The 57,671-nt window shown below is 69.6% G+C and carries 21 protein-coding genes and 1 pseudogene (2 of these 22 only partly in view); 12 read left to right on the forward strand and 10 right to left on the reverse strand.

Annotation, left to right across the window (positions count from 1 at the left end):
* Positions 1-35,271 carry the 5' portion of a non-ribosomal peptide synthase/polyketide synthase gene (locus AC3ERS_RS08290; RefSeq protein WP_431965147.1) on the reverse strand. Its footprint begins 2,010 nt before the window's first position, so 35,271 of the gene's 37,281 nt are visible here — the first part of the coding sequence; its start codon is at positions 35,269-35,271; its stop codon lies beyond the left edge, outside the window.
* An 866-nt stretch (positions 35,272-36,137) separates the two neighbouring features.
* On the opposite strand from AC3ERS_RS08290, the pseudogene AC3ERS_RS08295 reads away from it, so the two are divergent.
* A pseudogene (locus AC3ERS_RS08295) lies at positions 36,138-36,272 on the forward strand (hypothetical protein); the annotation flags it as partial.
* A gap of 76 nt (positions 36,273-36,348) precedes the next feature.
* Here the strand turns inward: AC3ERS_RS08295 and AC3ERS_RS08300 are convergent.
* From AC3ERS_RS08300 to AC3ERS_RS08310, 3 genes are all read right to left on the reverse strand, one after another.
* Complete coding sequence (locus AC3ERS_RS08300; RefSeq protein WP_431965151.1) at positions 36,349-36,693, reverse strand: hypothetical protein; 345 nt, start codon at positions 36,691-36,693, stop codon at positions 36,349-36,351.
* 332 nt (positions 36,694-37,025) lie between these two features.
* Positions 37,026-37,802 (reverse strand): precorrin-4 C(11)-methyltransferase, encoded by a 777-nt coding sequence (gene cobM, locus AC3ERS_RS08305; RefSeq protein WP_431965153.1) that lies wholly within the window; start codon positions 37,800-37,802, stop codon positions 37,026-37,028.
* A 59-nt stretch (positions 37,803-37,861) separates the two neighbouring features.
* Positions 37,862-38,287: a PPOX class F420-dependent oxidoreductase gene (locus tag AC3ERS_RS08310; RefSeq protein ID WP_431965155.1), complete on the reverse strand. Its 426-nt coding sequence runs from the start codon at positions 38,285-38,287 to the stop codon at positions 37,862-37,864.
* Positions 38,288-38,537: 250 nt separating this feature from the next.
* On the opposite strand from AC3ERS_RS08310, the gene AC3ERS_RS08315 reads away from it, so the two are divergent.
* The gene (locus AC3ERS_RS08315) at positions 38,538-38,780 is read left to right on the forward strand and encodes a hypothetical protein (RefSeq protein ID WP_431965157.1); all 243 of its coding nucleotides are present in this window, start codon (positions 38,538-38,540) and stop codon (positions 38,778-38,780) included.
* A gap of 75 nt (positions 38,781-38,855) precedes the next feature.
* Here the strand turns inward: AC3ERS_RS08315 and AC3ERS_RS08320 are convergent, their stop codons facing one another.
* Complete coding sequence (locus AC3ERS_RS08320; protein WP_431965159.1) at positions 38,856-39,782, reverse strand: LysR family transcriptional regulator; 927 nt, start codon at positions 39,780-39,782, stop codon at positions 38,856-38,858.
* A gap of 140 nt (positions 39,783-39,922) precedes the next feature.
* On the opposite strand from AC3ERS_RS08320, the gene AC3ERS_RS08325 reads away from it, so the two are divergent.
* Together AC3ERS_RS08325 and AC3ERS_RS08330 are read left to right on the forward strand one after the other, a co-directional pair.
* The gene (locus tag AC3ERS_RS08325) at positions 39,923-41,287 is read left to right on the forward strand and encodes an MFS transporter (protein WP_431965161.1); all 1,365 of its coding nucleotides are present in this window, start codon (positions 39,923-39,925) and stop codon (positions 41,285-41,287) included.
* Positions 41,284-42,030, forward strand: a complete 747-nt coding sequence (locus AC3ERS_RS08330; RefSeq protein ID WP_431965163.1) for a 3-hydroxybutyrate dehydrogenase — start codon at positions 41,284-41,286, stop codon at positions 42,028-42,030. The genes AC3ERS_RS08325 and AC3ERS_RS08330 overlap by 4 nt, the downstream gene beginning before the upstream one ends.
* 26 nt (positions 42,031-42,056) lie before the next feature.
* On the opposite strand, the gene AC3ERS_RS08335 is transcribed toward AC3ERS_RS08330, so the two are convergent.
* Complete coding sequence (locus AC3ERS_RS08335) at positions 42,057-42,659, reverse strand: SACE_7040 family transcriptional regulator (RefSeq protein ID WP_431965165.1); 603 nt, start codon at positions 42,657-42,659, stop codon at positions 42,057-42,059.
* An 89-nt stretch (positions 42,660-42,748) separates the two neighbouring features.
* On the opposite strand from AC3ERS_RS08335, the gene AC3ERS_RS08340 reads away from it, so the two are divergent.
* From AC3ERS_RS08340 to AC3ERS_RS08365, 6 genes are read left to right on the forward strand one after another with little or no spacing between them, the layout of a single operon-like run.
* A complete protein-coding gene (locus tag AC3ERS_RS08340; RefSeq protein WP_431965167.1) occupies positions 42,749-44,344 on the forward strand; it encodes a carboxyl transferase domain-containing protein in 1,596 nt (531 codons plus the stop codon).
* Positions 44,345-44,349: 5 nt separating this feature from the next.
* Positions 44,350-46,395 carry an acetyl/propionyl/methylcrotonyl-CoA carboxylase subunit alpha gene (locus AC3ERS_RS08345; protein WP_431965169.1) on the forward strand — a complete coding sequence of 682 codons (2,046 nt, stop codon included), beginning with the start codon at positions 44,350-44,352 and terminating at the stop codon, positions 46,393-46,395.
* Positions 46,392-47,552 (forward strand): acyl-CoA dehydrogenase family protein, encoded by a 1,161-nt coding sequence (locus AC3ERS_RS08350; RefSeq protein ID WP_431965171.1) that lies wholly within the window; start codon positions 46,392-46,394, stop codon positions 47,550-47,552. Before AC3ERS_RS08345 ends, AC3ERS_RS08350 begins: the two co-directional genes overlap by 4 nt.
* Complete coding sequence (locus AC3ERS_RS08355; protein ID WP_431965173.1) at positions 47,549-48,055, forward strand: MaoC family dehydratase; 507 nt, start codon at positions 47,549-47,551, stop codon at positions 48,053-48,055. Before AC3ERS_RS08350 ends, AC3ERS_RS08355 begins: the two co-directional genes overlap by 4 nt.
* Positions 48,052-48,861: an HpcH/HpaI aldolase/citrate lyase family protein gene (locus tag AC3ERS_RS08360; protein ID WP_431965175.1), complete on the forward strand. Its 810-nt coding sequence runs from the start codon at positions 48,052-48,054 to the stop codon at positions 48,859-48,861. Before AC3ERS_RS08355 ends, AC3ERS_RS08360 begins: the two co-directional genes overlap by 4 nt.
* A 30-nt stretch (positions 48,862-48,891) precedes the next feature.
* Positions 48,892-50,835 carry an acetoacetate--CoA ligase gene (locus AC3ERS_RS08365; RefSeq protein ID WP_431965177.1) on the forward strand — a complete coding sequence of 648 codons (1,944 nt, stop codon included), beginning with the start codon at positions 48,892-48,894 and terminating at the stop codon, positions 50,833-50,835.
* 60 nt (positions 50,836-50,895) lie between these two features.
* On the opposite strand, the gene AC3ERS_RS08370 is transcribed toward AC3ERS_RS08365, so the two are convergent.
* The gene (locus AC3ERS_RS08370; protein ID WP_431965179.1) at positions 50,896-51,630 is read right to left on the reverse strand and encodes a DJ-1/PfpI family protein; all 735 of its coding nucleotides are present in this window, start codon (positions 51,628-51,630) and stop codon (positions 50,896-50,898) included.
* A 412-nt stretch (positions 51,631-52,042) separates the two neighbouring features.
* Here AC3ERS_RS08370 and AC3ERS_RS08375 point away from each other — a divergent pair, with 412 nt between their 5' ends.
* Entirely contained in the window at positions 52,043-53,290 is a 1,248-nt protein-coding gene (locus tag AC3ERS_RS08375; RefSeq protein WP_431965181.1) for a TetR/AcrR family transcriptional regulator, read from the forward strand.
* Between the two features lie 188 nt (positions 53,291-53,478).
* On the forward strand, positions 53,479-54,741 hold the full coding sequence (locus tag AC3ERS_RS08380; RefSeq protein WP_431965183.1) for a TetR/AcrR family transcriptional regulator: 1,263 nt from the start codon (positions 53,479-53,481) through the stop codon (positions 54,739-54,741).
* A gap of 21 nt (positions 54,742-54,762) precedes the next feature.
* On the opposite strand, the gene AC3ERS_RS08385 is transcribed toward AC3ERS_RS08380, so the two are convergent.
* The 3 genes in view from AC3ERS_RS08385 to AC3ERS_RS08395 are tightly spaced (at most 12 nt apart) and all read right to left on the reverse strand, a layout consistent with a single transcriptional unit that may run on beyond the window.
* Positions 54,763-55,596, reverse strand: a complete 834-nt coding sequence (locus tag AC3ERS_RS08385; protein WP_431965185.1) for a hypothetical protein — start codon at positions 55,594-55,596, stop codon at positions 54,763-54,765.
* A gap of 12 nt (positions 55,597-55,608) precedes the next feature.
* Positions 55,609-56,787, reverse strand: a complete 1,179-nt coding sequence (locus AC3ERS_RS08390; protein WP_431965187.1) for an MCE family protein — start codon at positions 56,785-56,787, stop codon at positions 55,609-55,611.
* Positions 56,784-57,671, reverse strand: the 3' portion of a protein-coding gene (locus AC3ERS_RS08395) for an MCE family protein (protein ID WP_431965189.1). Its footprint extends 225 nt past the window's final position; the window shows 888 of its 1,113 coding nt (coding positions 226-1,113); its start codon lies beyond the right edge, outside the window — the gene reads right to left on this strand; its stop codon occupies positions 56,784-56,786. Before AC3ERS_RS08395 ends, AC3ERS_RS08390 begins: the two co-directional genes overlap by 4 nt.

Genomic DNA, 57,671 nt, shown 5'->3' on the forward strand with positions numbered 1-57,671 from the left:
CTCGCCGGTCAGCTCCACCACGGCCTGCATGTTGTAGACGTCCACGGTGGCCGTGGTCATCAGCGCGTGGAAGAGCAGACCGGACTGCAGCGGCGTGAGCGGCCAGACCTCGGTGAGGCCCGGGTAGGTCCGCTCCCACAGCTCGATGTCGGTCTGGCCGACTCGTACCAGCGGCATATCGGACGGCGTGTGGCCGCCCGCCTCGGGCCTGCGGACGCGGGTGGCCAGCGCGGTCAGCGCGGACACCCAGATCTCGGCCAGTTCGCCGACGCGCTCGGCCGTGAGCAGGCCGCTCGGGAAGGCGAACGACGCCACCAGCTCCGGTCCGCTCGCACCGTCGAGCACCACCGCGTCGATGTCGAGCGCCGCGGCCGCGGGCCGGGCGGGATCGGCGACGGTGACGATCTCGGCGGGCAACGCGCCCAGGTAGCGGAAGCCGACCTGCGCGGTGTCGGCGAGCCCGAGCAGACCGTGACCACGCCCGTGGTCGGGCACGGCGAGCAGCTGCTCCTTGACCGTCTTCACGATGCGGTCCACCGCGACTCCGCCCGCGAAGGCGTCGCCGAGGTCGGCGCCGTCCAGGTCGATCCGCACCGGGTGGGTGAGGTCGAACCAGCCGAGCGTGCGGTCCAGGTGCGCGGTGCCCGCGGCGTACGCGGCGCGCCCGTCACCCGCGAGACGGACCAGCGCGGCGGTGCCTTGCTGATCGCCACGCCAGCGCACCAGCGCCATGGCCAATGCCGCGAGCAGGCCGTCGGCGGCCGCGCCGTGGAAGCGGGCGGGCGCGGTATTCAGCACCGCGTCGGTCACCTCGGCGGGCACGGCGATCCGCACCCGGTCCACGGTGGCCGCGGTGTCGATGGCGGGATCGAACGCCCGCGCGCCGAGCAGCGGCTCGTCCGTCGCCGAGATCTCCTGCCAGAACGGCAGTTCCGCCTCGTGCGCGGCGGCCTCGCCTGCGGCCATGCTGTGCGCCCAGCGCCGCAGGGTGGTGCCGGTGGCGGGCAGCTCGAGCGGCGCGTCGACGCCGAGCTGCTCGGCCGCCGTGATCAGCTCCGTGAGGAGGACCCGCCAGGACGGCGCGTCCACCGCGAAACGGTGTGTCACGACCAGCAATTCGTCGGGACGGTTGTCCGCGAAGGTGAACAGCACGAATTGCGCCATCACGCCTTCGGCGGGGTCGAGCCGGTCGACCGCCGCGGCACGCTCGGCCGCGAGCAGATCGGCGAACTCGGCACTCTTCTCGACCCGTACCTCGCTCAGCAGCGGCTCCACCTCGACCCGCTGCACGGCCTCGAACACCCAGCCTTCGCCCTCCGCGCGCAGTGTCGTGCGCAGCGCGTCGTGCCGGTCGAACAGGGCCTCGAGCGCGTCGATCAGTGTGTACCAGTCGAGCGCGGAGGGCAGCGGAAGCAGCGCGGACTGCGCGAACCGCCGGAACGGCGCACCGCCTGCGAGGGCGGCGGCCACCGCGGGCGGCAGCGGCATCTCGCCGACACCGCCGCCGGGCAGTTCGGCGGGCTGTTCCCGCTCGGCCTGCGTGGCGGTCGCGATGGCCGCCAGCGCGGCCACGCTGCGCTGGTCGAACACGTCGCGGACGCTGAACTCGACGCCGAGCGCCTTGGCACGCGACACCAGCTGGATCGACAGGATGCTGTTGCCGCCGAGCGCGAAGAAGTCGTCGTCGGCGCCGATGTGCTCGACGTCGAGGACGTCGCTGAACACGCCCGCCACGAGCTGCTCGGCCGGGGTCACCGGCGCGCGGAACGCCGCCTTCTCGAACGTCGGCTGCGGCAGCGCGTTGCGGTCCAGCTTGCCGTTCGCGTTGAGCGGCAAGGCTTCCAGCGCCATGAAGGCGCTGGGCACCATGTAGGACGGCAGCTCCGCGGCCAGCGCGGATTGCAGCTTGCGCTTGTCCAGTTCGCCGGTCTCGGGGTCGATTCCGGCCGCCGACGGCACGACGTAGGCGACGAGCCGATCGCCGAGGCCGGGATCGTTGTGCGCGAGCACCGCCGCCGCCGCGATCGCGTCCTGCCGCAGGAGTGCGGCCTCGATCTCGCCGAGCTCGATGCGGAAGCCGCGGATCTTCACCTGGAAGTCGGTGCGGCCCCGGTACTCGAGCTCACCGCCCGCGCGCCCACCCGTCGCCCGGCCACCGCCCCCCATCGAATCGCTTCGCGATGCAGGAGCCCATGCGACCAGGTCACCGGTGCGGTACATCCGCGCGCCGTGCTCGCCGAAGGGGTTGGCGACGAACCGTTCCGCGGACAGGTCGGGGCGGGCGAAGTAGCCGCGCGCCAACTGCGCACCGGCCAGGTACAACTCGCCGGAGACACCGACCGGCACCGGGCGCAGGCGCGAATCCAGCACGTAGACCTGGCTGTTCCACTCCGGCGCGCCGATCGAGACCGAGAACTCGTCGGCCGCGGTGACGGCGTGGTTGGTGATCGACACCGCCGCCTCGGTCGGGCCGTACAGGTTGAACAGACCGGCCGCGTTGGCGCGCCGGAACTTCTGCGCGGTCGCCGCGGGCAGCGCCTCGCCGATGGCGAGGATGCGTCGCAGCGAATTCGGCATGCGCCCTTCGGATTCGGTGAGCAGCGCGTCCAGCATCGACGGAACCACGTGCAACGTCGTCACACCCGTCGAACGCATGAGCTCGTTCAGGTACGCCGGATCGCGGTGCCCGTCGGCGGTGGCGATCACCAGGCGACCGCCACTGACCGCGGCCGACCAGAACTCCCACACCGACAGGTCGAACGTCGCCGCCGTCTTCAACAGCACCACGTTCTCACTGTCGAGACCGAACTCGTCCGACTTCCACAACAACTGGTTCACGATCGCACCGTGCGGCACCGCCACACCCTTGGGCTGACCCGTCGAACCCGACGTGAAGATCACATACGCCGTATTCGCCGCAGCCAGCACACCATTGCGCTCGTCGTCCGCGACGGGGGCATCCGAGTGAGCGGACAGATCCAGCTCGTCGATCGCGACAGTTTCCGCCGCGGCGGTCTCGAACGCGTCCCTGGCCGTGGTCAGCACGCACACCGGCGCGGCCGTGCCGAGGATGTAGTCGACGCGATCCACCGGCTGATCCGGATCGATCGGCACGTACGCCGCACCGGCCTTGGCCACCGCGTACATCGCGATCACCAGATCCGCCGAACGACGAATCGCCAACGCCACCCGATCCTCCGGACGCACACCACACCCGATCAGGTACCGCGCCAACCGGTTCACCCGAGCATCCAGCTCGGCGTAGGTCAGCTGCGTCCGCTCGCCGGAAGCCGCGTCGGCGACCAGCGCGACGGTGCCGGGCGCGGCCTCGGCCACGGCGGCGTCGAGCAGCGACACCAGCGTGGCGTCGGTGTCCACCGCGTGCGCGGTGTCGTTCCAGGTGCGGAGGATCCGTTCGCTCTCCGCGTCGGCCAGCAGGTCGATCTCGCCCACCGGCACCGTCACGTCGGCGATCACCGCGTCCAGCACCCGAACGAACCGGTCCGCGAAGCCCTGCACCGTGGCCTCGTCGAACAGGTCGGTGGCGTAACCGAATTCGGTGATGATCTCGGCCGGGGTGCCGTCGTCGGCGTACCGGTCGTAGAGCGTCACGTGCAGGTCGGTCTTGGCCAGCTGCGAGTTGAAGTTGACCGCGCTCACCTGGAGCCCGGGCAGCGTCAACGTGGTCTCGGCCAGGTTCTGGAAGGACAGGCCGATCTGGAACAGCGGGTTGCGCGCGGTGGAGCGCTCCGGGTTGAGCACCTCGACGAGGCGCTCGAACGGAACGTCCGCGTTGGCGAACGCCTCCAGGTCGCGTTCGCGCACGTCGGCGAGCAGGTCGGCGAAACGGTCGCCAGGCTGCACCGTGGTGCGGAACACCAGCGTGTTGACGAACATGCCGATCAGATCGTCGAGTTCGCGCTCGCCGCGACCCGCGATCGGCGTGCCGACCGCGATGTCGTCGGTGCCGGACAGCCGCGCGAGCAGCACCGCGAGCGCCGCGTGCACGACCATGAACAGCGAGGCGTTGTTGGCGCGCGCCAGCTCCGCCAGCTCGGTGTGCCGCTGCGGCGAGAGCTCGAAGCGCAGCGCCTTGCCGTGGAACGACTGCGCGGGCGGGCGCGGCCGGTCCGCGGGCAGCTCCAGCTGATCGGGCAGCCCGGCGAGCGCGGACTTCCAGTAGGCGACCTGGCGTGCGGCCACCGACTCCGGATCGTCCTCGGAGCCGAGCACCGCGCGCTGCCACAGCGCGTAGTCGGCGTACTGCACCGGCAGCGGCGTCCACTGCGGTGCGTCGCCGCCGACCCTGGCCACGTAGGCGGCCATCAGGTCGCGGGCCAGCGGACCCATCGACGCGCCGTCCGCCGACACGTGGTGCACGACGAACGCGATCACGTGCTCCTGCTCGGAGATGCGGAACAGCGCGACGGCCAGCGGCACCTCGGTGGTGACGTCGAAGGTGGTCATGGCGAACGCGATGACCCGCTCGATCAGCTCCGACTCGTCGATCTGGACCGGATCCAGCTGCGGCAGGTTCACCGGCAGGATCACCTGGTGCGGACCGTCCGCCGAGCTCGGGTAGACGGTGCGCAGCACCTCGTGGCGGGCGAACACGTCGCCGATCGCCTGTTCCAGCGTGCGCACGTCGAGCGCGCCGGAGAGCCGGACGGCCAGCGGGATGTTGTCCACCGCAGAGGTGGCCGTGTCGAACTGGTTGAGGAACCAGTACCGCGCCTGCGCGGGCGAGAGCGGAATACGCTCCGGCCGCTCCGCCGCGGTGAGTTCCGGACGCGACCGGCCGGACCCGGCGATGCGCTCGACCCTGGCCGCCAGCGCGGCCACGGTGGACGCCTCGAACAGGTCACGCACCGTGAGCTGGGTGTCCAGCGCCGCGCCGAGGCGCGCGGTCACCTGGGTGGCGACCAGCGAGTTGCCGCCCAGCTCGAAGAAGTCGTCGTCCAGGCCGACGCGGGCAACGCCGAGCACGTCGCCGAAGGTGCCCGCCACGATCTCCTCGATCGGCGTCGAGGGCGCGCGGAACGCCTTGACCTCGAACACCGGCGCGGGCAGCGCCTTGCGATCCAGCTTGCCGGAGGCGTTGAGCGGGAACTCGTCGAGCAGCACGAATGCCGAAGGCACCATGTACCCGGGCAGCTCGCCGCCCAGTTCGGTCCGCACGGACTCGACGTCGATGACCTGACCGGCGGTCGCGATCACGTAGCCGACCAGCTGGTCGCCGAGGCGCTCGTCCGAGCGCACGACGACGACGGCCTGGGCGATCGAATCCAGCGCGGTGAGCGCGGCCTCGATCTCGCCGAGCTCGATGCGCAGACCGCGCAGCTTCACCTGGAAGTCGGTGCGGCCCAGGTACTCCAGCTCGCCCTTCTTGGTCCAGGTGACCAGGTCGCCGGTGCGGTACATGCGCTCGCCCGCGGCGAACGGGTTGGCCACGAACCGATCCGAGGTCAGATCCGGCCGAGCGACGTAGCCGCGCGCCAGCTGGATACCCGCCAGGTACAGCTCACCCGCGACGCCGACCGGCACCGGGTGCAGGCGCGAATCCAGCACGTACACGCGGGTGTTGAACACCGGGGCGCCGATCGGCACCGACACCGTGTCGTCCTCGGTGACCTCGTGATAGGTCACGTCGACCGCGGCCTCGGTCGGGCCGTACAGGTTGTGCAGACGGGCGCCGGTCAGCTCCTGCAAGCGCTGGGCCGTCACCGCGGGCAGTGCCTCACCGGAGGCGAAGACGTTGCGCAGGCTGGTGCATTCGTCCGCGCGTTCCTCGGCGACGAACACCGACATCATCGACGGCACGAAGTGCGCCGTGGTGACCCACTCGCGCTTGATCACCTCGACCAGGTAGCCGGGGTCGCGGTGGCCGTCCGGCTTGGCGACCACCAGGCGCGCGCCGATCTGCAAGGGCCAGAAGAACTCCCACACCGACACGTCGAACGTCGCCGGGGTCTTCTGCAACACCACGTCGGTGCCGTCCAACCGGTACTCGGACTGCATCCACACCAGGCGGTTGACGATCGCCTCGTGCGAGACCGCCACACCCTTCGGGCGACCGGTCGAACCCGACGTGAAGATCACGTACGCGGTGTTCGACGGCCGCAGCGGGGCGCGGCGCTCCGCGTCCTGCACCGGGGCGTCGTCGTAGGCCGACAGGTCGAGCGTGTCGATCTCGAGCGCGGTGACCGCGCCCGCGTCGAAGCCGTCCCGCGAGGTGGTGAGCACGCACACCGGGTCGGCAAGGTCCAGCACGTAGCGGGTGCGGTCGGCCGGGTGATCCGGATCCAGCGGCACATACGCGCCGCCCGCGATGCTCACCGCGTACATGCCGATCACCAGCTCCAGCGAGCGGCGCATGCCGAGCGCGACGAGCGAGTCGGGCCCGACGCCCGAGGCGATCAGGAGCCGCGCCAAACGGTGTGCGCGCGAGGCGAACTCGGCGTAGGACAGACTCGTCCCCTCGAAGGTCAGCGCCGTCGCGTCCGGCGTCAGCGCCGCCTGCGCCTCGAACATCGACACCAGGGTCGCATTCAGGTCGACCCGGCGCGCCGTGGCGTTCCAGGTCTGCACCACGGTGGTGCGCTCGCCCGCGTCGAGCAGGTCGACGTCGCCGATCTGCACCGCGGGATCGGTGACCACCGCGTCCAGCATGCGGACCAGGCGCTGGGCGAAGGAGGCCACGGTGGCGCCGTCGAACATGTCGGTGGCGTAAGCGATCTCGGCCTTCATGCCCTCGGCGGCGGTGCCGGTGAAGTTCAGGTGCAGATCGAACTTCGCGGTCACCACGTCCAGCGGCACGCCCGAGACCTCGAGGCCGGGCAGCTCGAAGGTGGTCTCGCCGGTGTTCTGGAACGAGAGCATCACCTGGAACAGCGGGTGCCGCGCCTGCGAACGCGCCGGGTTCAGCAGCTCGACGAGCCGCTCGAAGGGCAGGTCGGCGTGCCCGAACGCGGCGAGGTCGGCTTCCCTCGTCCTGGTGAGCAGTTCGGCGAACGGCTGGGCCGGGTCGACGGCGCTGCGCAGCACCAGGGTGTTGACGAACATGCCGATGGCGTCGTCCAGCACGGCCTCACCGCGGCCTGCGACCACGGTGCCGATGGCGATGTCGTCGCTGCCGGACAGGCGCGAGAGCAGCGCGGCGAACGCCGCGTGCACGACCATGAACAGGCTCGCGCCGTGTTCGCGCGCCAGTGCCTCGCCCGCCTGCGCGAGCTCGGCAGAGATCTCGAACTCGTAGACCCCGCCGTGGTTCGACGCGACGGCGGGACGCTTGCGATCCGACGGCAGGTCGAGCTGGTCGGGCAGGCCCGCGAGGTTCTGCGACCAGTACGCGACCTGCGCCGCGATCAGCGAGTCCGCGTCGTCCTCGGAGCCGAGCGTCTCGCGCTGCCACAGCGCGTAGTCGGCGTACTGCACCGGCAGCGGCGCCCAGCCTGGCGCCTCGCCGCGCGAGCGCGCCGCGTAGGCGATCATCACGTCCCGGGCCAGCGGGCCGATCGACCAGCCGTCACCGGAGACGTGGTGCACCACGAATACCAGCACGTGGGCGTCCGGCTGGGAGCCGTCCATCGAACCGGCGATGCGGAACAGCGCGGCGCGCACCGGCACCGCGGCGGTGACGTCGAATGCGGTGAGCGCCAGCTCGCCGATGCGCTCCTGAATCTCGGTCTCCGACACCACGATCGGGGTCAGGTCCAGGTTCTCCTGGCCCGCGGGCAGCACGACCTGCACGCCCTGGCCGTCGGCGGTCTCCGGGTACACGGTGCGCAGCACCTCGTGCCGGTCGACCACGTCGGCGACTGCCCTGCGCAGCGCGTCGGTGTCGAGCGCGCCGGTGAGCCGTACCGCGAGCGGGATGTTGTTGACCGCGGTCTGGTTGTCGAAGCGGTTGAGGAACCACATCCGCTGCTGCGCCAGCGACAGCGGAATCCGTTCCGGCCGCGGCCCGGCGACCAGTTCGCGGCGCCGTCCGCTGCCCGCCTTGGCCGCGGTGCGCGCGGCGAGCGCGGCCACCGTCGGCGCCTCGAACAGCTCGCGCACCGCGAGGTCGGCGTCGACCGCCTCGTTGATGCGCGCGACCACCCGGGTAGCCAGCAGCGAGTTGCCGCCGAGCGCGAAGAAGTCGTCGTCGAGACCGACCTCGTCGACGCCGAGCAGATCGGCGAAGACCGTGGCGACGGCCTGCTCGATCGGGGTGCTCGGCGCGCGGAAGGCCGCGGTGCTGACGAACTCCGGCTCCGGCAGCGCGCGCCGGTCCAGCTTGCCGTTCGGGGTGAGCGGCAGCGTGTCCAGCACCACGAGGGCGTCCGGAACCATGTACGCGGTCAGGAATTCGGCGACCGCGTCGCGCAGCACGGCCGGATCGATCGCGACGCCGGTCTCCGGCACCACGTAGCCGACCAGGCGATCGCCCGCGTGCCCGTCGGCGCGGACCAGCACCACGGCCTGGCGCACGCCGTCGCAGCGCACCAGCGCCGACTCGATCTCGCCGAGCTCGATGCGGAAGCCGCGCAGCTGCACCTGCTGGTCGCTGCGGCCCGCGTACTCCAGGTTGGCCGCGTCGCCGTCGCCGAACCAGCGGCCGACATCGCCGGAGCGGTACATCCGGGAACCGGGCTCCCCGAAGGGGTTCGCGACGAAGCGGCTCGCGGCGAGGCCTGGCCTGCCGAGGTAGCCGCGCGCCAGCTGCGCACCGGTCACGTAGATCTCGCCCGCGACGCCGACCGGCGCGGGCGCCAGCCGGTTGTCGAGCACGAAGGCGCTCAGCCCCGGCAACGCGCGGCCGATGACGCTGGCCGGGTTGTCGATGTCCTGCGCGTCCAGGGCCAGGAACGACACGTGCACCGTGGTCTCGGTGATGCCGTACATGTTGACCAGGCGCGGCGCGTCCGCGGGATGGCGCTCGTACCAGCGGCGCAGCTGGCGCAGATCGAGCGCTTCACCGCCGAAGATCACGTGGCGCAGCGCGAATTCGCCGTCGTCGTCGGCGGCGCTCGCCGCCCGATCGGCCTCCACCAGCTGGTAGAACGCCGACGGCGTCTGGTTCAGCACGGTGACCCTGTCGCGAACGAGCAACTCGCGGAACAGTTCCGGCGAACGCGAGGTGAGGTAGTCGACCACGACCACCGAACCGCCGTAGGCCAGCGCGCACCACAGTTCCCAGACCGAGAAGTCGAAGGCGAACGAGTGGAACAGCGTCCACACGTCGGACTCGTCGAAGCCGAACAGCGGCTGGGTGTTCGCGAACAGCTCCACCGCGTTGCGGTGCGAGACGCCGACGCCCTTGGGCACACCGGTGGAACCGGAGGTGTAGATGACGTAGGCGAGGTTGTCCTGGCGCAGCGGCCGGACGCGGTCGGCATCGGTCACCGGCGCGTCGGACTGCTCCGCGGTCTGCTCCAGCAGCAGCAGCGGAATCTCGCCCGCCGGAACGGCGTCCGCGTCCGCCGCGGTGGTCAGCACGCACACCGGAGCGGCGTCGGCGAGGGTGAACTCGAGCCGCTGGACCGGATAGGTGGTGTCGATCGGCACGTAGGCCGCGCCGGTCAGCAGCACCGCGTACAGCGCGATCGGCAGTTCCTCGGTACGCGAAACCGCGACCGCCACCTTCGATTCCGCTCCGACGCCGAGCTCGATGAGCGCACGCGCGATCCGGTTGGCCGCGCGCTGGAACTCGCCGAAGGAGACCGTGGTCTCACCGAAACGCACCGCGGGGGCGTCCGGTCGACGCTGCGCCTGCGCGCCGATGAGGTCGACCAGCGTGACCGCGGGCGCGTCGACGCCCTCGGTGTTCCATTCGCGCAGTACCAGTTCGCGCTCGCCGGGGGCGAGCAGGTCGATGTCGCCGACCACCACGCTCGCGTCGGCCGAGACCGCGCCGAGGACGCGCAGCAGGCGATCCGCGAACGCGCGCACCGTGCCTGCCTCGAAAAGGTCCGTGGCGAAGCTGAATTCGGCGGACATGCCCTGCGGGCCGCTGTCCGCGCCGAGCTTCTCCTCCAGCGTCAGCTGCAGGTCGAACTTGGCCAGCGGCACCGTCATGTCCACGCCGGACACCGTCAGACCGGGCAGCTCCAGCACGGTCGGCGCGGTGTTCTGGAAGGTCAGGCCGACCTGGAACAGCGGGTGCCTGCCCGGCGAACGCACCGGGTCGAGCACCTCCACGAGGCGCTCGAACGGCACGTCGGCGTGGCCGAAGGCGTCTACGTCCACCCGCCGCACGGTGCGCAGCAGTTCCTCGAACGCGACACCGGGCTCGATCTCGGTGCGCAGCACGAGCGTGTTGACGAACATGCCGATCAGGTCATCGAGCGCGCGCTCGCCACGGCCCGCGATCGGCGTGCCGATGGCGATGTCCGAGGTGCCGGACAGGCGCGAGAGCAGCACCGCGAGCGCGGCGTGCACGACCATGAACAGCGTCGAATTGTGCTGCTGCGCCAGCGCGCGCAGCGCCGCGTGCACCTCGGGGTCCACGGTGAAGGCCACCGTGTCGCCGCGGTTGGACGCGGTCGCGGGCCGCGGGCGATCGGCGGGCAGGTCCAGTTGCTCGACCAGCCCGGCCAATTCGTTCTGCCAGAACTCGACCTGACCGGCGACCAGCGAGTCCGGATCGTCCTCGGCGCCGAGCACCGCGCGCTGCCACAGCGCGTAGTCGGCGTACTGCACCTCGAGCGGACGCCACGCGGGCTCCTCGCCGTCCACGCGGGCGCTGTAGGCGATCATCACGTCCCTGGTCAGCGGCCCCATGGAGAAGCCGTCGGCCGAGATGTGGTGCACCACCAGCGCGAGCACGTGCTCGGTGGGGCTGATCTCGAACAGGCTCGCCCGGAACGGCACCTCGGCGGTGACGTCGAACGCCGTCAGCACGACCTCGGAAAGCCGCTGCGGCAGTTCGTCTTCGGTGATATCGATGGGCGAGAGATCCGGGATCACCTGCCCGGTCGGGACGATCTGCTGGTAGCCGACGCCGCCGATCTCCGGGTAGTAGGTGCGCAGCGACTCGTGCCGTGCCAGCACGTCGGCCACCGCGACCTGCAGCGCCTGCCGGTCGAGCAGACCCGAGAGCCGCACCGCGGCCGGGATGTTGTCGGCCGCGGCCGCCGCGCTGTGCTCGGCCGCGTTGCCGCCCATGTTGAAGCGGTTGAGGAACCACATGCGCTGCTGCGCCAGCGAGAGCGGCACCCGCTCGGGCCGCCGCTGCGGGACGAGCGCCGACCTGGCGCCCGCGCCCGCCTTCGACTCGGTGCGCGCCGCGAGGGCCGCCACGGTGGAGGCCTCGAACAGCTCGCGGACGCCGAGATCGGTCTCCAGCGCCGCGGACAGCCGCGCCGCCACCTGGGTGGCGGTGAGCGAGTTGCCGCCGAGCGCGAAGAAGTCGTCGTCCAGGCCGACCCGGTCCAGGCCGAGCACGTCGGCGAAGGTACGGGCGACGATCTCCTCGACCGGCGTGGTGGGCGCGCGGAACACCGCGGCCTCGAACACCGGCGCGGGCAGCGCCTTGCGATCCAGCTTGCCGGAGGCGTTGAGCGGGAACTCGTCGAGCACCACGACCAGCGCGGGCACCATGTAGGCGGGCAGCTGCCTGCCGAGGTCCTCGCGCACCACGTCGCCGTCGACGCGCGCGTTCGGCGCGGCGACGACGTAGGCCACCAGCTGATCACCGGTGCGCTGATCGCCGCGCACCACGACCACCGACTGCGCGATCTCGTCCAGCGCGGTGAGCGCCGACTCGATCTCGCCCAGTTCGATGCGCAGGCCGCGCAGCTTCACCTGGAAGTCGGTGCGGCCCAGGTACTCCAGCTCGCCGTCGGCGGTCCACGCCACCAAGTCGCCGGCGCGGTACATGCGCTGTCCATCGGCGAACGGGTTGGCCACGAAGCGATCGGCGGTCAGATCCGGCCGCGCCACGTAGCCGCGCGCCAGCTGAGTGCCCGCCAGGTACAGCTCACCCGCGACGCCCACCGGAGCGGGCCGCAGCCGCGAATCGAGCACGTACACCTGGGTGTTGAACACCGGGGCGCCGATCGGCACGGTGTCGGTGTCGGCCTCGGTCACCCGGTGATAGGTGACGTCGACCGCGGCCTCGGTCGGGCCGTACAGGTTGTGCAGTTCCGCGCCGGTCAGCTCGCGCAGGCGGTGCGCGGGCTTGGGCGGCAGCGCCTCGCCGGAGGCGAACACCATGCGCAGCGCGTCGCAGCGGGCCGCGGCCGCGGCGGCCGCGGCGGGAGCGACGGGCCCGGAGGAGGCAGCCTGCGTAACCACGGAGGGACCCGCGTACGACGCCATCGAACTCACGAACACCGCGAGCATGGACGGCACGAAGTGGGTGACCGTGATCCGTTCGGTCGCGATGACCTCGGCCAGGTACGCGGGATCGCGGTGGCCGTCCGGCTTGGCGACGACCAGACGCGCGCCGATCTGCAAGGGCCAGAAGAACTCCCACACCGACACGTCGAACGTGGCGGGCGTCTTCTGCAACACCGCGTCGGACTCGGTGAGGCCGTACTCGGACTGCATCCACACCAGGCGGTTCACGATCGCCGCGTGCGAGACCGCCACGCCCTTCGGGCGACCGGTCGAACCCGACGTGAAGATCACGTACGCGGTGTTCGACGGACGCAGCGGGGCGCGCCGCTCGGCGTCGGTCACCGGCGCCTCGGACACACCGGACAGGTCGAGCAGATCGATGCGCACCTGCGCGGTGTCGATCTCCAGGTCGCTGCCCGAGGTCAGCACACACACCGGATCGGCCGTGGCGAGAATGTATTCCGTGCGCTCGGCCGGGTGATCCGGATCCAGCGGCACGTACGCACCGCCCGCGACGGTGACGGCGTACATGCCGACCACCAGGTCGATCGAGCGCCGCATGCCGAGGGCCACCGAGGACTCCGGGCCGACGCCGCGTTCGATGAGCCAGCGCGCCAGGCGATACACCCGTCCCGCGAACTCGTCGTAGGACAGAGTTGTCCCCTCGAAGGTCAGCGCGGTCGCCGCGGCCGTCTTCGCCAGCTGCGCCTCGAACTTCGACACCAGCGTCGCCGTCGCGTCGACCTCGTGCGCGGTCTCGTTCCAGCCGGACACCACGAGCTCACGCTCCGCGGTGTCGAGCAGCTCGATGTCGCCGACGGCCACACCGGGATCGGCGGTGACGGCGGCGAGCACCCGGACCAGGCGGTCGGCGATGCGGCGCACGGTCGGCTCGTCGAACAGGTCGCGCAGGTAGCCGGCGCGGATGCGCAGACGCGAATCCAGCTGGGCGATCAGCGTCAGCGGGTAGTGCGTGGCGTCGGCGGCCTCCAGGTCGGCCACCGCCATGCCGTCGATGTCGGCGGCTTGGGCACGGATGCCCTCGGCGTCCACCGGGTACGACTCGAACACCACGAGGGTGTCGAACAGCGCGCCGACGCCCGCGGCGGACTGGATGTCGGCCAGCCCGATGTAGTGGTGGTCGAGCAGGTCGGCCTGCTCACCCTGGGTGCGGACCAGCAGGTCGCGAGCGGACTCCGCGGGATCGAAGCGCACCCGCACCGGCACGGTGTTGATGAACAGACCCACCATGGATTCCACGCCGGACAGCTGCGCCGGACGGCCGGAGACGGTGGTGCCGAACAGCACGTCCTCGGCGCCGGTCACGCGGCCGACCAGGATGCCCCAGGCCACCTGGAGCACCGTGTTCGGGGTGACGCCGAGCGAGCTCGCCAGCGCGGTGAGCCGCGCGGTCGCCGCCTCGTCGAGGTCGAACAGGTACTCGCCGGAGAGCGCGGTGATCTCGCGACCCGCGTCGGGGCGCGCGAGCAGCGTCGGCTCGCTCACCCCGCGCAGCGCCGTCGACCACGCGGCCAGCGAGGCCGAATGATCCTGGCGCGCGGTCCAATCCAGGAAGTGGCGGTAGGAGCGCACGGCAGGCAGCGCGGTGGTGTCGGCGTGCACCGCGTAGAGCACGATCAGGTCGCGCATGAGCAGCGGCATCGACCAGCCGTCGAGCAGGATGTGGTGGTTGGACACCACGAACTGCCAGCGGTGGTCCTCCACCTGGATCAGCGTGAAGCGGATCAGCGGCGGCGCGTCCAGGTCGAACCGGCGCATGCGGTCGGCCTCGATCAGGTCGGCGGCCGAACCGGTCGCCGTCCGATCGTGCTCGGCCCACGCGACCCGCACGCTGTCGAGCACCACCTGGACGGGGTTGCCGTCGTTGTCGCTGACGAACGCGGTGCGCAGGTTCTCGTAGCGGTCCACCAGCGCCTGCGCGGCGGCCCGCAGCCGGGCCGCGTCGACCCGGCCGGTGAGGGTGAGCACCGCCTGCGCGGTGTAGACGTCCACCGAGCTCGCGGCGAGGCGAGCGTGGAAGAGCAGACCCGCCTGCAGCGCGGACAGCGGCCACACGTCGGCCAGCGCGGGGAAGCGCCGCTCCCAGACCTCGATGTCGCGCTGGCTCGCGCGCACCAGGGCGAAGTCGGACGGCGTGTGCCCGCCCGCTCCGGTCGAATTCGCGTGCCTGGCGACCGCTTCCAGCGCGGAGGTCCACAGCTCGGCGAACTCGCGCACCTCGGCGGCGGCGAGCAGGGTGGCGGGGAAGCCGATGTTCGCGGTCAGCTTGTCGCCCACCACGATCGCGTTGACGTCGAGCGGGGCCATGGCCGGCATGTCGGCGTCATAGGCGCCGCCGAGCGCGCCGAGTTCCGGCGCCGGGGTCCAGCCGAAGCCGCGCAGCGCCTCGGGCACATCGGTGTCGGAGACGCGGCCCAGGTAGTTGAAGCTCACCTGGCCCGGCAGCTGCGCGGGCAGCTCGGCGGCGGTGCGCGGGTTGAGGTAGCGCAGCAGGCCGTAGCCGATGCCCTTGTCCGGCACCGCGAGCAGCTGCTCCTTGACCGCCTTCACGGCCTTGGACAGCTCGGGGCCGCCTGCGAGGGCGCCGTCCACGTCTACGCCGGTGAGGTCGAGCCGCACCGGGAAGATGGCGGTGAACCAGCCGACCGTCCGGGAGAGGTCGGCGCCGGGGACGACGTCTTCCTCGCGGCCGTGGCCTTCCAGGCGGATCAGCAGCGCGTCGTCGGTGCGCGCGCCTGCCCGGATCGACCGCCACTTCGCGGTCGCCAGCGCGAGCGCGGTGAGCAGGCCGTCGTTCACGCCGCCGTGGAACAGCGCGGGCACCGTGGTGAGCAGCGCCCTGGTGACCTCGGCGGAGATTTCGACCTGAACCTTCTCGATCGCGCCGGAGACGTCCACCGCGGGGTCCATCGGACGCTCGGTCAGCAGCGGATCGGGCGTGTCGGTCACCGCGCGCCAGTAGTCGAGTTCGGCCACCCGGGCCGGGCTCTCGGCCTCGCGCTCCAGCGCGTTCGCCCAGGCCCGCATCGAGGTCGCCGGAGCCACCAGCGCGGGCTGCTGCCCGGCGGTCAGCTGGCCCCATGCCGCGACGAAGTCGGGCACCAGGATGCGCCAGGAGACGCCGTCCACCACCAGGTGGTGGGCGACCACGATCAGACGGCCCATCCGGCCGCCGCCGGCGGGGTCCAGCCACACGAACCGCACCACCACACCGGCCGCGGGGTCAAGCCGGTCCAGCGCGGAATCCAGTGCGGCGGAGGCGATGTCGAGCAGCTCGTCGTCGGTGGCCGCAGCCGGGAACTCGACCCGCTCGATCAACGCGTCCACATCGACGGCGCCGGGCTCGGCGGTACGCACCACCCAGTCGTCGCCGTCGCGGTAGAGCCGCGAACGCAACATGTCGTGCCGGTCGATCACCGCGCCGACGGTCGTCGCGATGCCGGCGCGGTCGATGCCGAGCGGCAGCTCCAGCGCCAGGGTCTGGTTGAACCGGCCGAAGGAGCCGTCACGCTCGGCCATGAATCGCACCACCGGGGTGAGCGGCATGGAACCGACACCGCCGCCGGGCAATTCGGCCAGCGCGGCGACGGCGGGGGCCGCCGCGTCGGCGGTCTCGGCCACCGCGGCCAGGCCCGCGACGGTCTTCTGCTCGAACACGTGCCGCGGCGTGAACACCACGCCGCGCGCCCTGGCGCGCGAGACGAGCTGAATCGAGACTATGCTGTCGCCGCCGAGCGCGAAGAAGGAGTCGTCGACGCCGACCCGCTGCACGCCGAGCACCTCGGCGAACACCTCGGCGATGATCTGCTCGACCGGCGTGCGGGCGGCGCGGAACACGACCTCGGTCGCGAACACCGGCTCCGGCAGCGCCTTACGGTCCAGCTTGCCGTTCGGGTTGAGCGGCATGGCGTCGAGCTCCACGATGGCCGACGGCACCATGTACGACGGAAGGTGCGCGGCCAAACGGGTGCGCAGATCGCCGAGATCGACGGCGGTGCCGTTGGCGGGCACCACATAGCCGACGAGCTGATCGCCGGTGCGCGCGTCCGAGCGGACCAGCACGACCGCCTGGAAAACCGAATCGAATGCGGTCAGGGCGGTTTCGATCTCACCGAGCTCGATACGCAGGCCGCGCAACTTCACCTGGAAGTCGGTGCGGCCGATGTAGACGATCGCACCATCGGCATCCCGGGCCACCAGGTCACCCGTGCGGTACATGCGCTCCCCTGTACCGAATGGGTTGGCCACAAAGCGGTCCGCGGTCAAATCCGTACGACCGAAGTAACCACGCGCCAGCTGAGCGCCCGCAAGATAGAGCTCACCCGCAACACCCGGTGCGACCGGATGCAGGCGCGAATCAAGTACGTACGCCTGGGCATTCCACACCGGCAGACCGATCGGCACCGCGCCCACGACCGCGGACGCGACCGGGCCGTGGGTGGCGTGCACAGTGAATTCAGTGGGGCCGTACAGGTTATACAGCTCCGCCTCGGACACCTTGCGGATCGCTCGAACCGCATCCGAGGTGAACGCCTCACCGGCGATGAACAGCAGGCGCAACGAACCCAGTTCGGCGCTGAGACCCGCGGTATCGACGTAACCCGCGAACACGGTCAGCATGGACGGCACGAACGAGGTCATGGTGACCCGCTCCGCCGCGATCACATCCGCCAGATACTGCGGATCACGATGGCCATCCGGGCTGGCGACCACCATGCGGCCACCGGTGGACAGCGGACCGAACAACTCCCACACCGACACATCGAATGTCGCGGGGGTCTTGAACAGCACCACATCTTCGGCATCGATGCCATATTCACCGGTGATCCAGCGAATCTGATTCACCACCGCCGAATGCGGCACCGCCACCCCCTTAGGGCGACCGGTGGAACCAGAGGTGAAGATGACATACGCCGGGTTCGACGGACGCAACGGCGCGATCCGCTCAGCAGCCGAGACCGGCTCGGCGGAGTAGCCGGACAAATCCAGCTCGTCGATCGACAGCGTTGGCAGCTCCACACCATCGAAGCCATCGCGCGCGGTCGTCAGCACACAGACCGGTGCCGCCGACTCGAGGACATAGTTTACCCGCTCGGCAGGCTGATCCAGATCCAGCGGCACATAACCACCACCGGCCTCATGCACCGCGTACGCGGCGATAACGAAGTCGACCGAACGCCGCAAACCAAGCGCGACAAGGCTTTCTGGACCGACACCGGCCTCGATCAGCCTGCGCGCCAACCGATGCACGCGAGCACCGAACTCCGCATAGGTCAGCGAACTACCGTCGGCCGAATCGACAATCGCCACCGAATCAGGCGTAGCCTGCGATTGCGCCGCGAACAGCTCGACCAGCGTTGCCGCCGAACCGATCCCCCGCGCGGTGTCATTCCAGCCGCGCAGTGCCCGCTCGACCTCGACCTCGTCCAGCAGCGCGATATCACCGACAGCGCGATCGGGCGTCGCGACAACGGCCGCGAGCAGCCGCTCGAAACGCTGCGCGAGCAGCGCCACCGACTCGGCGTCGAACAACTCGGTGGCGTAGGTGAGCGCCAGCGTCATGCCGGTGGAACCGGTTTCCGACAGCGTGAACTGCAGGTCGAAACGAGCGACGTTCTCCTCGAGGTCCAGTGCGGACACCGAGAGGCCCGGCAGTTCCAGCGCAGTGCGATCCAGGTTCTGGAATGCGAGCATCACCTGGAACAGCGGGTTGCGCGCCTGCGACCGCTCCGGCGCGAGCAGTTCCACCAGGCGCTCGAACGGCACATCGGCATTGCCGAAGGCGTCCAGATCGGTCGCCCGCACCCGGTCCAGCAGGTCGGTGAAGGACTCGCCGTTGTCGATGCCGGTGCGCAGCACCAGGGTGTTGACGAACATGCCGACTAGGTCGTCGAGCGCCTGCTCGCCACGGCCAGCTATCGGCGTGCCGACCGCGATGTCGTCGCCGCCGGACAGTCGCGCCAGCAGCACGGCCAGCGCGCTGTGCATGACCATGAACAGCGAAGCGCCGCTGCCGCGGGCGATCTCGTCGAGCGCGGCGATCAGCTCGCCGGGCAGCTGGTGGTGCAGCGTCGCGCCGCGGTGCGAGGCGATCGCGGGGCGCGGGTGGTCGGTCGGCAGCGCCAGTTCGTCCGGCACGCCGTCCAGTGCGCGCCGCCAGTAGGCCACCTGACGCGCGAGCAGCGAGTCGGCGTCGTCTTCGGCACCGAGGACCTCGCGCTGCCAGACCGCGAAGTCGGCGTACTGCACCGCGAGCGGCGACCAGCCGGGCGCGCTGTCCTGGGTGCGCGCCGTGTAGGCCAGCATGACGTCGCGGGTCAGCGGACCCATGGAGAAGCCGTCGGCGGCGATGTGGTGCACGACCACGACGAGCACGTGCTCGTCCGGTCCCGCGGCGTACAGCCTGGTGCGCAGCGGAACCTGTTCGGCCACATCGAATCCCGCGGTGACGAACTCGGTCACCGCGGCGATCAGCTCGGCGGGCGGCACCGCGACCGGATGCAGATCGAGCGCGATCTCCTCGGCGGGAACGATGACCTGCACCGGCGTGCCGCCGTGCTCGGGGTAGCGGGTGCGCAGCGATTCGTGCCTGCGCACCACGTCGGCCACCGCGAGCCGCAGCGCCTCGATGTCGAGCGCGCCGGACATCCGGATCGCGATCGGCAGGTTGTAGGCGGCCGAGGAGGTGTCGTACTTGTTCAGGAACCACATGCGCTGCTGCGCGTAGGACAGCGGCACCAGTTCGCTCGCGGCACGCTTGCGCGCCACCAGCGGGGAGCGGCCGTCGCCGCCGGTGTGCGATTCCACCCGCGCGGCAAGGGCTTCCACGGTGGACGCCTCGAACAGCGTGCGCACCGGCACCGAGGTACCGAGCGCCGCGCCGATCCTGGACACCACCCTGGTGGCGATCAGCGAGTTTCCGCCGAGGTCGAAGAAGTCGTCGTCGACGCCGACGCGGGGCAGGTCGAGCACCTCGGCGAACACCGCGGCCACCGTCTCCTGCACCGGCGTCACCGGGGCGCGGAACGCCCTGGCCTGGGCGGCAGGCGCGGGCAGCGCGCGACGGTCCAGCTTGCCGTTGACGGTCAGCGGGATCCATTCCAGGCGCACCAACGCCGAGGGCACCATGTAGGAGGGCAGCCGCTCGGCCGCACCGGAACGCACCACGTCCAGGTCGGGAACCACCTCGGGTTCGGCGACGACGTAGGCCACGATCCGCTGATCGCCCGGCTGGTCCTCGCGCACGATGACCGCGGCCTGGGCGATGCCCGGCTGAGCGAGCACCGCGGCTTCGATCTCGCCGAGCTCGATACGGAAACCACGCACCTTGACCTGATCGTCGGCGCGGCCCAGGTACTCCAGCTCACCGAAGCGGTTCCAGCGCGCCAGGTCGCCGGAGCGGTACAGGCGCGAGCCCGAACCATCCGGGGTCGCCAGCGGGTTGGCCACGAAACGCGCGGCCGTCAGGTCGGGACGGCCGAGGTAGCCACGCGCCAACTGCGGTCCCGCGACATACATTTCGCCCGCGACACCGACCGGCACGGGGCGCAGCCGGTTGTCGAGCACGTATACGTTCAGGCCCGCGATCGCGCGACCCACGATGCTGCCGGAGGCCGCCTCGATCGTCGCCGCGTCCAGGGCACGGAAGGACACGTGCACCGTGGTCTCGGTGATGCCGTACATGTTCACCAGCACCGGAGCGCCAGCCGAGGAGCTTGCGGAGCGGCCATCCAACGGAGCGCCGTGGCGGGCAACCCAATCCGAGAGGCGACGCAGCTCGAGTGCCTCACCACCGAATACGACGTACCGCAGCGACAGCGGCGCGGCGTCCGCGGCAGCATTGCGGTCGGCTTCGGCCAGTTGGTAGAACGCCGACGGGGTCTGGTTCAGCACCGTCACGCGCTCGTCGCGCAGCAGTTCCAGGAACTGCTCCGGGGAACGCGAGGTGAAGTAGTCCACCACCACGACCGTCCCGCCGAACAGCAGCGGACCCCACAACTCCCACACCGAGAAGTCGAACGCATACGAGTGGAACAACGTCCACACATCATCGGGACCGAAACCGAAATCACGATCGGTATTCGCGAACAACCGCACCACATTCCGATGCGCGACCGCCACACCCTTCGGACGACCCGTCGAACCCGACGTGTAGATCACGTAGGCGACATGGTCCGGGGTCAGCGCGGCGCGGCGATCGGCGTCGGTGATGGGCGCGTCGTCGGCGTCGACCACATTGCCGGTCTCCACCGCGAACCCGTCGAGCACCACCGAGGGCAGGCCCGCCGGGATCTCGACCTCGACCGTGGAGTCCAGGACCACGCTGGTCGGACGCGAATCCGACAGCACATACGCGATCCGGTCCGCCGGATAGGTCGGATCCACCGGCACATAACCCGCGCCGGTCTTCACCACCGCCAGCAGCGCCACCACCAGATCCAACGAGCGCGGCAGGATCACCGCGACCAGCGACTCCGGCCCAGCGCCATCGGCGATCAACCTGCGCGCCAACACATTCGCGCGCCGATCCAGCTCCGCGTAACTCAGCGAGTCCGCACCGAAACGCGCCGCGATCCGATGCGGATGCGCGGTGACCATCTCATCGAACAGCTCGACCAGCGTCACCCCGACCTCGGCGAACCGGCCCACACCGGCGTCCGCGCCCGCCGACACCCAGCGCTGCGAGACATCCAGCCGCTCGGCCTCACCCAGCAGATCGATATCGCCGACGACCGCCGCCGGATCCTCGGCCACCGCGCGCAGAATCCGCACCAACCGATCGGCGAACGAGGACACCGTCTCCGGGTCGAACAGCTCGCTCGCGTAGTTCCACGACAACGCCAGCCCACCGTCACGGGCCTCGCCCACGGTCAGCTGCACATCGAACTTCGACGTCCCCGCGTCGAACTCGACGACATCCAGATCCAACCCGGGCAACGCGACAGTGCCCATGTCGGCGGCCGAGGCCGCCTCGAAGGTCAATCCCACCTGGAACAGCGGATGATGCGCCTGCGAACGCGCCGGACTCAGTACATCCACCAAACGCTCGAACGGCACATCCGCGTTCGCGAACGCCGCCAGGTCCGTGCGCCGGACCTGCTCGAGCAGATCGCTGAACTTACCGCCCAGATCGACCTCGTTGCGCAACACCAGCGTGTTGACGAACATGCCCACCAGATCGTCGAGCGCACGCTCGCCACGACCCGCGATCGGCGTGCCGATCGCGATATCGGTGCTGTTGGACAACCGCGCCGCCCACGTCGCCAACGCCGCGTGCACGACCATGAACACCGTCACGCCGTGCGCGCGCGCCACCTCCCCGAGCGCGCGATGCAGCTGCGAGTCCACCGAGAACGCGTGCAGCCCACCAACGTTCGACGCGACCTCCGGACGCGGCCGATCCGCGGGCAACTCGATCTGATCCGGCAGATCCCGCAACTGCTCGGACCAGTAGCCGATCTGCTTGGCCGCCACCGACTCCGCATCGTCCTCGGAGCCGAGCACCGCACGCTGCCACAGCGCGTAGTCGGCGTACTGCACGTCGAGCGGCGCCCAGCCGGGGGCTTCCCCGCCGGCGCGCTCGGTGTAGGCCACCACCACGTCGCGCAGCAGCGGACGCAGCGAGAAGCCGTCGGCACTGATGTGGTGCATGACGAGCACCACGACGTGACTGCGTTCGTCGACCGTCAGCAGGTCGGCCCGGAACGGGATCTCGCTGGTCACGTCGAAGTGCACGCTCGCCAGTTCGACGATGCGCGAAGGCAGTTCGGTGCTCGGCACCCACTCCGTCGTCAGATCGAAGCGCACCTCGTCGGCGGACAGGACGCGCTGGTAGCCCTCGCCCTCCACCTCCGGGTAGACGGTGCGCAGCGCCTCGTGGCGCGCGATCACGTCGCGGATCGCGGCCTGCAACGCGACCGCGTCGAGCGTGCCGGTCAACCGGATGGCGACCGGGATGTTGTTCACCGCGGTGCGGTTGTCGAAGCGGTTGAGGAACCACATCCGCTGCTGCGCAAGCGAGAGCGGCACCAGCTCGGGTCGCGGCTGCGCGACCAGCGGCGCCTTGCCGCCCGAGCCCGTGGCCGACTCCACCTTGGCGGCCAGCGCGGCGACCGTGGAGGCCTCGAACAGGGTGCGCAGCGGGATCTGGGTGTCCAGCGCCTCGCCGAGCCTGGCCGCCACCTGGGTGGCGACCAGCGAGTTGCCGCCGAGAGCGAAGAAGTCGTCGTCCAGGCCGACCCGCTCGATGCCGAGCACGTCGGCGAACGCGCTGGCCACGATCTGCTGCACCGGGGTGACCGGCGCCTGGAAGACCTTCGCCTCGAACGTCGGCTCCGGCAGCGCCTTGCGGTCCAGCTTGCCCGAGGTGTTCAGCGGGAACGCGTCGAGCACCACGAAGGCCGCGGGCACCATGTAGGCGGGCAGCTGCGTGGCGAGCGCGGACTTGACCCGCTCGATATCGATGGCCGTGCCCGGCCGCGCGATGAGGTAGGCCACCAGCTGATCGCCGGTGCGCTCGTCGGTGCGCACCACGACCACCGACTGCGAGACCTCGTCCAGCCCGGTCAGCGCACCCTCGATCTCGCCGAGCTCGATGCGCAGACCACGCAGCTTCACCTGGAAGTCGGTGCGGCCCAGGTACTCCAGCTCACCGGCGGGCGTCCAGGCCACCAGGTCGCCGGTGCGGTACATGCGCACGCCGTGGCCGAACGGGTCGGCGATGAAGCGTTCGGTGGTCAGATCCGGACGGGTGACGTAGCCGTAGGCCAGCTGCGCGCCCGCCAGGTACAACTCGCCCGGAACGCCGACGGGCACCGGCCGCAGACGCGAATCCAGCACGTACACCTGGGTGTTGAACACCGGCGCGCCGATCGGCACGGTGACAGTGTCGGCGTCGGTGACCTCGTGGAAGGTCACCTCGACGCCCGCTTCGGTGGGGCCGTACAGGTTGTGCAGGCGCGCGCCGGTCAGCTCGCGCAGGCGCTGCGCGGTGACCGCGGGCAGGCCTTCACCGGAGGCGAAAACGTTGCGCAGGCCGGTGCATTCGGCCGCGCGCGGCTCCACGACGAACAGCGACATCATCGACGGCACGAAGTGCGCCGTGGTGATCTGCTCGTCGATGATGAGCTGAGCCAGGTAGGCCGGGTCGCGGTGGCCGTCCGGCTTGGCGATCACCAGGCGGGCGCCGACCTGCAAGGGCCAGAAGAACTCCCACACCGACACGTCGAACGTCGCGGGGGTCTTCTGCAAGACCACGTCGTCGGCGGCGAGGCCGTACTGCGCGTGGCCCCACACCAGGCGGTTGATGATCGCGGCGTGCGAGACCGCCACGCCCTTCGGGCGGCCGGTGGAACCCGACGTGAAGATCACGTACGCGGTGTTACCGGTGCGCAGCGGCCGGTGCCGGTCCGCGTCGGTGAGCGGCTCGTCGGAGTACCCGGACAGGTCGAGCTCGTCGATGCGCACCTGGCGTGCCAGCGCTACGTCGAGATCCGCGCCGGAGGTCAGCACGCAGACTGGGCCCGCGGTGTCGAGGATGTGCTCGATGCGCTCGGCCGGGTTGTCCGGGTCGAGCGGCACGTACGCGCCACCAGCGGCGGAGACCGCGTACATGCCGACCAGCAGGTCCAGCGAGCGGCGCATGCCGAGGGCCACATACGATTCCGGGCCGACGCCGTTCTGCTTGAGCCAGCGCGCCAGGCGGTGCACCCGGCTCGCGAACTCGGCGTAGGACAGACTCGTCCCCTCGAAGGTGAGCGCGATCGCGTCCGGGGTGCGCGCGACCTGCGCCTCGAACAGCGCGACCAGCGTCGCGGCGTCGTCGTCGCCGACGGGCGAGGCGAGGGCCGCGTCCACCGCGAATTCGGTGTCGTTCCACTGCTTCAGCACCAGCGCGCGCTCGGCGGCGTCGAGCAGCTCGATGTCACCGATCACGGTCGACGGCGCCGCGGCGATCCCGCGCAGCACGCGCAGGAACCTGGCGCCGAAAGCGCCCGCGAAGGCGGCGTCGAAAAGGTCGGTGGCGTAGACGAGTTCGGCGTCCATCTCGGACGCGCCGTCCGGCACCTCGCTCAGCGTGAGCTGCATGTCGAACTTGGCCGTCGGCTGATCGATGCCGAGTTCGGACACCGTCAGACCGGGCAGCTCCAGCGACGTGCGGCCCATGTTCTGGAACGAGAGCATCACCTGGAACAGCGGGTGCCGCGCCTGCGAGCGGGCCGGGTTGAGCACCTCGACCAGCCGCTCGAACGGCACGTCCGCGTGCGCGAAGGCTTGCAGGTCGCGTTCCCGGACCTGGGCGAGCAGATCGGTGAACGACGCGGCGGTGTCGATCTGGGTGCGCAGCACCAGGGTGTTGACGAACATGCCGACGAGGTCGTCGAGCGCCTGCTCGCCACGGCCCGCCACCGGGATGCCGATGGCGATGTCGTCGGCGCCGGACAGGCGCGACAGCAGCGTCGCGAAGGCGCTGTGCACCACCATGAACAGCGTGGTGCCGTTCGCGTGCGCGACGCGGTTCAGCTCGTCGATCAGCTCGCCCGGCACCCGGAAGCGGTGTGTGCCCGCCTGGTAGGAGGCCACGGTCGGGCGCGGCTTGCCGGGCAGGCGCAGCTCGTCGGGCAGATCGGCCAGCGCCTCGCGCCAGTAGTCGAGCTGCTCGGAGATGAGCGAGGTGGGATCGTCCTCGTCGCCGAGGGTTTCGCGCTGCCAGAGCGCGAAATCGATGTACTGGACGGCCAGCGGCGGCCAGCCGGGCTCGGAGTTCGAAGTACGCGCCACGTAGGCGGTCATCAGGTCGCGCACCAGCGGCCGCATGGAGAAGCCGTCGGCGGCGATGTGGTGCACCACCACCGCGAGCACGTAGTCGCGCTCGCCCACTTCGTAGATGCGCAGTCGCACCGGCGGTTCGGCGGTGACATCGAAGCCGCGGTTCACGAATTCGTAGAGCGCGCCGTACGTTTCGGTCTCGTCGACCTCGACGACGTCCAGTTCCGGAATGGCGTGAATGGACGGCAGCACCCGCTGGTACGGGACGCCTTCCTGCGACGGGTACACGGTGCGCAGCGACTCGTGCCGCGCGATCACGTCGCTGAGCGCACCGCGCAGCGCGCTCAGATCCAGCAGACCCCGCAGCCGGACGGCGGCCGGGATGTTGTAGGTGCCCGCCGCCGCGCCCGGCTCGGTGCCGAGGTCGAAGCGGTTGAGGAACCACATGCGCTGCTGAGCGAGCGACAGCGGCGGATACTCCGGCCGGGTGCGGGCGCTCAGCGCCTGGCGCACACCGGTACCCGCGTGCGATTCGACGCGGGCGGCCAGCGCGCCGACGGTGGGCGCCTCGAAGAGCGTGCGCACGCCGACCTCGGCGTCCAGCGCCTTGCTCAGCCGCGCCGCGACCTGAGTGGCGACCAGCGAGTTGCCGCCGAGCTCGAAGAAGTCGTCGTCGACGCCGACACGGGTGACGCCGAGCAGATCGGCGAAGATGTCCGCGACGATCTCCTCGATCGGCGTGGACGGCGCGCGGAAGCTCTTGGCCTCGAAGACCGGCGAGGGCAGCGCCTTGCGGTCCAGCTTGCCGGAGGCGTTGACCGGGAAGGCGTCCAGCACGACCAGCGCCGCGGGCACCATGTACCCGGGCAGGGACGCGGCGAGGCCCGCCTTCACCATCGTCGGATCGACTAGGGAATCCGCTTCGGCGACAACGTAACCCACCAGCTGATCGCCCGCGTGCGCGTCCGAGCGCACCACGACCACCGACTGTGCGACACCGGGCTGCGCGAGCAGCGCCGCCTCGATCTCGCCCAGCTCGATGCGCAGACCACGCAACTTCACCTGGAAGTCGGTGCGGCCCAAGTACTCCAGCTCACCGTGCTTGGTCCAGGTGACCAAGTCACCGGTCCGGTACATCCGCGAACCGGCCACACCGTAGGGGTTGGCGACGAAACGATCCGAGGTCAGATCGCTGCGACCCAGGTAGCCCAGCGCCAGCTGATCGCCCGCCAGGTACAGCTCGCCCGCGACACCCGGCGCGACCGGGTGCAGGCGCGCGTCCAGCACGAACACCCTGGTGTTCCACACCGGACGGCCGATCGGCACCGATACCTCGTCGGTGTCGACGACCTCGTGGTAGGTGACGTCGACCGCGGCCTCGGTCGGGCCGTAGAGGTTGTGCAGACGCGCACCGGTCAGCTCACGCAACCGCTGCGCGGTCGGCGCGGGCAATGCCTCGCCCGAGGCGAACACCTGGCGCAGGCGCGAGTCGGGCAGGGCGGCGGTGTCGCCGTTCTCCTCGCCCGGTGTCGCGTTGCCCAGCGTCGAGACGAACACCGACAGCATCGACGGCACGAAATGCGCCGTGGTGATGCCTTGTTCGGCGATGATCTGCGCGAGGTACACCGGATCGCGGTGGCCGTCCGGCTTCGCGACGACCAGCCGGGCGCCGGTCTGCAAGGGCCAGAAGAACTCCCACACCGACACGTCGAACGTGGCGGGCGTCTTCTGCAACACGGCGTCGTCGGCGCCGATCGGGTACTCGTGCTGCATCCACAGCAGGCGGTTCACGATCGCGGCATGGCTGACCGCCACACCCTTCGGCCGACCGGTCGAACCGGAGGTGAAGATGACGTAGGCGGTGTTCCCCGGCCGCAGCGGGCGCGACCGTTCGGCGTCGGCGATCGGCGCGCCGCTGGTCTGCGCGGAGCTCGGCAGGTCCTCGACGTACAGCACGGTGACCGCGTCGTCGGTGACGAACCCGTCGCGGCGGGTGGTCAGCAGCAGACTGGGCCGCGCGGTGTCGAGGATGTGGCCGATGCGGTCGGCGGGCTGATCGGGATCGAGCGGCACGTAGGCGGCGCCCGTCTGGAGCACCGCGTACATCGCGACGACCAGCTCCGTCGAACGCCGCATGGCAAGCGCCACCAGCGATTCCGGGCCGACGCCGGAGGCGATCAGCTCCCTGGCGATGCGGTTGGCGCGCTCGTGGAGCTCGCGGTAGGTGAGCTGTTCGTCCTCGTAGGCCAGCGCCATGGCGTCCGGGCTCGCCGCCGCCTGCGTGTCGAACAGCGAGATCAGCGTCTCCGCGGGCACCGCGTGGGCGGTGTCGTTCCAGTCGACCAGGACCTGCGCGTGCTCTTCGGGCGCGAGCAGATCGATGTCGCCGATCGGCACGTTCGGATCGGCGATGACGGCCGCGAGGACGCGATCGAGGCGGCGCGCGAAACCGGCCACCGTCGACTCGTCGAAAAGGTCGAGAGCATAGGAGAACTCGGCCGCCATGCCCGCGGCCTCGCCCTGCTCGTCCTGGGTCTCCTGCAGGGTCAGCTGCAGGTCGAACTTGGCCAGGCGGGCGTCGTAGTCCACGCCGTGCACCGAAAGGCCGGGCAGCTGCAGGGTGGCCTGCTTGGTGTTCTGGAAGGCCAGCATCACCTGGAACAGCGGGTGGCGCGCCTGCGAGCGGGCCGGGTTGAGCACCTCGACGAGCCGCTCGAACGGCACGTCGGAGTGGGCGAACGCCTGCAGGTCGGTGTCCCTGGCGTGGTCGAGCAGCTCGGCGAAGGTGCCCGCGCCGTCCACCTCGGTGCGCAGCACCAGGGTGTTGACGAACATGCCGATCAGGTCGTCCAGCGCGGCCTCACCGCGGCCTGCGACCGGCGTGCCGATGGCGATGTCGGAGGTGCCGCTGGCCCGCGCCAGCAGCACGGCGAGGGCGCTGTGCATGACCATGAACAGCGAGGCGTTGTAGCGGCGGCCCAATTCGACCAGGGCGCGCTGGGTTTCGCCGGAGATCACGAACGCGTAGGTGCCGCCCTGGTAGGAGGCGACCGCGGGACGCGGGTAATCGGACGGCAGCACCAGCTCGTCGGGCAGGTCGGCGAGCTCGCGAGTCCAGTAGCTGATCTGGCTGGAGATCAGCGAGCGCGGGTCGTCCTCCGAGCCGAGGATCTCACGCTGCCAGAGCGCGTAATCGGCGTACTGGACCGGCAATTCGGCCCAGGTCGGCGCCTCCCAGGTGGTGCGCGCCGCGTACGCGACGATGACGTCGCGCGAGAGCGGACCCATCGACCAGCCGTCGGCGGAGATGTGGTGCACCACCATGCCGAGTACGTACTCGGTCTCGCTGATCTCGAAAAGCCGTGCGTGCAGCGGCACTTCGTTGGTCACGTCGAAGGCCATGGTGGCCAGATCGATGAGGTGGTCGAGCAGGGTCTCCTCGGTCACCCGGTACGGCGTGAGGTCGGGCACGATCTGGGCCGCGTCGAGAACCACCTGCACCGGGCCGCCGTCGGTCTCCGGGAAGACGGTGCGCAGCGACTCGTGCCTGTCGATGACGTCGATGACCGCGACCTGGAGGGCGGCGACGTCGAGTTCGCCGGAGAGCCGGATCGCGACCGGGATGTTGTTGACCGCCGAGGAGGTGTCGAAGCGGTTGAGGAACCACATGCGCTGCTGCGCCAGCGACAGCGGCACCTCGTCGGGGCGCTCGCGCGCGACCAGCGCCTTGCGCGCGCCGTCACCCGCCTGCGATTCCACGCGGGCGGCGAGCGCGGCGACGGTCGGCGCCTCGAAGAGCATGCGCACCGGAACGCGGGTGTCGAGCGCGATGCCGACGCGCGAGGCGACCTGGGTGGCGATGAGGGAGTTGCCGCCGAGGTCGAAGAAGTCGTCGTCGACGCCGACCCTGGGCAGGTCGAGCACGTCGGCGAAGACCTGGGCGACGATCTCCTCGATCGGGGTGGTCGGAGCGCGGAATTCGCGCACCTCGAAGACCGGTGCGGGCAGGGCGCGGCGGTCCAGCTTGCCGTTGACGGTCAGCGGGATCGCGTCCAGCGCCATGAAAGCCGAGGGCACCATGTAGGCGGGGAGCCGGTCGGAGGCGGCGTGGCGGACCTCGTCGAGGTCGAGCTCGGCGCCGGGTTCGGCGACGACGTAGGCGACGATCCGCTGGCCGCCCGGCTGGTCCTCGCGCACGATGACCGCGGCCTGGGCGATGCCGGGCTGTTCGAGGACGGCGGCTTCGATCTCGCCGAGCTCGATGCGGAAACCGCGCACCTTGACCTGATCGTCGGCGCGGCCGAGATATTCGAGTTCGCCGAAGCGGTTCCAGCGCGCGAGGTCGCCGGAGCGGTACAGGCGCGAGCCCGCGGTGGCGGCGTCGGCGAGCGGGTTGGCCACGAAGCGGGTCGTGGTGAGGTCGGGGCGGCCGAGGTAGCCGCGCGCCAACTGCGGTCCGGCGACGTACATTTCGCCGACGACGCCGACCGGGACCGGCTGGAGCCGGTTGTCCAGGACGTAGACGCCGAGCCCGGAGATGGCGCGACCGACAATGCTGCCGGAGGCCGCCTCGATGGTTTCCGCGTCCAGCGCACGGAAGGACACGTGCACCGTGGTCTCGGTGATGCCGTACATGTTCACCAGCACCGGCGAAGAATCACCGTGGCGGGCAACCCAATCCGAGAGGCGACGCAGCTCGAGCGCCTCACCACCGAACACCACGTACCGCAGCGACAGCGGCGGGCCGACCGGTCCCGCGGCGCGGTCGGCCTCGGCGAGCTGATAGAACGCCGACGGAGTCTGGTTGAGGACGGTCACCCGCTCCTCGCGCAGCAGCTCGAGGAACTGCTCGGGCGAGCGGGAAGTGAAGTAGTCGACGACCACCACGGTCCCGCCGAACAGCAGCGGACCCCACAACTCCCACACCGAGAAGTCGAACGCATACGAGTGGAACAACGTCCACACATCATCGGGACCGAAACCGAAATCACGATCGGTATTCGCGAACAGGCGCACCACATTCCGATGCGCGACCGCCACACCCTTCGGACGACCCGTCGAACCCGACGTGTAGATCACGTAGGCGACGTTGCCGGGGTTCAGCGGCGCGGAGCGGTCCGCGTCGGCGATCGGGGTGTCCGCGAAATCGGTGACGCCGGAGGCGAATTCGTCCAGCACCACGGTGGGCAATTCGTCCGGAACGGCCACGTCGACGGAGGAATCGATGACGACGCTGGTCGGACGCGAATCCGACAGCACGTACGCGATCCGGTCCGCCGGGTAGGTCGGGTCCACCGGCACGTAGCCCGCGCCGGTCTTCACCACCGCGAGCAGCGCGACGACCAGCTCGATCGAGCGCGGCAGGATCACCGCGACCAGCGACTCGGGCCCAGCGCCATCGGCGATCAGCCTGCGCGCCAGCACATTCGCGCGCCGATCGAGCTCGGCGTAGGTCAGCGACTCCGCGCCGAAGCGCGCGGCGACGTGATCCGGGTAGGCGGCGACAGCCTGATCGAACAGCGCGACCAGGGTGACGTCGGGATCGGCGAAGCGGCCCGTGCCGCCGTCGGCGCCGGAGAACACCCAGTCGCGCGAGACGGCGAGCCGCTCGTCCTCGGCGAGCACGTCGATCTCGCCGACCACGACCGCGGGATCGTCGACCACGCTGCGCAGGATGCGCACGAAGCGTTCGGCGAACGAGGTCACCGTCTCGGCGTCGAACATGTCGGTGGCGAACTGCACCGCCGCGGTCATGCCGCCGGGCTCGCCGTTGCCGCCGCGTTCCTCGGTGATGGTCCACTGCAGGTCGAACTTGGCGATGTCGACTTCGAGCTCGGTGGCGGTCACCGACAGACCGGGTAGCTCGAGCGCGCCGTGCGCCATCTCCTGGAAGGAGAGCATCACCTGGAACAGCGGGTGCCTGGCCTGCGAACGGGTCGGGTTGAGCACCTCGACGAGTCGCTCGAAAGGCACGTCGGCGTAGGCGAACGCCGCGAGGTCGGTTTCCCTTGTGCGCGTGAGGAAGTCGGTGAACTGGCTGCCGCTGTCCACGTCGGAGCGCAGCACAAGGGTGTTGACGAACATGCCGATCAGGTCGTCGAGCGCCTGCTCGCCACGGCCCGCGATCGGGGTGCCGATCGCGATGTCGCTGGTACCCGACAGGCGACCGAGCAGCACCGCGAGCGAGGCGTGCACGACCATGAAGAGGCTGACGCCCTGCGCGCGGGCCAAACTCGTGAGGGCGGTGTGCAATTCGGCGTCGATGTCGAAACGCACCGTGCTGCCGCGGAAGCTCTGCACCGGCGGACGCGGCCGATCGGTGGGCAGGTCCAGCTGGTCGGGCAGCCCGCCGAGCTGGCGTCGCCAGTAGGCGATCTGGCGGGCGGCCATCGAGCCGGGATCGGACTCGGAGCCGAGCAGTTCGCGCTGCCAGATGCTGTAGTCCTGGTACTGCACCGGCAGTGGCGCCCACGCGGGGGCCTCGCCGGCGGCACGCGCCAGATACGCGCTGGCCACATCGCGCGAGAGCGGACCGAAGGAGAAACCGTCGGCCGCGATGTGATGGACCACGAACGCGACAGCGTGATCGGGCGTTCCGTTGGTCGACCCGCCGGTCACCTGATAGATCCGCACCCGGATCGGCAACTCACGCGCCACATCGAAGCCCAGGCTGGCGAACTCGGTGAGCACACGCGCCAACTCGGACTCGTCGATCGCCTGCACCGAGATCGCCAAATTGATCTCGTCGTCCGGAACGACCTGCTGGTACCCGCCGTCACCGGATTCCGGGAACACCGTGCGCAGCGACTCCTGGCGCGCCATCACATCGTTGAGCGCGGCCTTCAGCGCCGACACGTCGACATGCCCACGCAACCGCACCACGAACGGCAGGTTGTAGGTCGGCGCGGCAGGATCGAACTGGTTGATGAACCACATCCGCTGCTGCGCCAACGACAACGGCACCCGCGCGGGCAGCTGCTGAGCCACCAACGGCGGACGCGATACCTCACCCGGACCCGCGGCCTCCGCGCGCGCGGCGATACCCGCCACCGTCGGAGTCTCGAACAGCGCCCGCACACCGATCTGCGTACCGAACGCCGCACCGATCCGCGACACCACCTGCGTCGCGACCAGCGAGTTACCGCCCAGATCGAAGAAGTTGTCGTCGATACCGATCTGCTGCCTGCTCAGCACATCGGCGAAGATCCCCGCCACGATCTGCTCGGCCTGCGTCCGCGGCGCCCGATACCCGGCATCCGCGGCGAACACCGGCTCAGGCAACGCCTTACGATCCAACTTGCCGGAAGTATTGAGCGGGAACGCGTCCAACACCATCACCGACGCGGGCACCATGTAGCTCGGCAGCTGCTCGGCCGCGAAACGCGTCAACTCCACCGGATCGATCGATAGACCCGGCCCCGGCACCACATACGCCACCAACTGCTGACCGGTCGCGGTGTCGACCACCAACACCGCCGACTGACTCACCGCCGGATGAGCCAGCGTCACCGTCTCGATCTCACCCAGCTCGATCCGCTGACCACGGAACTTCACCTGGAAGTCGGTACGACCGATGTACTCCAACGTCCCCGCGGGACTCCACCGCACCAGGTCACCGGTGCGGTACATGCGCTCGCCGTTCGTACCGAACGGGTTGGCGACGAACCGATCCGAGGTCAGGTCGGGGCGGCCGCGGTAACCGCGGGCCAGCTGGCGTCCGCCCAGGTACAGCTCGCCTGGTGCGCCGATCGCGGCCGGACGCAGCCGCGAATCCAGCACGTAGACCTCGACGTTCCACTCCGGGATGCCGATCGGCACCGTCACCGTGTCGGCGGCGGTGGCCTCCCAGTAGGTCACCGAGACCGCGGCCTCGGTGGGGCCGTACAGGTTGTGCAGACCGGCGGAGGTGATCGCGCGGAAGCCCGCGGCCGTCTCCGGCGGCAGCGCCTCACCGATCACGAACACCGCGCGCAGCGTCGCGCACTGCTCCGCGGTGGCGTGCGCGACGAACACCGTCAGCATCGAGGGCACGAAGTCGGTGACCGTCACGCCGTGCCGCTCGATCATCTGCGCCACGTACAGCGGATCGCGATGCCCGTCGGGCGCGGCGACGACCAGCTTCGCGCCGACCATCAACGGCAGGAAGTAGCCCCACAGCGACACGTCGAACGTGGTCGCGGTCTTCTGCAGATACACGTCGTCCGCGGTCAGCCGGTACTCGTCGAGCATCCACAGCTGCTGGTTGACGATCGCGTGATGGGTGACCGCCACACCCTTGGGCCGACCCGTCGAACCCGAGGTGTAGATGACGTAAGCGGTGTTGGCCGGACGCAGCGGCGCCAGCCGATCCACATCGGTCACCGGCGCGTCGGAGAACTCCGACACATCGAGGGTGTCGATCTCCACCCGCCGCACCGACTCCGGCAACTCCAGCTCGTCGTGCGACACCGTCAGCACGCACACCGGATCGGCCGACTCCAGAATGTAGGCCGTGCGATCGGCCGGATGATCCGGATCGATCGGCACATACGCGCCACCGGCCTTGAGCACCGCATGCATGCCGACGACCAGCTCCAGCGAACGCCGCATACCCAGCGCCACCAGCGACTCCGGGCCGACACCGTCGGCGATCAGGAACCGCGCCAAACGGTTCACCCGCGCACCGAACTCGGCGTAGGTCAGCGTCTGGCCCTCGAAATCGAGGGCGACGGCGTCCGGCGTCAGCGGAATCTGCGCATCCAGCAACGCCGCCAACGTCGTGTCGGGAACGTCCTGCTCGGCGTCGTTCCACTCCACCAGCGTGGTCTCGCGCTCCGCGGCGGTGGTCACCGGCAGATCCCAGACCCGCGTCTCGGCGCCTGCGGCCAGGAACCGATCGAAGAACTCCAGGAACCGGCCGTGATGGGCGCGCGCCTCGTCGGCGGTGTAGAGGTTCGGGTTGGTCTCGAAGTCGATGTGCGACCGGGTGCCCGCGGCGAACTGGTAGAAGTTGACGCCCAGGTCCTCGATGCTGCCGGTGGACAGCACGTTCAGCTGGCCCGCCATCGGGCCGAGGTTCATCTCGCTGGCGAACAGCATGATGTTCACCCACGGGCCGAAGAACTCCGTGGTCACCATGCCGTCGCCCGCCGCGTCGCGGCGGATGTCCTCGTGCCGGTAGCGCTGGTGGCGCAGCGCGCCGGACACCTCGACCTGCACCGACTTCAGCAGCTCGGTGACGGTCGTGTCGTGCCCGACCCGCAACCGCAACGGCACGATGTTGGAGACCACGCCACCGGAGCGGCGCATGGTCGCGGTGGTGCGCGCGGTCACCGGGAGGCTGAGGATCACGTCCTCGGTGCCGGTGAGCTGCGCGAGGTAGGTCGCGAAACCGGCGATGAGCAGGCCGGCGGGCGAGTTGTCGTGCCGGGCGACGGCCTCGGCGAGCAGCGCGTCCTGCTCGGCCGACAGCGCGGCGCTGGAGATCCCGTTGACCGGGGCGGGCGGCGCGGAGCGACCGGCCAGGCTGGAGCCTTCCTCCAGACCCGCGACCCGCTCGGCCCAGTGCTCCTTGTCCGACTGGAAGCGGGCGCTGTCGCGGTAGGCGAACTCCGACTCGAGCAGCGACTTCAGATCGGCGGCCTTCGCCGGGCCCGGCTCGACGCCGTTCACCGCGGCCGTGTAGCGCTCCGCGATCCTGGTGAGGAAGGTCATCGCGCCGAAGCCGTCCAGCGCGATGTGGTGCGCCCGCGAGTACCAGAACCAGCGGGAATCCTCGAGCCGCAGGGCCGCGGCACGGATCAGGCGATCACCGACGATGTTCAGCGGACGGCTGTACTCGGCGCGCATCCACTCGGCGGCGGCGGCCTCCGGGTCCACGGCGTCGCGCAGGTCGATGTACTCCAGGGTGGAGTCCTGCGCGGGGTCGACGGTCTGGAACGGCTGACCATCGCGCTCGACGATCTTCAGGAAGCCCGAGCCGAGCTCCAGCGCGGCCTCGCGGCTGGCACGTTCCAGCGCGGCGACGTCGAGGTCACCGCGCAGGTCGACGTACTGCGCGATATTGATCGGCACCTGCGGATCGACGTGCTGGGCATACCAGATGCCCAGCTGAGCGGGCGACAGCGGGAAGAATTCGCCACCAGCTTCGCCGTTCCCGCCGAAATCCAGCCGGTCCAACCGTAACCTCGCTTCCGGAACACCACGCAAGCGCTCCCCGACGACACCCGGACAGGACGCTCACCTTTCACAGCGTGGCGCCTGCGTTCCCGGGTTCAGTTCTCATATCAATCAGGCAAAAATGTTCACTGGCACTATCTGTCCAGATGGCCGATCTTGTTACATGGGCCCGACCGCGCCCACTACCCACCGACCGGCAGAGCCGGGATGTTTCTCGCTGATCACCGGAACAATCTACCCGCGCCTACCCCGAGCGACCAACCAAGATCCATAGCACCGGAACATCACCCCTGGCAGGGCCTTCGGGCCGGGTTTGCTGGATCCGCTGTAGCGGTTCTCACAGCGACGCTGCTCACGGTGCGAACCTCGGACGGATTCGTCCAGGGCCCTTCCCAGCACGAGACCCGATCGGCGGGAGGCTCGTTCCGCGCCGCGGCCTGGACACGCCGTGGCGCACAGTCCGCTTCGCCTTCTCTACCAGCATCGTCGAGGCCCGCGCCGGGTTTTCGCCATTTCAGAGGGAACCGTTGACGATCGGGGAGCGTCTGGTGGGTTGTCGGTATGTTCTTGGGCCAAGACGGTTCGGGTGGAGTAGCGGAGGGGTCGATCGTGGGTATCGAGATTCCGGAGCCGTTGCAGTGGGCTGCGAAATATTTTGTGGGGGCTGGGGATTGGCCTGAGGGTGATGAGACGGCGATGCGTCGGGTGGAGGCGGCGTGGACGGGTTCGGCAGAGACGTTGCGCGGGTTGGACTCCGAGGCGACGTATGTGGTAAAGGCCGCGATCTCGGCGTTGGATGGTGAGACGGGCAGGCGTCGACCCAGCATTGGGAGAAGCTGGGTGGGGGTGCGGGGGCTTTCGATGGGCTGGTCAAGCATGGGGAGACGTTGGCTGATCAGATCGGGGATGGTGCGGCTGATATCGAGCACACCAAGTTGGTGATCATCGCGTCGTTGGTGATCTTCGCGGTGGAGATGGCGGCGGCGTTGGCGTCGATGGCGACGGGGGTGGGTGCGCCTGCGGGGGCGGCGACGCAGGTGGCGACGCAGGTGGCGATCAGAATCAGCGGAACCAGGATCAAGGGCATCCGGGGCGGACACAGCCGTCGGGGCGCACAACGAGAATGGGCAGCAGACCCAGCCTGCGGGGAGTCAGCAGTCGCAACCGTCGGGTCAGGCTGGTCAGCCGTCGGGGCAACAGTCGCAGTCGTCGGAGCAGCCCACTCAGCCGTCTGGCCAGCAGAACCAGTCGCCGGATCAGCCCACCCAGCCGTCCGGTCAGCAGCACCAGCCGCCAGGGCAGCAGACGCAACCTTCTGACCAACCCACCGGCCAGCAGTCGCAGCCCTCCAATCCCCCGGGTGAGAACTCGCAATCCCCGACGGGCGGCCAGTCCACGCAGCCCGGCCAGGGCGCGCAGCAAGACCCGCCTTTGAACACCGAGCCAACGCCTGCCCAGCGCAACGACTCGCAGCCGACCACCCCGAACCCGACTAGTTCGACGGCCGATAACTCGAGCACCCCGACCGGCAACCGGCCAGGGCAACACACCGGACCCGACGAGCAGCGAACTACCAACCGCCGACCGAGGTGCCGGACAGCGACGAGTTCGACGCCGAAGTGCTGTCCTACTTCTGACCGCTGTCCTTCCGCGCAGAGGTTTCACACGCTTCACAAGGGCGACAGCGCTGTGACGCGTACGGCAGATGTGTGTCCACCCCGCGCCACCCTGGATGCCTCTTCCGACTTCGCTGATCAGCGACGCCCCGGTTCGTCCGCCTGCACCGAGTGACGGTCGCGGCCCGGGTCGTAGAGGTGGGAGCCGGCGCACGACAGGGCGGGGGTCAGGGCGCGGCCGACGAGGATGACGGCAGCTTGCCGCAAATCGGCGGCTTCGACCTGGTCGGCGATGTCGGTGAGGGTGCCGCGCAGGATCAGCTGGTCGGGTTGGCTGGCCCGGTAGACGACCGCGACGGGGCAGTCGGCTCCGTAATCGGCGACGAGTTCGGCGGCCAGGGTCCGGATGCGGGTGATGGCCAGGTGCAGGACGAGGGTCGCGCCGGTGTGGGCGAAGTTGGCCAGCGCCTCGGATTCCGGCATGGCGGTAGAGCGGGCCTGGGTGCGGGTGAGCACGACCGACTGCACGAGTTCGGGGACGGTGAGTTCCGTGCCGAGGAGCGCGGCCGCGGCGGCGTAGGCGGGGACGCCGGGGGTGACGTCCCAGGGGATGCCGTGGGCGTCGAGGCGGCGGGTCTGTTCGGTGAGGGCCGAGTAGAGGGATGGGTCGCCGGAGCAGAGGCGGGCCACGTCGCGGCCGGATTCGTGGGCGCGGACGAGGTGGGCGGTGATCTGGTCGATGTCGAGCCGCTGCGTGTCGATCAGTTCGGTGTCGGGCGCGCAGTGGGACAGCACCTCGAGGTCGAGATAGGTGCCCGCGTAGAGGCACACCAGGGAGGTGCGCAGGAGGGTGACCGCTCGCACGGTCAGCAGGTCCGCGGCGCCCGGCCCGGCCCCGATGAAGTGCACGGTCATGCGGGTGAGTCTAGGGCGCGCCGCCACGTCCACCGCAGCCGTGCGCGGGCTGCGGTCGATCAGGCCGTGGCGTCGAACTGGGCGATCACTTTCGTGGGACGCAGCCGCACCACGAGTTCGCCGGGAACGCCGTTGCGCTTGCCGAACTCCTCGGCTCGGTCTTCACCCATGTAGCGGCCGCCGAGGGCCGTGGCGGTGCGCAACAGTTCGTCCGGATCCTCCGACATCGTCACGACACCTTGGATCTGGACCGAGGCATACGGCGGCCCCTCCAGATCGACGCACAGGGCGACCCGGCCGTCACGAACGAACGCCTTGCCCTTGGCGGTCTCCCTACCGGTGTTGAACACGATCTCGTCGCCTTCGACGAGGAACCACACCGGCGTGACGACCGGACGCCCATCGGACGCCACGAAGGCGACCTTGCCCGTCCGCGTGCCATGGCTGAGAAATTCGCGCACCGTGGGATCCGACAATGAGGCCATGCCCACACCCTAGGCGCTGACCCCGACAGGTTCGCCGAAGGAAACGCGTGTTCACCGGACGCGCCCAGCGGCCACCCAACGAGGTGAGACATCTGTGTGAATTGTCGATGCTTCACCCCACCCTCGCGCTCTTCGCGAAATGCTCTCCGGCGCAACGAGAGTCCCACGGATAGTGCGGACCGAAACCTGTCGGTGGGCGGCTATAGCCTCTGCGCATGCCCACCGTCCTGCACGAAGCTTGGACAGCCTCATGACGACCGGCACATACGAGTACAAGAGCGAGTTCGCCCGGCGGTACTACGCGCGCGGTGAGGAACGCGGAGAGGCCAGAGGAGAGGCTCGGGCGCTGCTGACAATGCTGCGTGCGCGGCACATACGGGTGCCGGACGAGGCCGAAGCCCGGATCCGCGAGTGCACCGACGCCGACTTGCTGAACAGCTGGGTCGAGCGCGCCGCGACGGCGAAAAGCTTGGGCGAGGTTCTGGACCGATAACGCGGCGCCGGGTAGATCGTCACCCGAAGCCGCGGTGCTGTCATGGCGGCTCGACAATTCATGGAGAACCCCTCCCTACCCGTCCTCCCCCAACAACATCCCCTTCTGCTCGCGAACCCGCTCCTGAATCGCGTCCACCACCGCCGCCACCTCCGGCCTGCGCAGCGTCTCCGTTCGTGTCACGAGCCAGTACGCCAGCTGCACCGAAACCTCCTCCCGCAGAACTCGCACCAGGTCGTCGTGCCGGTCGGCCATGAAGCACGGCAGCAGGCCGAGGCCCGCGGCGGCTCGCGTCGCTTCGACGTGCACGAAAACGTTGGTGGAGGAGACGGATTCGCGCATCGCGGGGGCGAAGCTGGAGGCCAGGTCGAGGTCGTCGACCTGGAGCATGGAGTCGATGAAGTAGACGAGCGGGTATCGGGCGAGTTCCTCGATGCCGCCGGGTATCCCGTTCTCGCGCAAGTACTGTCGTGATGCATACAGACCCAGCCGATAGTCGGCGAGTCGAATCGCCTTGGCCCGGTGCACTTGTGGCTCGCCGACGACGACTTCGATGTCCAATCCCGAGCGCTGCTGCGACGCGCGGCGGGTGGCGGTCACGATCTCGACGGCGATCTTCGGATGCCTGCGCTGCACCTGCGCCACGGCGGGCGCGGCGAGATAGGCGCTGAAACCGTCGGTGGCCGAGATCCGCACGACGCCCTCGAGCGTGCGATTGCCCGCCGGGTCCGCGGTGAGCGACTTGACCGCCGATTCGACGGCTTCGGCCGCCGCCAGCGCGTCGCGTCCGAGATCGGTGAGTTCCCACCCGCCGGTCACCCGGGTCAGCACGCGCCCGCCGAGCGTTTCCTCCAGCGCGGCGATGCGGCGCGAGATGGTGGTGTGGTTGATGCCGAGCTCGTCGGCGGCGGACACGAAACGACCGGACCGGCCCACCGCGAGCAGCACCAGGAGGTCATCGGCGCTGGGACGGCGGCCGAATCCGGGAGAAACCGGACTCATATCTGCATCTTCGCAGATTGGTCCTGCACATCTGGCCATTGCGGCCGATACAGATCTGCACGAATACTCGTTCTCGGCACAATATGTGGGCCGCATCACAGATGAGGGGTGATGCGGTCCCGGTCATGAAGGAGAGTGCGATGAGCGTGCGCGATACCCTGCGGGCGACCGACAGCGATCCCGGCCCGACACCGGCCGGACTACGGCGGGTGGTCGCCGCGTCGATGGCGGGCACGGTCGTCGAGTGGTACGAGTTCTTCCTCTACGGCACCGCCGCCACGCTGGTCTTCAGCAAGGTGTTCTTCGCCAAGGGCACCAGCGATCTGGACGCGATTCTCGCCGCCTTCATCACCTACGCGGTCGGTTTCGCCGCGCGACCGCTCGGCGGCATCGTCTTCGGCCACTTCGGCGATCGCTACGGCCGCAAGACGCTGTTGCAGTTCAGCCTGCTGCTGGTCGGCAGCGCGACGTTCCTGATGGGCTGCCTGCCGACCTACGGGCAGATCGGCTACTGGGCGCCCGCGCTGCTGGTCACGTTGCGCTTCGTCCAGGGCTTCGCGGTGGGCGGCGAATGGGGCGGCGCGGTGCTGCTCGTCGCCGAACACAGCCCCGACCGCAGCCGCGGCTTCTGGGCGAGCTGGCCGCAGGCGGGTGTGCCCGCGGGCAATCTGCTCGCCACCGTCGTGCTGCTCGCGCTGACCTCGACGCTGTCGGACGCGGCGTTCCTGTCCTGGGGCTGGCGGGTCGCGTTCTGGTTGTCGGCGGTGGTGGTGCTGGTCGGCTATTACATTCGCACCAAGGTCACCGACGCGCCGATCTTCTTGGCGGCCCAGCGTGAAGCCGAGCAGATCAAAGCGACCTCGTTCAGCGTGGTGGAAGTGCTGAAGCGTTATCCCCGAGGCGTTTTCACCGCGATGGGTCTGCGCTTCGGCGAGAACATCATGTACTACCTGGTGGTCACGTTCTCCATCACCTACCTGAAGGTGCACGTCGGCGCGGACACGAAAACCATCCTGTGGTGGTTGCTCGCGGCGCACGCGGTGCACTTCGTGGCCATCCCGCTGGCCGGGAACCTGTCCGACCGATTCGGCAGGCGGCCGGTGTATTTCGCGGGCGCACTCACCGCGGGCAGCTGGGGTTTCTTCGCTTTCCCGATGATGGACAGCGGAAACCACGCGGTCATCATGTCGGCCATCATCATCGGACTGGTCTTCCACGCGCTGATGTACGCGGCACAGCCCGCGATCATGGCGGAGATGTTCCCCACCCGGATGCGGTATTCCGGTGTATCGCTGGGTTATCAGGTCACCTCCATCGTGGCCGGTTCGCTCGCGCCGATCATCGCCGTCCGGCTGCTGGACAGCTTCGGCTCCTCGGTCCCGATCGCCTGGTACCTGGCGGGGGCCGCGGCGGTCACCGCGGTGGCCGTGCTCTTCGCGAGGGAGACAAAAGGTCTCGACCTGCAGGCCGTCGACCGGGCCGACGCCGAGGTGAACGCTCGATGACCGACCTGTTCGGACGGCGCGCCCTGGTTACCGGCGGCGCGAGCGGCATCGGCGCAGCCTGCGCGCGGGAGCTCGCGGCGCGCGGCGCCGAGGTCACCGTGGCCGACATCGATGGCGACGGCGCGCTGAAACTGGCGAACGAGATCGGCGGGGAGGCCTGGGCCGTAGACCTTCTCGACGTCACAGCCTTGGAAGGCCTGCGGCTGGAGGTGGATGTGCTGGTGAACAACGCGGGCGTGCAGCGCATTCACCCGATCGAGGACTTCCCGCCCGCGCAGTTCCGCGACATCCTCGCCCTGATGGTCGAGGCGCCGTTCCTGCTCATCCGCGCGGTGCTGCCGCACATGTACCGCAACGGGTTCGGGCGCGTCGTCAACATCTCGTCGGTGCACGGGCTGCGCGCCTCGCCGTACAAGGCCGCGTACGTGACGGCCAAGCACGCGCTGGAAGGGCTGTCCAAGGTGACCGCGCTGGAGGGCGGCGCGCACGGCGTGACCAGCAACTGCGTCGACCCCGGCTATGTCCGGACCCCGCTGGTGGACAGGCAGATCGCCGATCAGGCCAGGACGCACGGCATCCCGGAACAGCAGGTGATCGAGAAGATCATGCTCACCGAGAGCGCCGTCAAGCGTCTCGTCGAACCCGACGAGGTCGCCGCCCTGGTCGGCTGGCTGACCGGCCCGCACGCGGGCATGGTCACCGGCGCCTCCTACACGATGGACGGGGGCTGGAGCGCTCGATGAGCGTGCGGCGGCCGATCAGCGCGCGATCAGGTGGTCCGGGCCAGCGCGGCCAGCGCCATCTCGCGCAGGATCGGCCTCGCCTTGTTCGCGGTCGCGGGGGGCGCGCTGTGCGGGGTCGAGTTGAGCAGGCCGAACGCGGCGTGCGCCTGCACCCGCGCCCCCTCCTCGGGCAGCCGGGGATGCAGTTTGCGCAGCACCTCCACCCAGACCTCGACGTACTGGCGCTGGGTGCGCCGCAGCTCGCGCCGCGGTCCGGCGGGCACGTTGTCCAGGTCCCGGTCCTGGATGCGGATGAGCTCGGGCTCGCCGAACGCGAAGTCCAGGTGGAAGTCGACCAGCCCTTCCAGCGCCGCCTCGGCGGAGTTCGCGCCGACCACGACGGCCCGGCCGCCCGCGAGCAGCCGCTGACTGACCCCGACCAACAGCTCGACGAGCAGCGCCTCCTTGTTGGGAAAGTGCCGGTAGACCGCGGGCCCGCTGATGCCGACGGCCGCGCCGAGGTCGTCGAGCCGCACGCCGAGGAAGCCCCGATCCGCGATGAGCCGGGCTCCTGCCTCCAGCAATTGCTTGCGCCGCTCCGCCTTCAGCTGCTCGCGGCGGGTGAGTGTCACAGCTTCCGCGCCGGTCACACCCGCTCCTTTCACCCGATCTGGACAACTCGGTTAATCGATATTAACCTGAATCTCAGTTATCGGCGACTAACTGGACGGCGGACGTGATGACGGTTACCCAAGAGGTCGGCAACCGCGCGGCGCACGAGGCGCTCACCAGCGACCTGCGCGCACGATTGGCGGCGGCCGCGCTCGGCGGGCCCGCCAAGGCGCGGGAGCGGCATATCGCGCGAGGCAAACTGCTACCCCGGGAGCGGGTGGACCAGCTGCTCGATCCCGGCAGCCCGTTCCTCGAGCTCTCCCCGCTCGCGGCGAACGGGATGTACGGCGACGAGTGCCCGGGCGCGGGCGTGATCGGCGGGATCGGGCGGGTGTCGGGACGCGAGTGCGTGATCGTGGCCAACGACGCCACGGTCAAGGGCGGCACCTACTACCCCCTCTCGGTGAAGAAGCATCTGCGCGCGCAGGAGGTGGCGCTGCAGAACCGGCTGCCCTGCCTGTACCTGGTCGATTCGGGCGGCGCGTTCCTGCCGCGCCAGGACGAGGTGTTCCCCGACCGAGAGCACTTCGGCCGCATCTTCTACAACCAGGCCACCATGAGCGCCAAGGGCATCCCGCAGATCGCGGCCGTGCTCGGCTCGTGCACCGCGGGCGGCGCGTACGTGCCCGCGATGAGCGACGAGGCGGTGATCGTGCGAAACCAGGGCACGATCTTCCTCGGCGGCCCGCCGCTGGTGAAGGCCGCCACCGGCGAGGTGGTCACGGCCGAGGAACTCGGCGGCGGTGAGCTGCACTCGCGCACGTCGGGCGTCACCGACCACCTGGCCGAGGACGACCAGGACGCGCTGCGCATCGTGCGCCGCATCGTGTCCACCTTCGGCCCGCGGCAGGAAAGCCCATGGGAGGTAACGGCTTCCAGGCCGCCCGCGCTAGCGGAGTCCGAGCTGTACGACGTGGTGCCCGTCGACCTGCGCACGCCCTACGACGTGCGCGAGGTCATCCACCGCATCGTGGACGGCGGCGAGCACGGCGAGAGCGGATTCCACGAGTTCAAGGCCGAGTACGGCAAGACGCTGGTCACCGGCTTCGCGCGGATCCACGGCCATCCGGTGGGCATCGTCGCCAACAACGGCGTGCTGTTCGCCGAATCCGCCATGAAGGGCGCGCATTTCATCGAGCTGTGCGACAAGCGCAAGATCCCGCTGCTGTTCCTGCAGAACATCACCGGCTTCATGGTCGGGCGCGACTACGAGGCGGGCGGCATCGCCAAGCACGGCGCGAAGATGGTGACCGCGGTGGCGTGTGCGCGGGTACCGAAGCTCACCGTCGTCATCGGCGGCTCCTACGGCGCGGGCAATTACTCGATGTGCGGGCGCGCGTATTCTCCTCGCTTCCTGTGGATGTGGCCGAACGCACGTATCTCGGTGATGGGCGGCGAACAGGCCGCCTCGGTGCTGGCCACCGTCCGCGGCGATCAGCTGGACAGCAGCGGGCAGCCCTGGTCGGAGGACGACCAGGAGGCGTTCAAGGCGCCGATCCGCGAGCAGTACGAGCACCAGGGCAACCCGTACTACTCGACGGCCCGCCTCTGGGACGACGGCGTCATCGATCCCCTCGACACCAGAACTGTCCTCGGCCTTGCCCTTTCGGTATGCGCCCAGGCGCCGCTCGAACCCGTCTCCTACGGCGTCTTCCGGATGTGATCGCGATGCTGAACAAGTCCCACCCCGTCGATTTCGACACCGTACTCGTCGCCAACCGCGGCGAGATCGCGGTGCGTGTCATCCGTACCTTGCGCGCCATGGGCATTCGCTCCGTCGCTGTCTACAGCGACGCCGACGCCGGGGCCAGGCACGTCATCGAGGCGGACACCGCCGTGCGCCTCGGCCCCGCGCCCGCCCGCGAAAGTTACCTGGACATAGGCAAAGTCGTGGCGGCCGCCGTGCGCACCGGCGCGCAGGCCGTGCACCCCGGTTACGGATTCCTCTCCGAGAACGCCGCTTTCGCCGCGGCACTGGCCGACGCGGGCATCGTCTTCCTCGGCCCGCCCGCCCGCGCCATCGAGATCATGGGCGACAAGATCGCCGCCAAGAACACCGTCGCGGCCTTCGACGTGCCGGTGGTGCCCGGCATCGCCAAGCCGGGCCTGACCGACGACGAGCTGATCGCCGCGGCCGCCGAGATCGGCTACCCGGTGCTGGTCAAGCCGTCGGCGGGCGGCGGAGGCAAGGGCATGCGCATGGTCGAGGACCCGGCGCTGCTGCCCGATGCGCTGGTCAGCGCGCGGCGCGAAGCGGGCGCCGCGTTCGGCGACGACACCCTGTTCCTGGAGCGGTTCGTCACCCGGCCCCGCCATATCGAGGTGCAGATCCTCGCCGACCAGTACGGCAACGTGCTGCACCTGGGCGAGCGCGAATGCAGCTTGCAGCGCAGGCACCAGAAGGTCATCGAGGAGGCACCCTCGCCGCTGCTGGACGCGGCCACCAGGGAGCGCATCGGGGCCGCGGCGTGCAATACCGCGCGCAGCGTGAACTACGTCGGCGCGGGCACGGTCGAATTCATCGTCTCCGCCGACCGGCCGGACGAGTTCTTCTTCATGGAGATGAACACCCGCCTCCAGGTGGAGCATCCGGTCACCGAACTGGTGACCGGTGTGGATCTGGTGGAATGCCAGGTCCGGGTCGCGGCGGGCCAGAAGATCGGCGCCCGCCAGGAGGAGATCCGGCTCACCGGGCACGCCGTCGAGGCGCGCGTCTACGCCGAGGACCCCGGCCGCGGGTTCCTGCCCACCGGCGGCGCGGTGCTGGACCTGGTGGAACCGGAAAGGCCTGGTGTGCGGGTGGATTCGGGACTGCGCGTGGGCACCGTGGTCGGCAGCGACTACGACCCGATGCTGTCCAAGGTCATCGCGCACGGCCCCGACCGCGCCGCGGCGCTCGCCGCGCTCGACCGGGCGCTGGCCGACACCGTGCTGCTCGGGGTGACCAGCAATATCGAATTCCTGCGCTTCCTGCTTGCCGACCCGGACGTGGCCGCGGGACGACTCGACACCGGTCTGCTCGACCGCAGGGTCGGCGACTTCCATCCCCAACCGGTACGCGACGAGGAATTCGTGGTCGCGGCGGCCTACCACTGGCTGCGCCGCTGGCCCGCCGAGCCGTCCGACCCGTGGGACATCCCGTCGGGCTGGCGAATCGGCGTTCCCGCGCCGACCCCGATCCGGCTGGCCGGCGGCGACCGCACCGAGCACGTCTACCTCGGCGGCCGCCCCGACGCGGCGCAGGTCCGCGTCGGCGAGGGCGAATCCCTCACGCTGAAAGCGACTTTCGCCGCGCGTACCGCGGAAAGCGGTGTGCTCACGCTGACCGTCGACGACGTGCGTCGCGACTACCGGGTGGCCGAACACGACGGACAGCTCTGGGTGGCAGGGCCCGTGGGCGTCGCGGTGCTCCGCGAGGTCGCCGAGGTGAACGTGCGCGGCGGCGGCGAACACGTCGGCGACGCCGAGATACGCAGCCCCATGCCGGGTTCGGTGATCGCCGTCCCGGTGGCATCCGGCGCGACGGTGGCGGCGGGCGCGCCCGTCGTCGTGGTGGAGGCCATGAAGATGGAGCACACGCTCACCGCGCCGGTGGCGGGCACCGTCGAAGTGCTGGTCGCACCGGGCGCCCAGGTACGCCTCGACCAGCCCCTCGCCCGCATCGTGGCCGCGGACGAAACGAATACCTCCGAACGAGAAGGAACCCTCGTATGACCGACTTTCTGTCCACCGGCACGCTGCCAGAGGACTACCGCGACCTGGCGCTGACGGTCCGCGATTTCGCCAAGCAGGTGGTGGCCCCGGTGGCCGCCGAGCACGACGCGAACCACACTTTCCCGTACGAGGTCGTCGCGGGCATGGCCGATATGGGCCTGTTCGGCCTGCCCTTCCCCGAGGAGTACGGCGGCATGGGCGGCGACTACTTCGCGCTGTGCCTCGCGCTCGAGGAACTCGGCAAGGTCGACCAGAGCGTGGCCATCACCCTGGAGGCGGGCGTCTCGCTCGGCGCCATGCCGGTCTACCGCTTCGGCGACGACAAGCAGAAGCAGGAGTGGCTGCCGCAGCTGACCAGCGGCCGCGCGCTGGCCGCCTTCGGCCTCACCGAACCGGACGCGGGCAGCGACGCGGGCGGCACCACCACCAAGGCCGTGCTGGACGACGGCACGTGGATCATCAACGGCCGCAAGCAGTTCATCACCAACTCCGGCACCGACATCACCAAGCTGGTCACGGTGACCGCGGTGACCGGAACGACCGGCGGCACGAAGGAGATCTCCACCATCCTGGTGCCGACCGACACCCCCGGCTTCGTCGCGGAGCCCGCCTACAACAAGGTCGGCTGGAACGCCTCGGACACCCACCCGCTGAGCCTCACCGACGTGCGCGTCCCGGCGGAGAACCTGCTCGGCGAGCGCGGCCGCGGCTACGCCAACTTCCTGCGCATCCTGGACGAGGGACGCATCGCGATCGCCGCGCTGTCGGTGGGCGCGGCCCAGGGCTGCGTCGACGAGAGCGTGCGCTACGCCAAGGAGCGGCTCGCCTTCGGCCAGCCCATCGGCCGCAACCAGGCCATCACCTTCAAGATCGCCCGCATGGAAGCGCGTGCGCACGCCGCGCGCACCGCCTACTACGACGCCGCCGCGCTGATGCTCGCTGGCAAGTCCTTCAAGAAGCAGGCGTCCATCGCCAAGCTGGTGGCCAGCGAGGCCGCGATGGACAACGCCCGCGACGCCACCCAGATCTTCGGCGGCAACGGCTTCATGAACGAATACGCTGTGGCCAGGCATTACCGCGACAGCAAGATCCTGGAAATCGGCGAGGGCACGACGGAGGTGCAGCTGATGCTGATCGGACGGGAGCTGGGCCTGTGAACGAGCGCAGCGAGCGAACCATCGACAAACGTCGAATCGTCCAGCGCGGCTTGTGGTTCGAGGAGTTCGAGACCGACGTCGTCTACGAGCACCGGCCCGGTCGCACCATCACCGAGGCCGACAACGTCCTGTTCACCACGCTGACCATGAACACCCAGGCGCTGCACCTGGACGCGGCCTTCAGCGACGCGCTGCCGCCGTTCAACAAGCGGCTGGTGAACTCGATGTTCACGCTGTCCACGCTGGTCGGGCTCTCGGTGGCGCAGCTGACGCAGGGCACCATCGTCGCGAACCTCGGCTTCTCCGAGATCGCCTTCCCGAAGCCGCTGTTCCACGGCGACACCATGTATGCCGAGACCGTGATCGTCGACAAGCGCGAGTCCAAGTCGCGGCCGGGCGAGGGCATCGTGACCTTCGCCCACACCGCCCGCAACCAGCACGGCGAGGTGGTGGCGACGGCCACTCGCAAGACGCTGGTCCGCAAGGCGCCGGAGCAGGCATGACGTGGCAGATGGCGGGGCCGGGCTGGTTGTTCTGCCCCGCCGACCGACCAGAGCGCTACGAGAAGGCGGCCGCGGCCGCCGATGTGGTGATCCTCGACCTGGAGGACGCTGTGGCGGCGGCGGACAAGGCCGCGGCCCGGACAGCCCTGCTGGCCACCCCGCTCGATCCCGAGACCACCGTGGTGCGGGTCAACGCGGCGGACACCGAGGAGCACGCGCTCGATCTCGCCGCACTGGCCGAGACCGGATACCGCCGCGTCATGCTGCCGAAAACCGAATCCGCCGAACAGATCACGGCGCTGGCGGACTACGAGGTGATCGCGCTGGTGGAATCGCCGCTCGGCGCGCTGGCGATCGAGCGAGCGGTCTCGGCGCGCAACGCGATCGGCGTCATGTGGGGCGCGGAGGACCTGATCGCGGGTCTGGGCGGCACCGCGAGCAGGCACGCCGACGGCAGCTATCGCGATGTGGCGCGGCACGTCCGCTCCAGCGCGTTGCTGGCCGCCAAGGCGTACGGCAAATTCGCCCTCGACTCGGTGTATCTGAACTTCCGCGATCTCGACGGCCTGCGCGGCGAGACCGACGACGCGGTGGCTGTCGGCTTCGACGCGAAGGTCGCGATCCACCCGAGTCAGGTGCCGGTGATCCGCGCGGCCTACGCACCCGCAGACGACGAAATCGCTTGGGCAAGGCGGGTACTCGACGAGGTGCCGAAGCACCGCGGTGTCTTCGCCTTCGAAGGCCGGATGGTCGACGCCCCCGTGCTCCGGCACGCCGAACAGATCGTGCGACGCGCGCACGCCTGACAACTGATCCATGAGCCAGGAGGTATTGCGGTGCAACCACAGTGGGTGCCCACCGAGCGGGACATCGCCGACGCCAAGGTGACCGATTTCGCACGGTTCGTCGCCGCGCGCACCGGCGTCGCGACGTCGGACTATCACTCGCTGTGGCAGTGGTCGGTGGACGACCTGGCCGGTTTCTGGCGGGCGGTGTGGGAGTACTTCGAGCTCGGCGACATCGACGGCGAGGTGCTGGCGAGCACGGAGATGCCCGGAGCCCGATGGTTTCCGGGCACTCGGCTCAACTATGTCGATCAGATCGTGCGCCAGGCCCGCACCGACCGGCCCGCCATCCTGGCCGTCGGCGAGGACACGCCTACCCGCGAAGTGTCCTGGGTCGAGTTGATCGACGCCACCGCCGCGTTCGCGCGTACCCTGCGCGAACTGGGCGTGCGGCCCGGTGATCGGGTGGTCGGCTACCTGCCGAACATCCCCGAGGCGGTGATCGCGTTCCTGGCGACCGCGAGCCTGGGTGCGGTCTGGAGCGCGTGCGGGCAGGACTACTCGCCGAAGGCCGCCCTCGACCGCCTCGGCCAGCTCGAACCGACCGTGCTCGTGACCGCCGACGGCTACCGATTCGGCGGCAAGGCGCACGACAAGCGCGCCGACATCGCCGCGCTACAAGAGGGTTTCGGCACCCTGCGCGCGACGGTCGCCGTCTCCCGGCTCGGCCTCGAGGTCCCCGGCGCCGTGCCGTGGGCCGAGGCGGTCGACACCGACAATGTCGCGGCGATCATCGAGACCGAGACGGTCGACTTCGATCACCCGCTGTGGATCGTCTTCTCCTCCGGCACCACCGGCCTGCCGAAAGGCATCGTGCACGGCCACGGCGGCGTGCTGCTGGAGCACCTGAAAGCGATTGCGCTGCAATCCGATATCGGGGAAGACGACACATTCTTCTGGTACACCAGCCCGAGCTGGATGATGTGGAACTTCCAGATCGCGGGCCTGCTGATCGGCGCCACGATCGTCTGCTACGACGGCAGCCCGACCTATCCCGCGCCGGACGCGCTGTGGCGGATCGCCGCCGAGACGCGGGCGACCGTGCTCGGCACCAGTCCCGGTTACGTGCTGGCGTGCATCAAGGCGGGCGTCGTCCCGCGCGACGAGCACGATCTCGCGGCGCTGCGCACGGTCGGCATCACCGGATCGGCGCTGCCGCCCTCCTCCGCACTGTGGTTGCGCGACAACGTCGGCGAGCACGTACCGGTCAATTCGATCAGCGGCGGCACCGACGTGGTCTCGGCCTTCATCGGCGGCGTTCGCACGGTGCCGGTCTGGCCCGGCGAGCTGTCGGCGCCCTACCTCGGCGTAGCGCTCGACTCGTTCGACACGGAGGGCAAGCCGGTGCGCGGCAAGGTCGGCGAACTCGTGATCACCGCGCCCATGCCGTCCATGCCGGTGAGTTTCTGGCGCGACCCGGACGGAACGCGTTACCACGACGCCTATTTCGACATGTTCCCCGGCGTCTGGCGGCACGGCGACTGGATCACCGTCACCGACCACGGCAGCATCGTCGTGCACGGCCGTTCGGATTCCACCTTGAACCGGCACGGCATCCGGATGGGCAGCGCCGACATCTACCAGTCCGTCGAGCGGCTGACGGAGATCACCGAGGCGCTGGTGATCGGCGCGGAACAGCCCGACGGCGGCTACTGGATGCCGCTGTTCGTGGTCCTCGCGCCGGGCGCGGAGCTGACCGACGAACTGCGCGAACGCATCAATTCGACCATTCGCACCGAGGTCTCGCCGCGGCACGTGCCTGACGAAATCCTGGTCGCGCCGGGCATCCCGCACACCCGCACCGGCAAGAAGCTCGAGGTGCCGATCAAGAAGCTGTTCCAGGGCGCCGAGGCCGCACGCGTGGTGGAGCGCAGCGCCGTCGACGACCCCGACCTGCTGGACTGGTACGCGAAGATCCGGCCTGCCGAGCGCTGAGGGATACCGCCGGTTCGCTCCGGCCAGGCGCGGGCTCCGATGTGCGGGCGACCGCGGCCGTCAGGCTCGGATCCGTCGAATGGCGCTGCGCCACAACGCCTCCTGCGCACCGGTGAGGGTGCGCAGCAGAGTTCCGCTGTGGCGCAACTGCCCGAGCAGCCGCACCTGGCCGGCCAGCGCCGTACGACGCACCTTGGCATCGACCTTGTCGGGGTGGCCCGCGTCGAAGGGCGGCCGCGGATCGTATTCGATGCCGAGCTGAATGACCTCGGCGCGTTCCCTGCCGAAGATCTCACCGACCAGCCACAGCGCGAGGTCGATGCCCGCCGAGACGCCCGCGGCCGTGGCGATGCGGTCGCCGATCACGAACCGCTCGCCGGGCTTCGGCACCGCTCCGAGCAGACCGAGGGGGCGCTGTGCCGCCCAATGCGTCGTGGCGGGTCTACCGTCCAGCAGACCCGCCGCGGCGAGCACTAGCGCACCCGTGCACACCGAGGTGGTCCATTCGCTGGTCCGGTGCACGGCGCGTACCCAGTCCAGTACCTTCTTGTCCGCCGCGACGGCGGTCGCGGCCGGGCCGCCGGGCACGACGACCAGCCGAGGAGCGGGCGTCTCGTCGAAGGTGTGGGTCACGCCGAGCGCGAGCGCACCGCTGTCCGTGACGACCGGACCGACCTCGTGACCGACGAAGCGGATCTCCGCGCCCGGTGCGAAGCGCAGCACCTCGTACGGGCCGATGGCGTCGAGCGCCGTCATGCCCGGGTACAACACCACCGCGATTTGAAATGCCGACACGGCAACCCCCACTTCTCTCGATGATCCGTCTGCGCGACGGCCCCGGCGCAACGGTAACACCACCGCCTCGAGTCGCGCACATTTAGTGACTATCGATTCTTGACTCAATTTTGACGCTTACCTGGCCTACTGCTCCTGTATGTTTATATCTGTTCGGTGAGCGATTCACGCCGACTGCTGGTGCCCTCGGTGCGGATGATTCGGTCGCCGAGCTCCGAACGGCACGGCGCGGCGCATCCCGCCTCGTCGTCACGCCGAGCCGAACGGCGGACCGTGTGGTCCCGGAGCGGACCAAGCCTCGGGACCACACGGAAACGACCGCCACGACGAGCCCTCGGCGCGGACCCGGCCCGTTCGACGTACCGCGACCTGGGCAAATCACAGTGCGAGCGGAGTCGTTACGATGTCCGGCATGAGTGTCGACAATCGCCGTACGGCGCGAAAGGCAGTCAGCGGCGACTCGGCACCACGGGAGATCAAGCGCAGGCCCAAGAATCGGCGAGCCCAGATCGCCGCGGCGTCCGCCGCCGCCTTCGGCGCGCTCGGCTACCACGGCGTGAGCATGGAGGACATCGCCTCCGGACTCGGGATCAGCTCGGCCGCGCTGTACCGGCACTATCCGAGCAAGTACGCGCTGTTCCGGGAGGAGTTGCTGCGGGTGGGCCGCGCGATGACGGAGTCGGTCGAGCTGCCCGACGACACCGCCGAGCTCACCCCAGAGCAGCGGCTGCACCGGGTGCTCGACGCACTGATCGGCGCGACCATCGAGAACCGTCCGAGCGTCACGCTGGTGCGCTGGGAGGGCCGCTACCTGGAGCCGGAGGATCAGCGGATCCTGGCCGAGCAGCAGGCCACCGTGCTCGACGCACTCGGCACCGAATTGCGCGGACTGCGCCCCGAACTGGACGACAACGACGTCCGGGTGCTGCGCGCCGCGCTGCTCAGCGCCATCACCAGCATCGCCGACCACCACGCCGCGCTGCCCGCGAAATCCCTTGCCCGGCTGCTCGACTCGGCTTGCTCGGCGTTGGCGCGCGCGGAGCTGCCGCCCGCGGCTGCGACCGCGGAACCCGCGACGCCGATCGAGATCCCGGAGTCGTTCAAGCACGAGCTGTTGCTGCACAAGGCGGTCGAGCTCTTCCACGAGCGTGGCTATCCCAACGTGAGCGTCGAGGAGATCGCCAGCGCCGCAGGGCTTTCCGCCGCGTCGGCGGTCTACCGCTTCTATCGCGGCAAGAGCGATCTGCTGGCCGCAGCGTTCCGCAGGGCCGCCGACCGCGTCTCGGCGGCGATCGGTCCGGCCGTCGCCACCTCCGACGGACCGGAAGCCGCGCTCACCGCGCTGATCGAAAACTACGTCGCCGGCTCGTTCGCCGAGCGCGCCCTCACGTTCGTGTATTTCACCGAGTTCCAGCATGTTCCGGCCGAGGAGCGCTCGGTACTGCGCAATATCCAAAGACTGAGCGTCGAGGAATGGGCCAAGCTGCTGCGCGAGGTGCGACCCGAGCTCTCGCCCGCCGAGGCGCGCTTCCTCATCCACGCGGCCTTCGCGCTCGTCATCGATCTCGGCCGCTCGTTCGGCAGCGAACCGCTCGCGGCGCAGGATCGGGTCCGGCTGCTGATGCGGATCGTGTTGTTCGGCCGCCCCGCTCAGGTCTAGGAGCACTCCCCCGGGATGCCGCGTGGGTCTCGCTCGCACCGTTGATGTTACCGAATATTCTGATCCCCATCGTTATGATCGTCCGGCATAACACATGTGTTACCACTAGTTTGTGATCTTTCATTCAGTTTGATTCCGGCATCAGAAAGGCGGCTTTACCGAGCATCCGTTTGGGTTAGCATCGCCGCATGGATGCGCACAAAGGCCGCGCCCCGCGTGAGAGCGCGAGCGGTGAGAACGCCGCGCCAAAGGTGATCCGACGACGGCCGCGAAACCGGCGAGCGCAGATCGCGGCGACCTCCGCCGAAGCCTTCGGCGCACTGGGGTACCACGGCGTCAGCATGGAGGAGATCGCATCCCGGCTCGACATCAGCTCCACCGCGCTGTACCGCCACTACCCGAGCAAATACGCGTTGTTCCGCGAGGAGGCATTGCGACTGAGCGCGCTCTGCGCCGAAGCCGTGCAGCTGCCCGACGACCTGGCCGACGCCCCGGCGAGCCTGCGGCTCGAGCACATTCTCGACACGCTCATCGAGAAGTCCATCGCCAACCGCCGCGGCGCGGCTCTGCTGCGGTGGCAGAGCCGCTACCTCGAGCAGGAGGACTACCGGGTCCTGATCGAGCAGCTGATCGAGGCGTACCGGGTGGTCGGCGGGTTGCTCGCGGAGGCGCGGCCCGAGCAGGTGGGCGCGGACAGCATCGTCCTGGCCACTGCCGCGCTCAGCGTCATCGGCAGCATCTCCGATCACCACGTGTCGATTCCGGTGCGTTCGCTGACCAGGCTGCTGCGCACGGCGTGCCTGGATGTCGTGCGTTCCGACCTGCCGCCGGTCGGCGAGGCGCCGGTCGCCGACGGCGCCACCGAGGTGCCGCTGCGCTTCAAGCACGAGCTGTTGCTGCGGCGCGCCATCGAACTGTTCCACGAACGCGGCTATCCCAACGTGAGCGTCGAGGACATCGCCAATGCCGCGGAACTGCCCGCGTCCTCGGCCGTCTACCGCTTCTACCGGAGCAAGGGCGACATCCTGGCCGCCGCGTTCCGCCGTGCGGCGGACCGGGTTTCGGCCGCCATCGGCCCCGCGATCGCCGCCTCCGCGGGTGACCCCGAGCGCGCCCTGACCCGGCTGATCGAGCTGTACGTCGCCGGTTCCTTCGCCGAGCGGGAACTGACCTTCGTCTACTACGCCGAGATCAGCAACGTGCCGCAGGAGGACCGCACCGTGCTGCGGAACATCCAGCGGCTCAACGTCGAAGAGTGGGCCAAGCTCGTCGTCGGGGTGCGCCCGGAACTGTCCGCCGCCGAGTCGCGGGTGCTGGTGCACGCCGCCTTCGCACTCGTCGTCGACCTCGGCCAGTGGCTGGGCCCCGACAACCCGATCTGCTCGCAGGCGCGGGTGATCCACCTGATGCAGGTCATCCTGTTCGGGCGGCCCGCCGCGACGACTCGGTGATCAGAGACGAAAGACGAAGCGCTACTGCTGCGGCGAGGGGACCAGCGGTGAATTCACCTTGTTCACCAGCCACTTGCCGTCCACCTTCGCCATCCGCATCACCATGGACAGCTGACCCGGCGCGGGCTTGCCCTGGGTGCCGACACTGGTGATGGTCTGGCCGATCACCACGATCGCCTCCGCGGAGGTCTCGTCACCGCTCTTCACCGCGCACTGCACGTCGTTGGTCTTGGAAACCACCTCACCCTGGGTCAGCACCTCTTTCAGCTCGCGGCTGGTGTCGTCGAACTGCTTCTTCCAGTCGCCCGTCGCGCCGTCGAGCACCGCGGCGAAATAGGCGTCGAGGTTCTTGGCGTCGTAGTTCGCGAGCACCGGCGCGTACGCGCAGGCGGCCGCCTTGGCCTCCTCATGGGCTTCCAGCAGCGCCTCGTTGTTCCGGTTCTGTACGAAGAACCAGCCGGTCGAAGCGACCGCGGCGCCCAGCAGCACGGCCACCGCGGCACGTGCCGCAACGACGCCATTGGCGCCGCCTGGAATGCGCAGACGATCGCGCCAACTTGTCTCCGCCGCAGCTGGTTTCGCGTCCACCGTGGCGCCTGCGGCGGTGGAATCCGCCGCTTTCACCTCGCCGTCCGCCACAGCTGGTTTCGCATCGGTGGACACCACTGCCTTCACCTCGCCCTCCGACGCAGCCGGTTTCGCGGCGGCGACGGCGGACACATCCGAGGACGCAGCCGGTTTCGCATCGCTCTGCGCCGCAGCAGCTTTCACATCCGCAGCCGTCTCATCGGCTGCCTTCGCCGTGTTGTCCCCCGCGACGGACGCGGCGCCGCTATCGACATCGTTGTCACTCATGGCATTTCCTTCCTATCGCCCGGGAACGGGACGGGACAATTCGTTGCCGGTCACGCCAGGCGGCGGGCCGGACCCGTTGTCGGGCACATTGGGCCGCGGCGCGTTCGCCGAACCGCGCACCTGGAGTGCCGGGTTGTTCGTGACGCAGTAGTTGTAGAGCCGCACCCTGGTGTCGGTGGTGGCCAGCGTCGGGACGACGGGGATGGTCTCGTAGTCGCAGGTCGGCCGCGGCCACGGGTCTACGAGGGTGTGGAAGGCGCCGTCGTGCGCGGGGATGCCGATCGCCTCGGTGCCTTCGCGCAGCGCGGGGAACAGCGCCGCGATGGCGGGCTGGCGCAGCTTCGCTGATTTGGTGATGGCCACGAAGTTCGTCACCAGATTGGTCACGGGGTCCTCGGTCTCGGTGACGAAGCCGCCCAGCGTCGCCAGCTGACCCGGTGCGAGGTCGAGGAAGCGCCTGACCTCCTGATCGGCGGCGGTCAGCTGCTCGAACAGCGCGCCCGCGCCGGTGGTCAGTGTCGTCAGATCGGGCTGGGCGTGCGAGGTGGTCTCCGCGATGATCTCGAGGTTCTCGATCAACTGCCTGGTCTGCGGCAGCAGATCGGTGAGGCCCGCCATGGCCCTGCTGATGCCGGAGATCATGTTGCGCAACCGATCCGGGCCGCCCGCGAGCGCCTTGTCCAGCTCGTCGATGATGACGGTGAGCCGCTGCGGGTTCATGCCGCCGATCATGCCGCTCACGTTCGCGAGCACGGACTGCACCGAGACCGGGGCCTTGGTCTGGGACATCGCCACCACATCGCCATCGGCGAGGTACGGGCCGGTGTCGGAGTCGGGCCGGAAATCCAAGTATTGCTCCCCCGCCGCGGACAGGCGACCGACGGCGACGGTACCGCCCACGGGAATGCGTGCTGCGGAATGGATTTCGGCGACGGCCGCGATCCCGATGTCGGCGACCCTCACCTCGCGCACCCGCCCGACCCTGGTGCCGCGGAAGGTGACGTCGTTGTTGGCCAGCAATCCGCCCGAGGTCTGCAATTCCACGGTGACGAGGTAGGTGTTCGGCAGCGGGTTGAAGCGCAGCACCTGCGCGCCCAGATACGCCGAGCCGAGGATCAGCACGAGCACGAGGCCGATGTTGGCGACCGCGATCCGCTTGCGGACCAGGTAATTCCAGAGTGGGATGTTCATCGGCCGCCCTCCGTGCGCGGCGGGCTGGTCAGCCTGCCGATCACCTTCTCGATGACCTGCGCGAGGCTGCCGATGAAGGCGGGCACGTCACCGACCTCCGGCCAACGGCTGCCCCGCGGATCGGTCAGCGCGCCCACGCTCAGGTAGGAAACCGTCGCCGCGACCGACAGATTCGGACCGTCGAAGGAGGCCATGATCGACGGGTACAGCTGATCGAAGCGCTCCAACGCTTGGCCGAGTTCGTCGCCCATCTGGGTGAATCCGGACATCAGGCGCTGGATGCTGTCGAACAGGCTCACGAACTCGGGGCCGGTGGTCTCGGTGAAATCGCCGAGCGCGGACATGGTCACCGACACCTTGCCGATCAATGCCGAGATGTCCCTGTTGTTCTCGGCGAACAGGCCGAGCAGCGCGGGGAAGGTGTCGGCGGCCTCGCCGAGTTCGGCTTTGCGCGCGGCCAATTCGCCGGTGAGCACGTTGACGCCGGACAGCACGCTGTCGATGTCCGCGGTCCTGCGGTTGAGCGCCTCGATGGCGCTGCTCAATTCGGTCAGCAGATGCGCGAGCTGCGGTGCTCGCCCGGCGAACATCGCATTCATCTCGGAGGTGATCTTGGCGGCCTGATTGAGGCCGCCGCCGTTGAGCAGCATGGAGATCGAGACCATCAACTGCTCCACCGAGGCGCCCGCCGAGGTGTGCTCGGCGCCGATGGTGTCACCTGGCCGCAGCATCTGCGCGCCGTCCTGCGCGGCGGGCAGCGTCATGGCGACGAAGATGTCGCCGAGCGGGGTGGCCTGCCGCAGCTCCGCGGTGGTACCGCGCGGCAGCCGGATGTCCTCGCGGATCTCCATTTCCACGTCGGCGATGAAGTTCGTTGTGCTGAT

This window comes from Nocardia sp. bgisy134, from assembly GCF_057708325.1.

Bases quoted from the DNA above. Each gene is read 5' to 3' on its own strand.
- cobM (WP_431965153.1), bottom strand. From the start codon at position 37,802: ATGACCGTGCACTTCATCGGGGCCGGGCCGGGCGCCGCGGACCTGCTG.
- AC3ERS_RS08310 (WP_431965155.1), bottom strand. From the start codon at position 38,287: ATGGCCTCATTGTCGGATCCCACGGTGCGCGAATTTCTCAGCCATGGC.
- AC3ERS_RS08315 (WP_431965157.1), top strand. From the start codon at position 38,538: ATGACGACCGGCACATACGAGTACAAGAGCGAGTTCGCCCGGCGGTAC.
- AC3ERS_RS08320 (WP_431965159.1), bottom strand. From the start codon at position 39,782: ATGAGTCCGGTTTCTCCCGGATTCGGCCGCCGTCCCAGCGCCGATGAC.
- AC3ERS_RS08325 (WP_431965161.1), top strand. From the start codon at position 39,923: ATGAGCGTGCGCGATACCCTGCGGGCGACCGACAGCGATCCCGGCCCG.
- AC3ERS_RS08330 (WP_431965163.1), top strand. From the start codon at position 41,284: ATGACCGACCTGTTCGGACGGCGCGCCCTGGTTACCGGCGGCGCGAGC.
- AC3ERS_RS08340 (WP_431965167.1), top strand. From the start codon at position 42,749: ATGACGGTTACCCAAGAGGTCGGCAACCGCGCGGCGCACGAGGCGCTC.
- AC3ERS_RS08345 (WP_431965169.1), top strand. From the start codon at position 44,350: ATGCTGAACAAGTCCCACCCCGTCGATTTCGACACCGTACTCGTCGCC.
- AC3ERS_RS08350 (WP_431965171.1), top strand. From the start codon at position 46,392: ATGACCGACTTTCTGTCCACCGGCACGCTGCCAGAGGACTACCGCGAC.
- AC3ERS_RS08360 (WP_431965175.1), top strand. From the start codon at position 48,052: ATGACGTGGCAGATGGCGGGGCCGGGCTGGTTGTTCTGCCCCGCCGAC.
- AC3ERS_RS08375 (WP_431965181.1), top strand. From the start codon at position 52,043: ATGAGTGTCGACAATCGCCGTACGGCGCGAAAGGCAGTCAGCGGCGAC.
- AC3ERS_RS08380 (WP_431965183.1), top strand. From the start codon at position 53,479: ATGGATGCGCACAAAGGCCGCGCCCCGCGTGAGAGCGCGAGCGGTGAG.
- AC3ERS_RS08385 (WP_431965185.1), bottom strand. From the start codon at position 55,596: ATGAGTGACAACGATGTCGATAGCGGCGCCGCGTCCGTCGCGGGGGAC.
- AC3ERS_RS08390 (WP_431965187.1), bottom strand. From the start codon at position 56,787: ATGAACATCCCACTCTGGAATTACCTGGTCCGCAAGCGGATCGCGGTC.